The organism is Nonomuraea sp. NPDC049141 (assembly GCF_040648415.1).
In the GTDB taxonomy this organism is placed as follows: Bacteria; Actinomycetota; Actinomycetes; order Streptosporangiales; family Streptosporangiaceae; genus Nonomuraea.
This window is the reverse complement of sequence record NZ_JBEZDR010000020.1, coordinates 57,672-111,544: the sequence shown is the minus strand read 5'-3', so window position 1 is coordinate 111,544 and position 53,873 is coordinate 57,672. Positions and strand designations below refer to the sequence as shown.

The following is a 53,873-nucleotide window of genomic DNA, read 5'->3' as shown; positions in this document are numbered from 1 at the left end:
GCACGGAGCCTGCCCACGCGTGATCTTCCCCGCACAGCGGTTGACAGGTGCGATCCCCAGGGTTCCACTGATGTGACAGGACGGCCCTTGGCGGTCGTGTCGCTGTCATGTCGTGTGGGCTGTTTCGTCGCGGACACCGCCGTCCCGAGGGGGGTGGTGTCGGGGTGGGGATCTTTCGGTCGCTCGTCGAAGAAGGCGCGCGGCCCCGGATTTTCCGGCGTAACGAAAATATTTGCTCTGTATTGCGGCCCGCCAACCGAGTATTTGTCATCGATTACGGCTATGCGCGGGAATATTTGGCGGGCGGCGAGCGCGAAGGCATTCACGATCTGCGCGCCGACGGTGATCTCGTCGGCGAATTGGCGTTCTGGAGCCCGGCCGAGCGGGTGCGGATCGACGCGCTGACCGAGGTTCGGGCGTGGCCGATCGATGTGCGGGCGTTGCGGGAACACGCCGCGGCCAATACGGCTGTGGCCATGGCGTTGGTGCAGGAACTGTTCGCCAGGGACGTCGCCGCCCGCAGGCATGAGGCGCTGGCCCGGGCGCCCGTCGCCGCGCGGCTGGCCGTGTGGCTGCTGCACCTGGACGAGCGTTACGGGCTGGCCGGCGAGTCGGCGCCGCCCCTGTCCATGGAGACGCTGGCCGATCTGGTGGGCAGCGCGCCCGATGTGGTGCAGCGGCAGCTCACTCAGTGGGTTCGGCGGGGCTGGCTGGTCCGGCCCGGGTACCGGCGGCTGCGGATCTCCGACGCGGCGGCGCTGCGCGGCGTCGCCGGGGCCTGGGAGCACTTGTCCGCTCCCTGGGAGGGGCGGGTCACCCCGTTCCTGACCCGGCCGGGCGCGCCGGTCGAGGCGTTGCCCACCGGGGAGGTGCCCCGGCCCGCTCAACTGCCCGCCGACGTGTCCGACTTCACCGGGCGGCAGCAGAGCCTCGACCTGCTCAGCTCATGGCTGGAACGGCCGCGCCGGCCGAACACGATGGTCGTCCAGGGGTTACCTGGCGTGGGGAAGACGGCGCTGGTCACGCGCTGGGCGCACCAGCAGGCGCGGCGGTTCCCCGACGGGCAGATCGTGATCGACCTGCGCGGCCAGTCGCCCAGCCAGCCGCCCATGACCCCGGCCGAGGCGCTCGGGCAGATCCTGCGCTCGCTCGGCGTCGGCGAGCAGATGCCCGCCTCCGACGAGGCCGAGCTGATGCTGCTGTACCGCAGCCGGCTGGCGGGGCGGAAGCTGCTGCTCATCCTGGACAACGCCGCCGACCCGGCGCAGGTGCGGGCGCTGCTGCCGGGCAGCAAGGACTGCGTCGTGCTGGTGACCAGCAGGACCAGGATGGCCCCGCTGCGCGCCACCGGACACGCCGACCTGATGGACCTGTCCGTGCTCGATCCGGGCAACGCCGTCGCGCTGCTGGTCGCGGTCCTCGGCGAGGAGTCGCCGCGGGCCGCCGACCGTGACGCGCTGGCCGAGCTGGCCAGGGTCTGCTCGTACCATCCGTTCGCGCTGCGCATCTCGGCGGCCAAGCTCGCCGAGGACCCCGGGCTCAGCGTGGAGTCGCGGGTACGCGAGCTGCGCGGGCCCGACCGGCGGCAGCCGCTCTCCGGCGACCCGGAGGACGCCTTCCGCTCCGCGCTCGACCTGGCCTACGAGTCGCTCACCCCGCCCCAGCGGCGCGCCTTCCGGCACGTCGGGCTGCTGCCCGGTCAGGACTTCACGCCCGAGGTCCTGGCCGCCGCGCTCGGCACCTCCGTCGGCGAGGCGGTGATCGCGGTCGAGGGCCTGCACCGGGCGTACCTGATCGAGCCGATGGCCGGGCCGCGCTATCGCGTGCACGACCTGGTCAAGCGGCTGGCCAGGGAGCTGGGCAGGCACGCGGAGGCCGGCGTGCGCGAGGCCAGGGTCCGGCTGCTCGACCACTACCTGGGCATGGCGACCGACCCGGCCACGCCGCGCGCGTGGTTCGGGGCCGAGCGCCGCCCGCTGGTCTCCGTCGTACGGCTGGCGGAGGAGACCGGCGCGCACCACGCCGCATGGCGGCTGGCCGAGGCGGTGTTCGAGCCGTTCAGGCGGTTGCGTTACTACCAGAACGACCTGGAGATCCAGCAGATCGGGCTCAACTCGGCGGCGCGGATCGGCGACCGGCGGGCGATCGCGCTGATGCGCAGCCATCTCGGCTCGATACACCGCGACATCGGCCCGTCCACCCAGGCCGCCCGCTACATCGGCGAGGCTCTGTCCGACTTCACCTCGCTCGGCGACCGCGTGGGCCGGGCCCGCGCCCTGAACGACCTGGCCGAGGTACACGGCATCGCCGGCAACAGCGAGGACGCGCTCAAGTGCGCGGGCGAGGCGCTGGAGCTCTATGAGGAGATCGGCGACCTGGCCGGGGTCGCCGACTGCCTGCACTCGCTGTCGCGCCTGCACCTGTCCCAGGAACGGCACGAGCTCGCGCTGCACCACGCCGGGCAGGCGCTGGAGGTACGCGAGCAGCTCGGCGACCTGCACGGCACCGCCCAGAGCCTGATCATCCTGGCCCGGGTCCAGCACCACCTGGGCGAGCTGAACGCGGCCCTGTCGGAGGGTCTGGAGGCCCTGGCGATCTGCCATGACCTGGGCGACGAGCACAGCGAGGCCGAGACGCTGCTCTGCCTGGCCGAGATCTACGACTCGCTCCGGCTGCCGCACGACGCGCAGCGCGACGCCGAGCGGGCCCTGGCCGGGTACACGGCCACCGGCGACCAGCACGGCTGCGGCCGGGCCCTGTGCGCGCTGGGCCGCATCGCGCGCAACGGCTCCCGTTACGACGAAGCCCTCGAACACTACGAGCAGGCGCTGGCCGTACAGCGGGAGCTCCATCACGAGCAGGGACGGGCCGAGACGCTCGGCGACATCGGGCTGGTGCACTGGCGGCTGGCCGACTACCTGCGCGCCGACGACTACCTCAACCAGGCGCTGGCCATCAGCCGGGAGATCCGCGACCTGCCCGTGGAGGCCCGGATGCTCAACCGGCTGGCGCGGGTACGGCGGCGCCAGGGGTTGCCGCAGGTCGCGTTCGTCCACGCGCTGGAGGCGCTGGACCTCGTCCAGGGCATGGGCAACCGCCGGGCCGAGGCGGACGTCCAGGAGACGCTCGCCTACACGTACCTGTCGCTGGACCGGCACAAGGACGCGCTGCGCGCCGCCAAGGCGTCGCTGGAGATCCGGGAGGAGGTACGCGACAACAAGGCCAGCGCGCTGCTGTCGATCGCGCAGGCCCTGCACGTCGCGGGCAAGACGGCCGCCGCGCTCGAGTACGCCAGGGAGACGGTCGAGTTGCAGAACGAGAGCGCCACCAAGGACCGCTGGGCGGCGGCGCTCACCACGCTGGCCATGATCCTGCTCGACCTGGACCGGCCCGATGAGGCGCTGACGTTCGCCTCGCAGGCCAGGGACGTGCATCTCGTCTGTGGCACCCGGCGCGACCTGGGCTGCGCGTTGCGGGCCATCGGCCTGATCGCCCACCGGGCCGGCGACCGGGCCGAGGCCGTGGCCAACCTGAGGGAGGCGGTACGCATCCTGGAAGAGGTGGGCGATGTCTTCGAACTCAAGAAAGCCTCCGCCGAACTCCGCCAAATGTCGTAAATTTTGCGACCTGAGGTCGCAGATCTTGACCGGGCTCCTGCCGTTAGCTGGTACCACCAGCTACTCCAACGGAGGTGAACCGGATGCTCAGAAACCAGCCGCGTCGAGACCTGCGCTGGCTCAGTCGGGACCTGCACTGGCTCAAGCGACAGGCGCGCAAGGACCGGCGGATCACCGTCTCCGTGCTGACCGGAGTGCTCGCCTTCTGGTACCGGCAGCTCTCCCCGGCTGACCCGATGCCCGCATCAGGACCGCTGCTGGCCCTCTCACTCGGCCTGGTGACCGCGTCGGGGGCGGCCTGGCTGGTGTCGGCGTACTTCCTGGCCATCACGGCTCGGCCGCAGCGGGAGCCGGTCGAGGTGTTGCGGCGGGTGTCGCGGATCTCGCGGGCCAAGGAGTGGGCGTTCTGCTCGCTCAGCGCTTATGTGGCCTGGCATCTGCTGCAGTTCGTCACCGCGCTGCTGGTGCGGTAGGCGCTGTCCGTGGGGCCGCGCGGTGGCCTTGGGCCGCGCGTGCGGGCCGGTGGGCGTCAGCGCGGCTCGGGGGCGCGCGCCGGCGCCCACCTCAGCGGGACCCGCTCCAGTGTGTCCAGCCGCACGCCGGTCCCGGTGTGGACGGCTTGGACGATCTCGGCCGCGCCGAGCTCCGCGACGCCGATTGGCAGGTCGGCCCGCTCATCGCACCAACCGACGATCGCCTCGGCCGTGGCGACGGGCACGGGCTCGGCGAAGTGGACGAGGCTGACGTACCAGCGATCACGCACACGGGCGTGTTCGAGGTCGCGCACCCCGCGAGCGGCCAGCCCGTGCGCGAACCGCTTCTGGAGGGTGACCAGCGTGTCGTCGGCCGGATGTCCGCAGGCGAGCACCCCACCCGCATGGGGACTCACCCCCCGCAGCTCCACCCGGACCGGCGGCAACCCCGCGGCCGCCTCCTGCAGAGCGTCCACGTAAGCCCGCCGGAGCGGATCGTCCGCGGGGATGACGGACCGGTAGGGCTCCAGGGAACGCAGTGTGACGTGCAGGCAGTCCGCGCCGTGCGCCCAGTGCCCTGGGCCGGCTACCGTGCCCGCCTGCTGGGCCAGCTCCACCAGCCGGTCGAGCACCGTACCGACGGGCCGCAGGATCGTGGTGGCTCCCCAGCGAGCCGCTCCCTCCACCATCGGCCGGTCGTAGGTGGCGCGGCCCGACAGGAGGGCGGCGCGTCCGGCGGCGAAAAAGGCGGTGAAGTCGGACATCCGGGCAGTATGCCAGGACCCAGGCCTATTTCCGCGAGGAAGGGCCCTGAGACAGCAGGTGCGGGGCATCCGTCCTGATCGCCGCAAACAGCCGGCGCTTCGACGGGTTCACCATCGCCTTTCCGGCCACCGTCACGGTCGGCACGGTCTCGTTCCCGTCCGCGACCGAGCGGACGAACGCCGCCGCATCGGGGTCTCGCCAGATGTTCACCTCGGCGTGCCGCCACCGCGTGAAGCGCAGCCGCATGCGCAGCCTCATGCAGTACTTGCAGCCGGGCCGCCAATAGACGACCACACCCGTGCGATCGGCCAGCCCGTGCGACGTCGCCCGATCCCGGCGGGGCAGGTTCGCGATGATCATCCACGCCAGGTAGAGGGCGAGAACGGAGATCCCGGCCACGGAGAGCACGCTGGAGATCACGGAGGACATACGAGAAGTATCATTCAGCGGGGAGCTGGTCTGTCCACTCGGCGTCGATCGTCACCCCGCCGTCCTGGCTGGAAGCGATTCCTCCGGTGAGGAGAGCCCAGACAGGTGTGTTGCGGACCCTCGCGGTGTTCGGGTCCACGACCACGGTTTCCAGACCGTGAGCCATCGGAATCTGCAGGCGTCGCCCGCCGTCGGCCTCACCGAGGTCCACGACCCCCGGCCGCGCGGCGAGCGCTCGGTAGGCGGCCGCGCGGACTTGGGGCGAGACCGGCGCCTCGCTGATCAGCGAGAGCAACGTCTCTACGGCGAAGCCGTCCTGCTCGGCGGCGCTCGGCACGCCCGCGCTGGTGCGGACGTCGGCTTCGGCGACAGCCGACCGTAGCCGGGTGTACAGGGCGTTCTCGTCGTCAGGCAGCCGCCGCAGCTCATCGAAGCGCATGCGCAGCGGCCCTACCGCGAACGGCATAGGCTCTCCGGGGAACTTCAAGAGCCTGCCATCGCCTTTCAGCCCCTTGCCTTTGAGCCAGAACTGACCGTCTCGCCGGTACCAGTACTGCTCCAGCGGATGCCCCTCGTGGGTGATGGTGATGTGCCAGTACGTCCCGGAGCCCTCGGGAGTGCGCTCCGCGGTGGCGGCGGCGACGAGCAGAACGTCCCGCCCACTCTCGATCGATGGCGGAGAGTCGCCGAAACGGCTGGACGCGATCACGAGCGCGGCGGCAGTGGCCGCGGCGGCCAGGGGGATCAGGAACCACCGTGCCCGTCGCTTGGGAGCGTGGCGGCCCATGTCGGCCCGCAACTGCCGGCGCCGCCGGGCGACCGTCTCGGGGGATGGGTCGGGCTTGGCGAGCAGGGTGCCGATCTCGCGTAGGTCATCCATTGTTGTCCTCCTTGGCCATCTCACGGTGGATCTTGTTCCGAGCACGGTTGAGCCGGGAGCCGACGGTTCCGTAGGAGACGCCGAGGGCATCGGCCACCTCCTGGTGTGTGAGCTCCGCCAGGTAGATCAGCGTCAACACGTCGCGCTCGCCCCGATTGAGCGCGGCCAGGCCCCCGGCCAGGCTGGATCTCATGTGTTGTGCCATGACCGAGTCGATCACGCGCTCCTCGTGGCTGTCGGCGGGAGGTTCGGCGCTCGTACGAGCCAGTGCCCGGTAGTGGCGGGCTTCCTTGCGCCGGTGGCGGGCGATCAGGTTCGTGGCGATGCCGAACAGCCAGGGCCGGATCCCTCCACGGGCGGGATCGAAGCGCTCCCGGTCGCGGAAGGCCAGGCAGAACGTCTCCGCCGCGATGTCCTCCCCGACCTGGACGTCCAGGCGGCCGGCCGCGTACAGGTACACCTCGCGGAAGTAACGGTCGTAGACGGCCGTGAACTCCTCCGCGTCCAGCCGGAAGCGGGCGACGAGTTCGTCGTCGTCCTCTTGCTCGCGCGTCTCCGTCGTCACATCTTCACCCTCCTGCGAACGGTTGTCCCCCTCCCTTCGCCGCACCCCGCTAAGGCTTTCCCGCGGTCCTGTCCGACATAAGAGGACACGGACGATGACAGCGGCGAGCCCGGTGATGACAGAGATCTGGCAGTACGGGCCGGCACTGTCGCGCCATGACCGAGAAGACGGACGTTCTCATCGTCGGCGGCGGACCCACCGGGCTCACTCTCGCCGTGGATCTGGCCAGGCGCGGCGTCGACTGCCGCATCGTGGAGCAGGCGTCGGAGCCCACCGGTGGCTCCAAGGGCAAGGGGCTGCAGCCCCGTACGCAGGAGGTTTTGGATGATCTAGGGGTGATCGACCGGGTTCACGCGGCCACGACGCTCTATCCGCCGCTGCGGGTGAGAATCGGCAGGGTGCCGGTGTACCAGGGCCGGATGCACAAGCTCACCGCCCCCACGGACGCGGTGCCGTACCCGATGGTGATGATGCATCCGCAGTGGCGCACCGAGGCCGTGCTGCGTGAGCGGCTGGCCGAGCTGGGCGGGAAGGTGGAGCAGGGCGTCGAGCTGACCGGGTTCGAGCAGGACGCGGGCGGGGTGACGGCCCGGCTGGGCACCGGGGAGACTCTGCGGGCGGACTACCTGGTGGCGGCCGACGGCGGCAAGAGCCGCGTCCGCAAGGCGCTCGGCATCGGTTTCACCGGGCAGACCCGCGACGAGGAGCGAATGGTCCTTGGCGACGTGCGGATCGAGGGGCTCGGCCGGGACCACATCCATGTCTGGGTCCGGCCTGACAAGGGAATGGTGGCGCTCTATCCGATGGCCGGCACCGACACCTTCCAGATGCTCGCCCCGCTGAAGCCGGGCGTTGCGCCGGACCTGACGCTGTCCGGTTACCAGCAGATCTTCGCCGAACGGTCGATGCTGCGCGGGGTTCGGATCACCGAGCTGCTGTGGTCGTCCCTGTACCGGGTGAACATCCGCCTGGCCGACAGCTACCGGTCCGGCCGGGTCTTTCTCGCCGGGGACGCCGTCCACGTGCACTCGCCCGCGGGTGGGCAAGGCCTCAACACCGGCGTGCAGGACGCCTACAACCTGGGCTGGAAGCTCGCCCGGGTGCTCGCCGGCGCACCGGAGGCGCTGCTCGACACGTACGAGGAGGAGCGCCGGCCGGTTGCCGCCCGCGTGCTCGGCCTCAGCACCGACCTGCACGACAAGAAGTCCTACAAACGCGACGAGGAGACCCATCAGCTGCTGGTGAGCTATCGGGGCGGCTCGCTGGCCCGGCGCGGCGGGGACCGGGTGCCGGACGGCCGGGTGCGGCTGGCCGACGGGAGCGAGGCGCGGATGTTCGACCTGTTGCGGGGGACGCATTTCACGCTGCTGTCGCCTGATCCCGCACCTCTTGTGGTGAACGGGCCAGAGGTGCGGGCGTACGAGCTGGCCGAGCCGTACGGTGACGAGCGGCATACGCTGGTCAGGCCGGATGGCTATGTGGGGATCTCGACCTCGTCGGCGGAAGAGCTCGCTGATTATTTGGCGATGGTGTAGGCGTTCCGCGAGCGGCCCACGCCTGCTCGAAGAAGTGAGGAGACACATGGCAGACCAGACCGCGGCTCAACGGGTCATCGTCCTCGGAGGCGGCATCCTCGGCATGTCCACCGCCGTGCACCTCGTACGCGGGGGCGCCGAGGTCGTCCTGGTCACCGAGGCGGAACTGGCCAGCGGGGCGTCGGGACGTTCGCTGTCCTGGCTCAACTCGGCGGGGACGCGGTCCCCTTCGTACCATCTCCTGCGCCTGCTCGGCATCGACCGCTATCGCACCCTGTTCGCCGCCGACCCGGCCCGGGAGTGGTTGCGCTTCGACGGCGGCCTGTGGTGGCCGACCCCTCACAGAACCGAGGCGGTCCGCGCACAGCACGCGCACGAAGTCGCGAACGGCTATGAGTCACACCTCGTCGACCGCGCGGACGTCGGCCGCCGGGTCGCCGGCGTCCAGGCGGGGCCGAGCGGGCAACTCGCGATCCACAATCCGGGCGAGGGCTGGGTGTCCCTCCCCCACCTGATCCAGGAGCTGGCGGACGAACTGGTCCGCCTCGGGGGGCAGATCGTCACCGGCGCCGGGCATTGCTCGGTGACGGTGCGGGACGGCCGCGCGCGAGGAGTGACCGGCGCCGACGGCACGTCATGGCGCGGTGACGCCGTCGTGGTCGCCTGCGGCGCGCAGACGCCGGCCGTGCTCGCGGACCTCGGCGTGGAGCTCCCCGACGGGTCCCCGCTGTCCATGCTCGTCATCACCGAGCCGGTCAGCACCGAGGTCACGACGGTGCTGAACACTCCGCGCGCGGCGATGCGGCCCAATCCCGGGTCGACGTTCGCGATCGACCACAGCTGGTACGAAGATCACATCGTCGAGCACGAGGACGGCACCTGCTCGATCGACGAGATCTACGTCAAGGAGCTCGTCGCCGAAGCGTCCGCCCTGTTCGACGGGGACATCTCGCTTGAGGCGGCCTCGTGGAAGCTCGGGCGCAAACCCGTGCCGGGCGACGGCCAGCCGGTGTTCGGCGAACTCCAGGCGGTGCCCGGCTGCCATGTGGCGTTCACGCACTCCGGGGCGACGCTGGGACTCATCGCCGGCGAGCTCACCGCGTACGAAGTGCTCACCGGCGCCAGGCACCCGGTCCTGAAGGACTTCCGCCCCGAACGCTTCACCGGAGCCCGGAAGGGCTACCGCGTTCGTTGACAAGGTGTATGCCGTTGGGTGTAGGGGGTTTTCCACCCTGTGGCTGACGCCCTGACCTCCTCGTCCTGGATATCTTCGCCGGGGTTCAGTCCCTGTCTAGGCGGAGGTCGGATCAATGGCCCGTTATCGTCCGCTCGTCTGGTTATGCGTCCTCGCGACGATCGCGTCCGAGACCGTGACGGGCCTGGCGCCCGCCGCCGCGCACGCCGCGACGCCCTGTACAGCCGCCGACCTGTACACCCGCCGGGTGGCGGCCCCTGCCACCGCCACGACCGGGGCCAGGTTCGGCGCGACGGCGGTGAGCGGTGACTTCAACAAGGACGGCTACGCCGACGTGGCCGTGGGCGCGCCCCAGGACACCGTGGGAGGTGTGGCGGGCGGGAGCGTCACGGTGTTCAAGGGGTCGGCGAACGGCCTGGTCACGCCGGGCACCCGGATCACGCAGGCCAATGGGGTCGGCGGCATTGAGGCGGGTGACCGGTTCGGGGCCGCGCTGGCGGCGGGCGACTTCAACAAGGACGGGTACGCCGATCTCGCCGTGAGCTCGCCGGGCGAGGCGGTCGGCTCGGCGGCGAACGCGGGCTCGATCGCCGTCTTCCCCGGCGGCTCGGGCGGGCTGTCGAACGGCAACTGGTACGACCAGACGACCGGCGGCGGCGGCAACGAGGCCGGTGACAACTTCGGCGCCGCGCTGGCGGCGGGCGACTTGAACGGCGACGGCTACGCCGACCTGGCCATCGGGGTGCCGGGTGAGGTCCCCTACCAGGAGACCGCCAAGGGCGGGGCCGTCTTCGTGTACAAGGGCTCCTCCAGCGGGATCGTCGGGGGATGGACGGCCAAGCAGGAGGACGCCGGCGGCAGTACCGAGGCCGGTGACCGGTTCGGCGCCGCGCTCGCGACCGGCAACGTGACCGGCAGCTCGCACGCCGACCTCGTGGTGGGCGCGCCGGCGGAGGCACCGGGGTCCGACCCGGCAGGCAGTGGCGCCATCTACGTCATCCCGGGGGCCGCGTCCGGCAAGGCGGCAGGCTTCGGCCTGACGCAGGAGGGCAACGGGGGCGGCAACGAGGCCGGCGACAACTTCGGCACCGCGCTCGCCGTCGGCAACTTCGACAAGGACGGCTACGCCGACCTCGCCGTCGGCGTTCCTGGCGAGGTGCTGGGCGCCGACCTGAAGAGCGGCTCTGTCGTGATCTTCCCTGGCGCCGCGAGCAAGCTGGGCACGGCCTTCTGGCTGCAGGAGGCCGGGGCGGCCGAACAGGCGACGTCGGGCGACAGGTTCGGGGCCGCGCTGACGACCGGCGACGCCCGACCGGCTGGCCACGCGTGACGGCGCGCGCCTGTCGTACTCGGGGACCGGCGACGAGCCGACGAGCGACGGGACGTTCCGCTACGCCCGGGGTCCCGCGGAGGAACTGCTCGCCTACGGCCAGGGGTCCGGCGGGCAGGTCGCGCTCGCCGACAAGCACGGCGACCAGGTCGGCGGCTTCGTCCCCGGCGCCGCCCTGTCCGGCCTGGACGACTCGGCCGCCTATGATCCCTTCGGCAGGGTCACCGCGAGCCGGGGCGGTGTCCCACCCGTCGGCTTCCAGGGGGACTGGACCGACCCCGGCACCGGGCACGTCGACATGGGCGCCCGCTGGTACGACCCGCAGACCGGGACGTTCGACAGCCGCGACGACCTCACGCTCGACCCGCTGCCCGACTCCGTCGCCGGCAACCGCTACACCTACGCCGACGCCGGGCCACTCGACGCCGCCGATCCCTCGGGGCACTGCAGCACCCGGACCGGGTGGACCTCCGACTGCTGGTCGGCGTTCCTGGAGATGCTGCGTACCTGCCAGAACCTCACGCCGCTCGGCCAGCTCTACAAGATCTACTACCTGATGGGCGGATCCGCGTACTTCTGGATGCCCCCGCCGTGGGTCTGGTTCGGCGGCGGCTCCGGAGGTTCCGGCGGCTCGGGCGGTGGGAGTGGCGGGAGCGGCGGGAGCGGCTACAACGGCCCGACTCCCGCTCAACAGGCGGCGGCCGCACGGGCCCGCGCCATCGCCGCTGCCCGCGCCAGGACGGCGGCGGCCAAGCACAGGGCCGAGCAGGACGCGAAGAAGAACGCCCGCAAGATCAAAGAGGGGCTGCGCCGTCCCCGATACGCCGACCCCAAACAGCGCATATCCGACGGCATCCGCCGCCCGGCCACCGTCACCGACGGCACCAACGACGTCGTGGGCGACACCACCCGGTCGCTGTGGCGGATGCACGACCGGGCCGTGCGCGACGCCGGACCGGTGATCCACCCGACCACCCCGGCGGCCCTCGCGCCGCCCGAGGCGCTGCCGGTGAACGTGCCGGACGCCGCCGGTGCACCGGCCACCGAACCGGTCAAGGTGGTGAAGGCGCCCACGCCCGAGCCCGCCACCGACGCGCTGGGCGGTGGCGCCCAGCCTCCTGGTTCGCTGCGCGTGGCCGGCGACATGTGCGACGAGGACGAGATCCTCACCTCGGTCGGCTGCGAGAGCCCGCTCGACACGCTCAAGCGCGTGGTGAACAACCTGCGCGACCACTTCACCAAGAACCCGGACGACATGCGCCGGTACCTGAGCCAGCCGGAGATGGACGCCGCGCTCAACCCGAAGGGCGGATTCCTCGGGCGGATCAACGTCGGCAAGGCCGTGGAGCGGGCCGCCGCCAACCACCCCGACATCAACCAGCACTTCTTCACGGTCACCGGCAAGGACATGCCGGACTTCGTGGCCATCAGGACGCTGCGCATGTACGAGGTGACCACCAACACGCCGAGCGCCTTCTTCAGCCACGTGAACCGCGGCTACGTCGACCCCACCCAGTACGTGCCCTACGGTCAGGTGCCCTTCGGAACCGGGCTGTTGCCGCGATTGCCGCAGCCCGGCATGGTGGAACCGAAGTTTCCCTTCCCGAAGGCAGGACCATGACCGTCACCCGGCCGGGGTGAGCGTTGCCCATCAATCCCACCTCGCTCGCCCGTCGGGCGGCCGCGCTAGAAGCGCCGCCGCCCGACGGTGCCCTGGCGGCGGCGATGGCTGTGGGGACGTGGCCGTGGGGACGTGGCCGTGGGAGGCGTCCGAGCTGGGCAAGGGCCGCCCGCCCGACGCTCTCTCAATGACACGGGCCGCGCTGGTGAACGGGCCACTGATGATGCGCAGGCGAGCGCCGTTCACCGTCATGGCCGTCTCGGCGGGGCGGCGCTGAACGAAATGTTGATCATCCGCCTTGACTGATTCAGCGGCGGAAGGCGCCGCCTTGGATGAGGATGAGCAGGCCGAGCGCGATCAGGACGATGGGCAGGAGGAGGTGGCCCCATCGGCTGAGGGCCTTGGCGATGACGGGCCGGGTGGCGAAGAACCTGCCCGCCAGGCACCACACGGCCACCAGAACAAGGAAGACGACCGCGTAGACGCTCATCCCGCCGAGACCGGCGGTGGCGAGGACGGGGACGTAGACACCGATGTTGTCGCCGCCGTTGGCGAAGGTGACCGCGGCGACCTCCAGTGCCCTGGGGCCGCCTGTCTTGGTCTGCTCGTCGTCGGCGTGCTCGCCGTTGACGTGGTCGCGCCATGCCTGCCAGGCGGCCTTGAGGCCCAGGGCCAGGGGTAGCAGGCCGAGGTAGGGGATGACGCGCTCGGGCAGGAAGGTGGCGCCGAAGGCGGCTGCGGTGGCGACGGCGAGGATGGCGGTGAACCCGAGGTACTGGCCCAGGATGATCCGCGAGGTGGCGCCGCGGTGCCCGGCCCCTTGGGCGAAGAACAGGGCGAGGATCACGATGTCGTCGATGTTGGTGACGGCGAACAGGCCGGCGGCCTGCCCGATGATGCCCACGTTCACGAGGCGAGGCGGGCGGCGATGCCGTCGAGGACGTGTTCGAGCCCGGTCTCGAACTGCCATTGCAGGTCATCCTTGCGAGCGCCTTCACGGACGTAGCGTTGGAACGCCGGATAGCGGCCTGTGTTCAACAGCCAGGTCATCTGTGCGGAAAGCCCCGCCCGGGTCTCGTCGCCGCTGGTCCAGCCTCGATCGTCCATCAGTTGCCGTAGACCGATCTCGGCGCCGGTGGCACCGTGCACGTAGGCGGCGACAGTGCGGAAAACGGTCATTGCCGTGTCAACGTCGAGGTTCAGGCTGTGCAGCGCGCCGAGCGCTCGCTCCGTGAGGGCCATCCGGTTGGGCGTCAGCTCGTACACCATCTGCGAAGCGGAGAGCCGGGTGAGCCAAGGGTGCTTCAGCACCAGGGCGCGAACGCCCATGGCCAGTGCGCGCAGGGTCTCCCGCCAACCGGCACCGTCCGGGAGATTCACCTCGCCGTAGACGAGGTCGACCATCAGCTCCAGGACATCGTCCTTGCCCGCCACGTGACGGTAGGCGGACATCGGAGCGACGCCCAACTCGGTGGCGAGGCGTCGCATCGTGATGGCGTCGAGCCCCTCGGCGTCGGCGATGGCCACCGCTGCCACGGCGATCCGCTGGGCGGACAGGGCCTGCCGTGCCGCGGTAGCGGTCTCTTCGAGCCGCTCCCAAAGGGATGTCATGCCGCTTCCTCTCTGATGAGTACAACGTATTTTAGTCTGTGTACGATGTACGCATGAGCATACCTCGTACACAGATTCCGCTGGTCCTGGGTGCGGCCGGTCCGGTCATCTTCATCACGGCGTACCTCGTCAACGGGGCGGCACAGCCCGGCTACAGCTCCTGGCACGACACCATCAGCGCGCTCAGCCTGGCCCCCCACGGCTGGCTCCAGATCGCCAACTTCGTGCTCTACGGAGTGCTCACGCTGTGCTTCGCCGAAGGACTCAGACGTTCGGGTGCCGTCAACACGCGGGGATATGCGCTCCTCGTCGCCGCCGGGGTGGGCCTCATCCTCATCGGCCCGTTCCGAACGGATCCGATCCTCGGCTTCCCGGCCGGTGAGCCTGCCGTTGTCACCCTGGGCGGCACCGTGCACAATCTCGGCGCCCTGGTGGTGTTCGTGGCGTTTTCGGCCGCCGCTTTCGTCGCCGCGCGCCGCCCGCTTCGCGGTTGGTCCGTCTTCTCGATCGCCAGCGGCGCCGTTTCCCTCGTTGCGGTCGCAGCGTTCTTCGCGACTGTCGCGGCGGCTCAAGGCCACGATGGCGGAGACTCTCCGGCCGGCTTCTTCGAGCGGTTGCCGACGCTCTTCATCGGGCTCTGGCAGGTCGCGTTCGCGGTCCGGGTTCTGACCGGGCGAGCGATTCACCGCGCACAGCGAACGGGCGCGCCTGAAGGTGCGCCGCAGGTGGCGTGAGGTGGCGAGCAACCTTGGTCGCAGGAGGCCCAGTCCTCATCGGTGCGCTGACCGCTGCCGTCGGCGCGACCATAGCCGCCAACCTCGACCCGCCATGCTCTCCCCTTGGTCATGCTTGCCGGCGATCGCGCAGCCAGACCAGGTGTGCGAGGCCCGGGGTGCTGTTACTACTCACCCGCGAAATCAGTGATGCGTTCCTGATCGGCGGGTGGGTGCGAGGGATAGGACTTGGTGCCGGTTTCGAGTCCATCTTGTCCCGCTCCGTCCAGCCAGTCCGGCGAAGCGTGCTTGGCAGGCGGTCCGAGCGGAGCGAGGTCTTTCAGGGGGCGGGCGTCAGCCCGCCTGGGAGAGCGTCCGGAGCGTAGCGGAGGACCTTTTGGGAGCGTGGGCATCAAACGGCCAACCACCGAATCGGGTGACGGGTGGGGGGAAGAACGTCCGGAGCGAAGCGGAGGGCCTTTTTGGGCGGGTGAAGGTGTCGTGGATGCCATGGCAAAACTAGTGATCGTGCCGCGCTTGCGGCGAACTACCGGTCTTCAGCCTGGAATGTGCGAAGGGTATGGTGATTGCTTGTGACGACGTTCCGGATCAGCGAGGCCGCCGCGTTGCTCGGGGTCAGCTCCGACACCGTGCGCCGGTGGGTGGACGCGGGGCGGCTGGCGGCCGGGCGGGACGAGCACGGCCATCGGCGTCTGGACGGTGCGGATCTGGCTGCCTTCGCTCGTGCGCAGATCGAGTCGGCCGGCGATGGTGGCCGGTCCTCGGCGCGTAATCGCTTTCGCGGGATCGTGACCGAGGTGATCAGGGACGCGGTGATGGCGCAGGTGGAGATCGCGGCGGGACCGTACCGGGTGGTGTCGCTGATGAGCCGTCAGGCCGCTGATGAGCTGGGTCTGGAGCCGGGGGTGGTGGCGGTCGCCGTGATCAAGTCCACCAACGTCGTCGTCGAGATTCCCGGCCACGAACGCGTGGCCGGCAGCCAGTAAGGAGCCACATTGGTGTTCAGGCGTCTTTCCCGGTGGGCGATCGCCGTGCCCGTCGCGCTCACGCTGGCGGGCCTGGCCGGTTGCGGCTCCGGCGAACCGGCCACGTCCGGCACCTCCGCCTCGGCTTCGGCGTCTGCCGGTGGCGGGGCCAAGGAGGTGACGGTGTTCGCCGCCGCGTCCCTGACCGGTACGTTCACCGAGCTCGGCAAGACCTTCGAGGCCGCCCACCCGGGCACCACGGTGAAGTTCAACTTCGGCTCCAGCGCGACGCTGGCCCAGCAGATCACCCAGGGGGCTCCGGCCGACGTGTTCGCCGCGGCCAGTCCGGCCACCATGAAGACGGTGACCGACGCCTCCTTGGCGAGCGCGCCGACCACGTTCGTCCGCAACAAGCTGCAGATCGCCGTACCCGCCGACAATCCGGCCAAGGTGGACGATCTGAAAGACCTGACCGACCCCAAGGTGAAGGTCGCCCTGTGCGCCGAGCAGGTGCCGTGCGGTGCGGCGGCGATCAAGGCGCTGGACGCGGCCGGGTTGAAGGTCAAGCCGGTCACCCTGGAGCAGGACGTCAAGGCCACCCTGACCAAGGTCGAACTCGGGGAGGTGGACGCCGCGCTGGTCTACACGACCGACGTGATCGCCTCGGCGGGCAAGGTGAAGGGCATCACCTTCCCCGAGGCGGACAAGGCGATCAACGACTACCCGATCGTCACCCTGACCAAGGCGCCCGCGGGTGACCTGGCCAAGCAGTTCGTCGACCTGGTGCTGTCGCCACAGGGCAAGGACGTGCTGACCAAGGCCGGGTTCGAGGCTCCCTGACGGAGATGACCCATTCAGCGCCGCACCGCCCCCGCCGCGAACAGCTGCGCGGCGGGGCAGCCGGCATTTCCGGGCGTCTGCCCTGGGTGCTGGTGGTGCCGGCCGTACTCGGGCTGGCCTTCCTGGTGTTGCCGCTGGCCGGGTTGCTGGTACGGGCGCCCTGGCCGACCCTGCTGGAACGGCTGGCCGAGCCGCAGGTGCTGCAGGCGCTGCGGCTGTCGCTGGTGACCGCCACCATCGCGACGGTCGTGTGCCTGCTGCTCGGGGTGCCGCTGGCCTGGCTGCTGGCCCGGGTGTCGTTCCCCGGCCGGCGGCTGGTGCGGGCCCTGGTCACCGTGCCGCTGGTGCTGCCGCCGGTGGTCGGCGGGGTGGCGCTGCTGCTCGTACTGGGGCGACGGGGGCTGATCGGGCAATGGCTGGAGGCGACGTTCGGCATCACGCTGCCTTTCACCACCGCCGGGGTCGTCGTCGCCGAGGCGTTCGTGGCGATGCCGTTCCTGGTGATCAGTGTCGAAGGCGCGCTACGCGCCGCTGACCAGCGCTTCGAGGAGGCGGCCGCCACGCTCGGGGCCTCGCGCTGGATCGTGTTCCGGCGCGTCACGCTGCCGCTCATCGCCCCGGGCGTCGTAGCCGGGGCGGTGCTGTGCTGGGCGCGGGCGCTGGGTGAGTTCGGGGCCACCATCACCTTCGCCGGCAACTTCCCCGGCACCACCCAGACCATGCCGCTGGCCGTCTACCTGGCGCTGGAGACCGAGCCGGAGGCCGCGATCGTGCTCAGTCTCGTCCTGCTCGCCGTCTCGGTGATCATCCTGTCGAGCCTGCGCGATCGGTGGGTGAACTCCCCATGACCGACGGTCTGCGGGCCCGGCTGGTCGTCACCCGGCCCGCGTTCGCCCTGGACATCGCCCTGGAGGCCGCCCCCGGCGAAGTGGTCGCGCTGCTCGGCCCCAACGGCGCGGGCAAGACCACCGCCCTGCGCGCCCTGGCCGGGCTCACCCCCCTGTCCGATGGGCAGATCACCCTCGACGGCCTCCCCCTGCACACCCAGGCCGCCGAAGAACGGCCCATCGGCATGGTCTTCCAGGACTACCTGCTCTTCCCTCACCTGACGGCGCTGGACAACGTCGCCTTCGGGCCGCGCTGCCACGGCGCCTCCAAGGCCGAGGCCCGCCGTACCGCCGCCGCCCTGCTGGACCGCGTCGGCCTGGCCGACCGCGCCGCCGCCAAGCCCCGGCACCTGTCCGGCGGCCAGGCGCAGCGGGTCGCCCTGGCCCGGGCGCTGGCCGTACACCCGCGCCTGCTGCTGCTCGACGAGCCGCTCGCGGCGCTCGACGCGCACACCCGGCTGGAGATCCGTTCGCAGTTGCGCCGGCACCTGGCCGACTTCGACGGCGCCACCGTTCTGGTCACCCATGATCCGCTCGACGCCATGGTGCTCGCCGACCGGCTCATCGTGATCGAGAACGGCGCCATCGTCCAGCAGGGCGGCCCCGCCGAAGTGGCCCGTCAGCCGCGTACCGACTACGTGGCCCGGCTGGTCGGGCTCAACCTCTACCAGGGCCTGTCCGACGGCCATCGGGTCAAGGTAGGCGACCTACTGCTCAGCACCACCGAGCACCTCCAAGGCCCGGTGTTCGTGGCCTTCCCGCCCGCCGCCGTGGCCCTCTACCGCACCCGCCCCGACGGCAGCCCGCGCAACCTGTGGCAGGCCACGATCGACGGCATCGAACGGCACGGCGACAACGTACGCGTCCACCTCAGCGGCCCCGTCACCGCCTTCGCCGACATCACCCCGGCCGCCCTCGCCGACCTCGACCTCACCCCCGGCCAGCGGATCTGGGCGTCGGTGAAGGCCACCGAGACGCACGCCTACCCGGCATGAACGCGCACCCGCCGGACGGCTGCCACGACGGCAACGCCATCTGCCTCGGCGGCCCGTGCCACGGTCTGCTCACCCACATCGACCAGGACATCGGTCACTTGACGGTCCCCGTCCCGCGGCGTTCACCCGACGAGCCCGAGACCGGCGCCCGTTACCGCGTCACCCGCGAGCGGGTGCGCTACTGCGGCCAGGCGGAGGCCTACATCGCCCTGCATTGGGTTGGTGCGCCCTATTCTTGCGGGCAGTCATCCCCATAGCCGGTCGTCGGCGGACAATCTGATCTCCGCGATCTGGCTGATGTGCCTGGCCCCGCAGCGATCTCCCGGCACCACCAGGTGCGGGCCCTGATCGTCACCACCGTCATGGTCAGCACGGAGGCCGCGAACAGCGCCACCGCTCCGGCCACCAGCGGGTTGACGAAGCCGGGCACCAGGTCAGGGCCGCATGTGGTGTCGTGGAGCGGCCACATGTCCTGCGATCCGTTCGCCGGACCGCGGTAGCCGTAGCTGTACAAGTCCGGCCGGACCAGCCCGCACCGGTCGTCCGGGTCGGTCAATGCCCCGAAGGTCGTCGACTTCAGCCCGTACCCGTAGGTGGCGATCGCCGCACACAGCGCCGCTGCGGGCAGCCACCAACCCGTCCACCGCCGGCCTCGGGCTCGGGCTCGCAGCGCGAGAGCCGGGAGCACGAGAGCGGCCAGCGCCGGGACCGGCCAGACCAGCATCAGCAGGAGCAGCGCGATGAAGACGATTTCCATCAGAGTGTGACTCTACGGCAGTCGGCGTATCAGGTGATCATGGCCTCTGGCAGGACAACCCGCTGGTTGGGCGGGTTGGCCTGCCAGACAGCGGCGTCTGGCGCTTCTACCAGTCGCCTCCTCCGTCTTCCTCGTCGCTTTCGAAGATCTCTTCGGCGACCTCGGCCGCGACGAACCCGCCGACCAAGCCCGCGGCTCCGGCCGCCGCAACCGTTCCCCAACCGGGGCCACCGTGGTCGTCGTGGTCGTAGTGCCCGTGTTGGGAGCCATGGCCGCCGAGCAACCCGGCGTGGCCGTATTGGGTCAGCCCGGCCAGCCAGCGGTCGAGCTCGCCGGGCCAGTCAGTACGCAGCGCGTCGTCGTGGCTGACGTGGAAGCGGCCGATGGCGTCACCGGAGTAACGGCCGGCCCGCTTGTCGGCCTCCAGGATGACGTCCAGACCCGCCGGCCCGGCCACGAAGGTGACCTCGACCTCGCCCACGACTCCGGCGTGCTGGGGCGGCGGGTAGAACTCGATCTCCTGGTAGAACGGCAGGTCCTGGTGCACGCCGTACAGCCGGCCGGCCTCCAGATCGGCGGCCTTGAACTGGAAACCGAGCTGTAGGAACGCCTGCAGGATGCGGAGCTGGGAGGGCAGGGGTTCGACCGCGATCAGGTCCAGGTCGCCTTTGTCGACGGCCTTGGCGATGGCCAGTTCGGTGCGTACGCCCAGCGCCATGCCGGTCAGCGGCCGGCCGTCGATCTCGCTGATCGGCGTCTCCCACGGCACCGGGATCTGGAAGTCGAGGCTGCGGTTCTCGCCTTGACGCAGCGTGAACGGGCCCGAGACCTGGGCGCGGGAGAACTCACCCAGCCCTGCGTGCTCACCCTCGCCGTGCTCGATCTCCACCCGGGCCACCAGGCCGAGGGTGATGTGCTCGATCTCGGCGTCGAAGTCGCCGCCCTTGAGACGTACCTCGCCGGCCAGCATGCCGCCCGGCTGGATCCGCGGGGTGGAAAGGACGGTGTCCACCGAGGGCGCGCCCACGCCGAAGGCACCCAGCATCCGCTTGAAGACCACGCTGTCGTCTCCCTGTTGTCGAGATTGGTTGTGTCAGCCGCCCGCCTTAACGATCAGCGCGAGGGCCGGGTTCCAGGGCGAGTAAAGCGGGTCTTCCGACGGCGACGCAGGGGATCGGCGCATGGTGGTGTAATGCGGCGCTTTCTCTGGCTACTTAGCCGCCGAGGGTGCGCCGCTCGATGCGGACTCGGCTCCGGCGGGTCGGTCGTAGACCCCTACGGCCCAGTTGCCGGGACGTTCACCGACTTCGGCCGACAGTCGTTCGAGCACTTCGGGGCGCCGCAGTGCCCAGGAAGCAGTGCTCTCGTCGTCGTCACACTCCGTCGACTTCGACTTCGGGGTCGGCTTGCAATCCGTGACGGCTTTCGCCACCTCCCGGATGGGGGCGTCCGCCGGAAAGACCCAGATTTGCAGGGACTGCGGCTTCTTCAGCCAGTCGGTGGGTGCTGAAAGCTCGTCGTGATGGCTGCCCAGTGCATTCTTGCACCGTCCGGTCATACCCCCCAGTTCGCCGCCCTTGAGCTTTTGCACTGTGACCACCCACGCCTGCGGATCGTCGCAGACCACCTTGTACCCGGTGGAGAGACTGGTCGGAGTGAAGGTCACCGTCCGGCCGACGCCCGTCGTCTCGAACCGCTGGGAGTGCATGAGGGGGAGATCGAATTTCTCCGCCCCGAGCACCACGGAATAGCTCGCGGGCAGCTTCGGCCCGGAATCGACCTGAGCCGAGCTCGCTGGGCGGCTCGCGACCGACGTCCTGTCCGCCTGGGGTCCGGCCAGCAGGCCGTTCACCAGTCCGGCGGCCGTTACGGCGACGGCCATGGTCGCCCCGGCCGTCAGCGCTCGCCGAGTACGGCGCATGCGGCGGCCGCGCCGTACGATCGCGTCGAGATGAGCAGGCGGTTCGCCGCCCGCGGGGTCCTGGCCGAACTCCGTCAGGAACTGCCGCAGGTCGCTCTCGGTGTGCCTCATCGCTGGACCCTCTCCAAGTTCATGGTCTGAATATCCGGATCCACCCGAAGACGGGTGAGGGCTCGGCTGAGCTGGCTCTTCACCGCTCCCAGTGAGCACCCGACGATGTCGGCGACCTGGGTGAGTGTCCGTCCCTCGAAGTAGTGCAGAACGACCACGGCGCGCTGGCGCGAAGAGAGTGTGCCGATGGCGCTCCACATCGCGGCATGGTCGGCCACCTCGGCGGCCGGGTCGCGTGGATCGGCCGTCTCAGGGATGCTCTCGGCCGGCACTTCTCCGCGCCACCGCCTGCGCCACCACGACGCGTGGGTGTTCACGATGATCCGATAGACGTAGGGGTCGGGGTTACCCTCGATCCGCCGCCAGGCGATCCATGCCTTCGCCAGCGCGGTCTGCACCAGATCCTCGGCCGTGCCCCAGTCCCGGGCGAGGAGATAGGCCATCCGGCACAGCCGTAAGTGCCGCTGTGCCACATATTCGGCGAACCCGTCGTCCATCGATCATCTCCGTCTCGTTGTCTCCGGCGATGACTACCGCTTGGGAGACGCATACGGATGACGGACGTCCCGTACCAAATTTCAGCTGGGAGAGGTGAGGCCCAGGGACCGGACCAGTTCGGTGATCTCGGCGCGGTAGACCTTGGCCGGGTTGCGGGTCTGGCCGCTCAGATGACCGTAAATCTCCAGGGACAGCAGGCCGTGCAGGCGGCCCCACATGCGCAGCGCCTCGGCGATCGCGGCGGGCGGCAGGCCGGGGAACTCCGCGCGGACCTTCGTGACCAGGGCTTCGTCGAAGTCGGCCCAGTCGTAGGCGTCCGCGGGACGGATCCGTTCGGTCTGCGGCCAGGCGCCGGCGACGAGGCCCGTCAGTCCCATGCAGGTGCGGTGTTCGGCCTCGGGCGCGGCACCGCCCTCGGGGACCTGGTAGCCGGGCACCGGGTCGCCGTAGATCAGCCGGAAGCCCTGCGGGTTGGCCAGCGCCCACTCGCGGAAGGCCAGCGCCCACGCCAGGATCCGCCCGGAGGGATCATCCCGGGGTACGGTGTCGCGCGCCGCCTCCAGCGCGTCGACCAGCGAGGTGTGCACGTCCCGGATCAGCGTGGTGATCAGGTCATCGCGGGTCGGGAAATAGCCGTAGATGGCGCCTGCGGTCATGCCCATCTCGCGCGCGATGGCGCGCAGCGAGATCGCGTCGGGGCCACCCTCGGCCATGAGCTTCAACGCGATCGCGCGGATCTCGGCAATGGTCTCGGCCCGCAGGCGGGCGCGCCGGTTCAGCATCTGATCGCCCTCTGGTTAACCACGCTTGACAGCCTACAGCGTTCAGTGGCTAATCTTCGTGCAGCAACTACACGCCGTTCAGTTTCTCGACGGCGTGCTGCCGAATGAAGGGATCGAACATGAATCTGGGTCTGTCCGGAAGCACCGCCGTGGTCACCGGAGCCGGCCGCGGCATCGGGCTGGCGATCGTGCGCGCGCTCACCGCCGAAGGCGTCCAGGTCGCCGCGGCGGCCCGCACCGTCACTCCGGAGCTCAAGGAGACCGGCGCTGTGGCCGTCGAGGCCGACCTGACCACCGCCGAGGGCGCCGCGCTGCTCGTCGACCGGGCGGTCGCCGAGCTCGGCGGTGTCGATGTGCTGGTCAACAATGTCGGCGGCGGTGAGGACTTCGCCGTCGGCGGTTTCCTGAGCGCGGACGACGACCTGTGGCGTCGTGCGTTCGACCGCAACTTCTTCAGCGCGGTCCGGGTCACCCGTGCCGCGCTGCCGAGCCTGCTGCGGCGGCGCGGCACGATCGTCAACATCTCCTCCGTGGTGGCCCGCGTGCCCGGCGCCGGAACGGTCGACTACAGCGTGCCCAAGGCTGCGCTGACCGCTTTGGGCAAGGCGTTGGACGAGGAGTTCGGGCCCCAGGGCGTGCGGGTGACCACCGTGTCGCCGGGGCCGGTGCGCACCGCGTTCTGGGACACCGTCGCCACCGCCTATGGCACCGACTCCGCCGGCCTGCTCGCCGGTCTTCCTGCCTCGGCCGGGATGACGACCGGACGGGTCATCGAGCCGGACGAGGTCGCCGACCTGGTCGTGTTCCTGGCCTCCGGCCGCGCCCGCAGCATCGCCGGCAGCGACCACCTGCTGGACGGCGGCGCCGTGAAGGCCGCCTCGTGATCCGGCCCGGCCGGATGCTGGCGCTCTTGGCGTTCGCCCAGTTCACCGTCGCGGTCGACTACAACATCGTCTACGTCGCGCTTCCCGACATCGGGCGGGCCATCGGCTTCTCCGCCCAGTCGCTGCAGTGGGTCGTCAGCGCGTACGCGGTCGCGTTCGGCGGGTTCCTGCTGTTCGGCGGGCGGCTCGTCGACCGGTTAGGCGGACGGCGGGTGTTCATTCTCGGCTCGGTGATCTTCGGGTTGGCGTGCCTGGCCGGTGGGTTCGCCACCGAGCCGGGCGTACTCGTCGCCGCGCGGGCGGCGCAAGGGTTCGGCGGTGCGCTGCTGTCCCCCGCCACCCTGATGCTGATCAACACGCGGTTCGAGGAGGGCCCGGCGCGGACCCGCGCTCTGGCCGTCTGGGGCGCGGCAGGCAGCGGCGGGCTGGCCGCCGGCGCACTGTCAGGCGGCGTGCTCACCCAGGCATGGGGCTGGGAGTGGGTGCTGTTCGTCCTGGTGCCGCCGGCGTTGGCCGCCGCCGCGCTCGCCCCGGCCGTACTTCCGCCGGACGAACGGCACGCGGTGACGCGCGGCGGGTTCGACGTGCCCGGCGCCGTCCTGGCCACGCTCGGATCGGCGCTGCTGGTGCTCGGGCTGGTCGGCGGCCCGGAAGCGGGGTGGGTCTCGGTGCGCGGTCTGGGTTTCCTGGCGGCCGGTCTGCTGCTGTTGGGGGCATTTGCCCTGGTCGAGGGGAGAACGAAGGACGCGCTGGTGCCGCTGCGACTGTTCGCCGATCGCGGGCTGGTGACGGCGATCGGCGTGATCCTGGTCTTCCAGAGTGCCTTGGGTGGCGCGTATTACCTGTTCACCACCTACCTGCAGGGGGTGCTCGGGTACGAGGCGCTGGAGGCCGGGCTCGCCTTCGTTCCGCTGACGGTCATCTCCATGGGCGCGTCGCTGCGACTGGCCGGAGCGCTGCTCGTCCGCTGGGGGCCCCGCGCGACGCTGTTCGCCGGGATGGCCGTGAACGGCACGGGCATGGTCCTGCTGGCGGTGGCCATGTCGACGGGAGCCTCCTACTGGATGCTGCTGCCGGGCGTGGCGGTCTGGGGCATCGGCGGAGGCGTGACCTTTCCGGCGATGTTCGTGTGCGCCGCCTCGGGCGTGCGCCCCAGCGAGGCGGGCATCGCGTCCGCCGTGGCCACCACCGCCCAGCAGGTCGGCGGCGCGGCGGGCCTGGCCGTCCTGGTGGCCATCGCCACGGCGGGCCTTGGCGATCCACCCGCGGCGCAGGCGGTGCTGGACGGCCTGCGCACGGCGATGTGGATCGGCGGCACCGCCTCCGTTCTGGGCGGCCTGCTGGCTTTTGTTCTTCCCCGCCCGAAGGCGGCTGTCACTCCCGTCAGCGGCTGAGGACAGCTGGTCGCCGCCAGGTTCGCTCGCCGAGCAGGGCCATCGCGGCCGGCAGCAGTACGCCGCGGACCACGGTCGCGTCGATGAGGATGGCGACCGCCATACCGAGTCCCAGCATCTTGTACTCGGTGGGCGGCTGCCCGATGTTCAACGACGACTCCGACTGGGCCCGTAACACCGTCATTCCCGCCATCTCCCGACATGCTCCGGGAGGTCGCCCGCGCCCATGACGTGGAATTCCTCGACCTGCGCAACCTGTTCGACGGCCACGAGGCCTGCGCCAACCGGGCGCGGCAAGCCACCGCCGCCAACTCTCTTCAGAACCCGCTACCCGGCGACATCAGTGAATGGACCCGCTTCCTTGTCGTCCTGGAATCCCAGGGCCAGGCGCAGGAATCCGTTCACCCCAACTACTACGGCCAGCAGGCCATCGGCACCTGCCTGACCCAACTGTGGGACCACAAGGGAACCGAGAAGAACCACAGCTGCACCGGCACCCCCGGCCGCGGCCCGGCGGAGGTGACCCTCACCAGCAGCGAGTGAGCCCGGCGGGACTGGCATGCGCCATGATGACCGCATGAACGAAGTCCTCAGGTATGCGGCTTTCACGACCACTCCCGCTGGCGGCAACCCCGCCGGAGTGGTCTTGGATGCCCGGAACCTGTCAGACGCGGAGATGCTCGCCATCGCCGCCGAACTCGGCTACTCCGAGACCGCCTTCCTGCACCCGACGGACGAGCGCCAGTACCGGATCCAGTACTTCAGCCCCCTGGCCGAGGTCGCCTTCTGCGGCCACGCGACGATCGCGGCCTCGGTCGCGCTCGGCGAACGGATCGGCCCCGGAACCGTGAACCTCGCCACCCAGGCGGGACCGGTCCCGGTGGAGATCGCCGCGGATCCGGCCGGCGGGATCACCGCCACCCTGACCAGTCCGCCGACCTCCACCCGCCCGGCCTCCGAAGAGGAGGTACGGCCCGTGCTCGCCGCACTGGGCTTGTCGGCCGACGACCTGGACCCCGCCTACCCGGCGCACGTCGCCAACGCCGGCAACGACCACCTCGTCCTGGCCGCGGCCGGCCGGGGTCGCCTGGCCGATCTCGACTACGACTTCGAGGCCCTGGGCAAGATCATGGCTGACCTGGGATGGACCACCGTCCACCTGTTCTGGCCGGAATCCCCCACCGTCTTCCACGCCCGGGACCCGTTCCCGCCTGGCGGCGTCGTCGAGGACCCGGCGACCGGCGCCGCGGCCGCCGCCTTCACCGGCTACCTGCGTGCGCTGGGACGCCTGGAAGATGGCGCGGTTCTCACCATTCACCAGGGCGTCGACATGGGGCGGCCCAGCCTCCTGACCTGTAACGCCATTGCCGGCGACTCTCGCGTCAAGGTCTCCGGCACCGCGGTGCCCATCCAGTAGCCACCGCGGCGCTCAGCCTCGCTGGCCGGGACGGTCGACGATCACCGACGACAGCAGGGCCGTGCTCCAGACCGCCCCCTTGCGGGTGACGGGCCCGCTCATGCCGGGCGGCGATTCATCACGCAGCCAGACCATCCGGCTACCCAGGTAGCGGTAGGTAGCCGGATCCAGGATCTCGTATTTGCGGACGGCCCACGCATCACCGGCTAGCTCCAGCCAGACGCCCAGCCCACTGCGGCCGGCGGCGTCGCTCACGCCCTGCTCGATCCGGACTCCGGGAATGAGCGCCAGAGCGCGATACATGGCCGCCTCCAGCTTCGGTGGCATCGTGCCGTACCTGCTCAGGTAGAGCATGATCACGTTATAGGCGCGAACGTTGGCGGGTACGACGCTCTTGGGAACACCCTCCTCGCGTGCCCCCTCGATCCAGTGGCGATCGCCGGTGACCTTGGCCAGCAGCTTCCTTGGGTCGGTCGGCAGGTCGCGAAGCTTGGCGTCGTACTCCTGCGGCGTCAGGTCGTCATCGCCTGGATCCCGAGGATCGCCCTCGGGGCCGACGTGCAGCTCGCCGTCCTCGCCGAAGTTGGCGGCCTGCATGCCGTCGTAGCGCATCCATTGTTCGCTGGTCCTGATCGTGTCTGAATTCGGCTGTTTGTCCAGGGTCTTGGTGTACTGCCACTGTGTCGGCAGGGGCACCTGGGCGCTCCCGCGCCTGCCGACCACCTCGGCGGCGCGGGCAAGTACCACGCTGGAGTCGAGCCGGACGACCGACGGCGTGCTGGTTGGGCCCGGGGTGAGCGGTTCGGGCCGCAGGGTGACCACGGCGAGCGCGGCGGCGGCCCCCAGCGCCCCGATCACGAGCAGGCGGCGCCCCAGTCCCCGTCCCCGCCCCCGGATCCGTGTCAGCAGCCGCCGGCGCTCCGGGATGATCCACTCCTGGCCCGGCTCGGGGACCTCGGCGCGCCAGGCGCGCAGCGATCGCAGGTCATCCATCGAAAGACTCCTCTCGGGTCGCCAAAGGGTTGGATCCGCCCAGCGCCTGGCGCGTCTTGACCCTGGCCCGGTGCAGGCGGGATCTGACGGTGCCGACCGGGATGCCCAGTGCACGTGCTACGTCCTCATACGACATGTCGGCCCAGGCGACGAGTAACAGCACCTCCCGGTCTCCGGGTGACAGCTGCGCCAGAGCCGCCGCCAGCCCGGTCTGCTGCGCGGCGACCCGATCGTCGACGCGCTCGGCATACGGCTCGGCGATCTCGTCGACGCCGCTGCGGACCAGCGCCCGGTAGAACCGGATCTCCACCCGCCGATGCCGGCTGATGAGCCGGGCGGCGATGCCGTACAGCCAGGGCCGGGCGTCGGGATGGCTCAGGTCGTAGCGGTGGCGGCGCCGGAAAGCGGCCAGGAAGGTGTCGGAGACGATGTCGTCGGCCAGGGAGGGGCCCAGCCGCCTGGCGACATACCGCCGCATGGCGGGCGCGTGCCGGTCGAAGAGGTCGGCGAAGTCCTCCGGAACGCGCTCCGAGCGCCGTATCAGCTCGGCGTCGTCGGTTCTGCCGAATTCTTCGGCGATCACATGGTGCTCCTGTCCGTACGCACGGGTTCGTCAGCTTTCGCCCGTACGGCTGGCGCGAGTTCACGTTCTGGAAAGTGATCCGCATCACAGGAGGCCGCTTGCTGCCAGGTGGCGTGCCGAGTTCCGTCGCGATCGCGATCCACGGATCACGTGACCAGGCCGCGTAGCCAGATGGTGCCCTGGTAGATGAGTTCTCTCTTGTCATAGCGCGGTGCTGACGGAGCTTGTTGACGCAGCGTGCGACAGTGTTGCGCCCCTTGTAAGCCTCTTGGTCGAAGCCGGGGGCGGTTCGCCCTTGGAGCCCAGCTTCTGCCGGTCTGGATCGGGCCGATCTCCGCAGTCTCATCTATCGAAAGCCTGTGGCGGTCAGGCATGTCCACGCGGCAGCATCGTCCACAATGCAGGAATCGCGTATCACCATACGAGATGGATGGTAGCTGCCATGGATCAGCTGAACGCGCCGGATGCCGATGCGGTCGTGATCGGCGGCAGCTTCGCAGGGCTTCAAGCCGCACTCACGCTAGGCCGGGCATGCCGCCGAGTGGTCGTGATTGATGACGGTCGCCCCCGGAACGCTCCCGCCGCGCACGTGCACAACTTCCTCGGACAGCACGGCTCCACCCCGGCCACCCTGCTGGAGGCCGGCCGAGCGGCCCTCGGCGACTACGACGTTGCGCTGGAACGTGATCGTGTGGTCCGGATCGAGCACGCACCAGTGGGTGGCCGTCTCTACGTGACCAGCCGGGATGGGCGGGTCTGGCAGACCCGCGCGGTCGTTCTCGCCACCGGGCTCGTCGATGAACTCCCGGACGTGCCAGGTGTTCCCGAGCTGTGGGGGCGGGATGTTGTCGCCTGCCCACATTGCCATGGTTGGGAAGTCCGCGGAGAGCCCCTCGCGCAACTGAGCCTTCGCGGCATGCCTCAGCGCGGAGTCGATCGGGCACTGCTGCTCAGCCGGTGGAGCAGCGAGGTCGTACTGCTGACAGACGGCGACGAGCTCGATGCCGCCCAGCGTGAGCGGCTCCATGCCGCCGGGGTCGCGGTCCAGACACAGCGTGTCCGCCGCCTCGTGTCCCATGACGGGCGCCTGCACAGCATTGAGTTCGCCGATGGCACCCCTCTCCCCGTACGCGCTGTCTTCGTCGTCACACGCCAACGCCAGCAAACAGACCTCGCGCAGCAGCTCGGCTGCCGCCACACAGAAGCGGGAACAGCAGCCGGGACCGTCGAGACGGACTCGGCAGGCCGCACCAGCGTCCCTGGCGTTTGGGCTACCGGCACCACGACCGTCCCCGCCCTGCTGGCAATCGGCGCGGCCGGCCATGCCAGCACCGTCGCGGTCGCGATCCACAACGACCTACTGGAACAGGACATCGCAACAGCCACCGCCGAGTCCCGCTCGGCGTGACCGCCACACTCGGTAATGATCCCTTCGGCGGCTGACGAGCTCCTAAGGACCTCACGCGGCCGGGTTACCGGCCTGCTTGATCATTGAGATCACGACCAGGACGGTGAACATGCCGAACCTCGGCTCTGAGTCCATGCCGTCCGGTGCGGTTGTCAGTCATTCGGTCGCTCCCACGAGCAGGCACTGCACCTACCGGAACCGCACGATGACCGATTGCAAGCCATCGCCCAGAAGCTGTACGAGCAGCCCGGAGACAACACCTCATCGGGACTGTCGTGAGCCCCTACTGTCCCGCGATTGCGGAGCGCGCGGCACGCATGACTGCCACCACGTCGACAATCTGGTACGGGGGCGGCTCGTAACCCGTCAGACGCTTGACGTCTGCGATGATCTGCTTCTTGTCCCGGGCGGACGAACCCTCCTCCGGAATCTCCCTTTTCGACGGGGCGACAAGTGCGACAAAACTGTTGACGATTCCGGGGTTTTCCTTGTTTATCTGCATGAATTTCTGGCAGAAGTTCGAGAACCACATTCGCGCATACTCGGCGACGTGCCCTCCGTAAAGATTCGTCGTCCATCTGTGCTTCTGGGCGTAGAAGGGATTGTCCATCATGACGTCCCACTTGACGAAGCGCAGGCCCGGGACGTCGCTCTTGATGATTTCGCCGCCCTTGTTGACTTCGTGGGGACCGGCGGCCATTATCTTGCTCCAGAGCCAGTCGAACGCGACACCGGAGCGGTCCTCGTTGAGTTCTGCCGACAGCACGAACGAGGCACAGCCCAGCGTACCCTCGCCCGCCTCCCGAATGATGCTGCGAGAGACATTGGCGCGCGCCGCGTTGCAGAGCTCGAACAGCATCGCTTCAAGGCAGGGCCAATAGTCTCCGGTGTACTTGTCCCAGCCTTTGAGAGGGTCCTGAATATCGCCGACCAGGATCATGTTCTCGTCCGGTCGGTGGCTTGCCCAAGAGCCGTGGTAGCCGGTGGCGTCCGTCACCACGATCTTTGCTCCGGTTTTCAGGCCCTGCGCGATCGCTGTGAGCTCGTTGCGCCGTTCGTTCGAGGGATTGCCCCGCATCTCCGCGTCAAAGATCGCCTGGACGTCCTGCGCTTTGGCGGCGTTGGCGTCGACCGCGTCGAGCAGGTCGAGCAGGTCGAGCAGGTCGGAGAATATCGGGTTCGTCAGGATGTACCGGAGCGCCTGTACGAACGAGTCTTCGGTGTCCGCCTGGTCGAGTGCGACGAAGGCGCCGTTCCGGCACAGAATGGCGGTGTTGCGCTGGAGATGCGATGGAGCGCGTGCGAGTGCCTGGACCGTTGGGTCGCCGATGTCCGTCGGGGGCCCGATTGACGTGCTGATGGTCTTCGAACGCTTTGAGGAGTCTTGCGACTCTGGAGCGCTTCCGCCAGAGTCGCTTTCCTTGGGAGGGACGGCACTCGTTTCGTCCACCCCGTCCGTGCGTTTACGTTTCGTCTTGGTCATCGACTGGCTCGTGTCGCCGCCCGTTTTACTATCGGGTAATTTCTTCCCCTGACCGCCCGTGTGCATTGGATCATCGACCGTCCTCTCTTGGTCGCCCGGACCCTACGTCTGCACCAGAAAGCCGTCAATCGGCAATTGGGCGCCGATCAATGGTGTTGGTCATCAATTCATTTGCCGGGCGTTTGTGGCGCGCCCGGCCGCGGCTACGACCCTCGCGCCGTCAGGTTCCTCCCCTCCTTACCTACAGCGTTCGATCTTGTAAGGCCCGCCCCGGTGCGGCGCTCATGGGCTTCCATGAGCGCCGTACGAAGGTCGGAGATGAACTCTGGAGGCTGCGGGTCACAGGCTGCGGGCGGTGATGTCGCCGTTGGAGGTGGTGGCGTGGATGTCGAGTTCGGTGGTGCCGTCGTTCTTGAGGGCGTTGGTGATGCGGCCGTGGCTGGTGCCGGCGTCCAGGGCGGCCGAGACACCGGCGGCGGCGGCGATCGAGATGTTGCCGGACTGGGTGCGCAGCACGACCGTGCCGCCTGCGGCCTCGGCGATCCGGATGTCGCCCCGTGCGGTGCTGATCTCCGCGGGGCCGCCCAGCCGGCCGACCTCGACGTCACCGTCGACCGCGGTGAGGCGGACACTCGCCGCCTCGTCGATCTTGATCTGGCTGTACGCGCCGTCGAAGACGACGTCACCGAGGCGGCCGACGGCCCGCAGCTCGGTGCTGGCCGCCTTGGCCTCGACCCGGGAACCGGCGGGCAACTGGATCGTCACCTCAATGGATCCGGACGGGCCGAAGTACTGGTTCTTCGCCTCGGCGCTCACGATCCGCAGGACGCCATCGGCGTAGGCGACCGTGGTCTGCTCCGCCGCCTGCACATCCCGGCTCTTCGCCGCGTTCACCGGCACGACCTCGACCGTGGTGTCGACCCGGTCGGCGGCGATGAACCGGACGCGCCCCGCAGGGATGTCCAGGACGGCGGCGATCGGGGCGGGGGTGTCGAACGTCTGCATCATGCTCTCCTTGTGCTGCATTGTTTCGATCCTGCGAGCTCGGCCCAGTTCGCAGCCCCAAGGCCGCGATCGCTGAACCGTTCATGGCTCAACCATGGCCAACCGCTCTGATACCGGGCAGTCGCCGCCCTGACGCCGCCGCTGACACGACACCGCATGGTTGACGGCGTCCCGTGAACTCGTTTCCTGACTCGGGTGAAAGACGGGCGACACTACTTCCTTGGGAAGGCCCAACCACATGCCGCTCGGTACGACCCTGTCTGACGCCGCCCTGATCGAACGGTCGTGGCGAGATCCCGAGGATTTCGCCTTGCTGTTCGACAGGCACGCGGGACACATCCACCGTTATGTGGCCCGCCGGCTCGGCGACGACACGGCCGACGACGTCGTCTCCGAGACGTTCCTCGCCGCGTTCAGGCAGCGCCGCGACTACGACACCGCCCGTCCCGAGGCCCTCCCCTGGTTGTACGGCATCGCGACCAACTTCATCCGGCGGCATCAGCGCGCGGAGACACACCGCTATAAGGCGTACTCGAAAATGGGCGTGCTTTTCGACGCCGACGACGCCGCCGAACAAGCCCTTGAGCGGGCGAGCGCGCATGCCGTACGGCGCCCTCTCACCCAGGCGCTCGCCTCGCTGAAGGCCCGTGACCGCGACGTCCTCTTACTCGTGGCCTGGGCCGACCTCACCTACGAGGAGGTCGCCAACGCCCTGTCCATCCCGGTCGGAACAGTCCGTTCCCGCCTCAACCGCGCGCGGGCCATCGTCCGCAACGTCCTCGGCAGCACCGACCCCACGACGGAGCAGACCTCATGAACGAACTGAGCGACCTGACCGAACTCCGCGACCTGTTCGCCGATACGCCGCACCCCACGGCGGACCGCCTCGCCCCCGCCCGTACCGCCCTCCTGGCCGAGGCCCACACGAAGCGGCGGCCCCGGGCGGTCGGCCTGCGGCGTCTGATGCTGGCAGGCGGCTTGGTCGCGGCGATGACGGCAGGAGTGATCGCCGTCCAGACGTTCAACACCTCCGCGCCCGCGAGCGCCGCCGAGGTCCTGAGGCTGGCGGCCGAGGCCGCGACCGCCACTCCGTGGCCGGAACCCCGCGACGACCAGTACCTCCACTACGAGCGGATCGCGGAGACGCGCAGCGAGAACGGGGTTCCCAACGTCGGTCCGCGCCACATAACGGGCGAGGTCTGGGAGTCCGTCGACGGCTCCCGCCCAGAACTGTGGTGGCACAAGCTGTCGAAAACCAACCCCCGGGGCCGCGAGTACAAGGAACTCCTGACCCGGTGCTCCAGCAGACCTGGCGCGGGGCGCCCCACCTACGCCGACCTCCGTGGGTGGCCGACCGACCAGGAGCAGCTCCGGCACAAACTTGCCGAACACGGTAAGAAGATGGTCCTCAAAAAGGACGCAACGACCCAGATCTGGCGCGCCGTCGTCAACATCCTCGGCAGCCCGATCCCGCCCAAGCAGCAGGCAGCCATCTTCAAGATCGCCGCGACCTTGCCGGGCCTCGAGACGGAAGAGCTCAAGGACGCCACCGGCAAATCAGGCATCGCCGTGACCCGGGTGGACAACCTAGGCCCCGGGGGCGCCATCTCCCGCGAATCCTTCATCTTCGACAAGACCTCCTACGTCCTCCTGGGCGGCCAGGAACTCGTGCCGGGGCAAGGGCGTGAACTCTGGTCCATAACCCGTCCGCAGATCACCGACGTACTCCCGGCCTGGTCCAAGTCATTGAAGCCGGGCAGTTGCGTCTGAGCCTGCGCTCATCAGACGACACGCGGGCCGCGCCGGCCACGCCTGTTGCCGCGAGCGGGATGGAGCGGCTTGGCCTACGTTCGCATTCAGTCGCCCAGGTCCGGACACGCGCGGTCGGCTGTGTCAGCGACTCCACTCCTGGTCCTGCCAGGCCGGGTCGAGCGGGGTGTGGGCAATGTGGTTGGTGTAGTTCGACAGCGTCTTCATCCCCACCCCCAGGATGACGTCGAGCACCTGGCGGCGGGTGTAACCGGCCGCCAGGAACGCCTCGATCTCGGCGTCGTCCACCCAACCCCGCTGGGCGACCATGAGCTGGGTCAACCTGCGCACCGCCTCCAGCCCGGCCTCCTGCAGCGACTTGCCCGTGCGCAGGCTTTCCACCACCTCAGCGGGCACCCGCGCCTTGAGCGCAAGCGTGGAGTGCGCGGCCACGCAGTACTCGCACCCGTTCTCCACGCTCGCGGTGATCAACACGACCTGCTTGGCCTGCGACGGCAGGGACGACTTTCCGAACTGCTCGGCGAGGGCGTTGTAACCGGCCAGCAGTTCGGGCGATTCGGCCATCACCCCGTTCAGCGTGGTGACGAACCCCATACGCTTCTTGGCCGCTTCCAGCATCGGGCGGGCCGCCTCGGGGGCGTCGCTCTCGTCGTACACACGGAAATCGATCATCATCTCTCCTCAACGTGGGTGAAACCATCCAGTACGGCGTGCACGCCCGCCAGCAGGTCGTCCGCCTCGGCTCCGGCCCGCGAGCGCAGGTTGACCCCGTAGGCCAGCAGCGCCAGCGCCTCCGCGCCCGACTCCACATCCAGGCCGGGACGCACCTGGCCGTGCTCGCGTGCCGTCTGCAGCGCGGCACGCATCGCGTCCCGCAGAGCGGCGTGATGGGCGTCCAGAACGTCGCGGACCTCGGCTACCTCGCCGGTGGCTCCGGCGTGCGTGTTGGTGACCAGGCACCCCCAGCGGGCATGCTCACCGGTGCAGCGCGCAGCCACCAGCTGTTCGAAGAAGCCGGCGATGGCGGGCAGGCCGCGGCCGTCCGCGGCCAGGGCGTCGAACACCGGCCGTGAGCGCCGCTCCAGGTAACGGCGCAGAGCGGCCACCTGCAACCGTTCCTTGCCGCCGAATGTCGCATACAGGCTGGAGCGGCTCAGCCCGGTCGCCTGCACCACTTCGGCGATGCCGGCGGTATCCGCGCCGCGCTGCCAAAACAGGCGCACCACTTCCTCCAGCGCCATCTCCGGGTCGAAGTGCTTGATGTCAGGCATACGCCACTTCCTATCTTGGATCGCTCGTTCCAAGATAATGGGGTTAACGACTGGAGGGCAAGGCGTGCGCCGAAGCCGACATGGCCGGTATGGCTGGTCGGTGGCACGGCGAACGGGCTACGGAGGGCTGATGACCGCCACGGCTGGTCACGGCCCCACCGCTGAGCAGCGGAAAAGGAGGCAGACCGCCAAGTTGTCTCTTGAAGTGGGCTTTGGGGGCGGCCGTCGTCGTCGAATCCGGCAACGACGACGGCCGCAACAAGATCTCAACCTCGTCTTGGCCGGTTGGATGCACTTTCCAACCGGGCCCTTCACTTTCACAGGCCAGAGATGAAGCCGTTACTGGTGGGGTCATCCAGTGCGCGTGATGGCGGTTTGACAGCGACGAGCGAGACGACACCCGACTGCGTCGGCAGATCCCCAGATTCGCCGAACCCAACCTTCACGCGCTCGGGGTCCGCGCGGATTCCCGGTGAAGTCCAACCACGACGGCTGCCACCCGATGTGGTTCGTGCGTGGACCGCTGATCCAGCTACTGGAGATACAGCACGATCAGAGGCGCCCCTGGTGGCACACGGTGTGTCATCTGCCGACCGAGGTCGACGAAGTGAAACTGAGCGAGATTACAGAAGTGTTGCGCGTAAACGCGTGGCGGTGATCGTGTGGCCAAGGGGCGTTGACATGGTCCTCGCCGGGGGTTGGATCGAGGGTGTCATCACGTCCGTGTCGCCCGGCGAGGTCGTGGTCGGTGTGCGCCCGCCTCGGGTGCCACCGATGACTTCTTGCGGGCTACCCGGTCAGTACAGGCATGACCACTGTGAACACACCGCCGGTCGTCTCCCGCACGGAGTGGCTGGCCGCAATCGACACCCTGCGCGCCCGGGAGAAGGCGCACACCCGCGAGGGCGACGCGATCGCCGCCGCCCGGCGACGGCTGCCCATGACCGAAGCGGACCCGTCGATTCCGATCATCGGAGGCAACGGAGCCGTCCCCCTGATCGACGTCTTCGAGGGCCGCACCCAGCTGTTCGTGTCGTATCACATGTGGCACGACGGCCGCCCCGCCGCCGATCAGTGTGAGGGCTGCACCTTCTTCACCGGCCAGGTCCGCGAACTGTCTTATCTGCACCAGCGTGACGTCACCTTCGCCGTCTTCTGCCAGGGCCCCTACGAGGAGTCCGACCGCTACCGCCGATTCATGGGCTGGGACATGCCCTGGTACTCCGTGCCCGCCGAGTCGCACGAACGGCTCCTCGCCGGTCGCCATTTCGGGATGAAGGCGAGCTACCTCCGCGCTGGGGACCGCGTCTACGAAACGTACTGGACCACCGGCCGCGGCGTCGAACCCATGGCGCCGTCCTACGGCATCCTCGACATGACCGTACATGGGCGGCAGGAGACCTGGGAGGACTCCCCGTCGGGCTGGCCGCAGCCGTACGAGACCCTCGGCCAGCAGTTCCGCAAGGACGGACGACCGACCGCGCAATGGGCACGGATCACCGCCGGCCACGACGACGACCTCCACAGCGGACGGCCCAGCACGGGGAGCTCGGGCTGCTGCTCCTGAACCCGACCCGACGGCCGTCGCGGAGGCGCGGTCGAGGCTATGCGTGTCCTGTGGACCGCCCCACGCCCATTACGCGCAGAACTTTCTGGAATAGCGCCATCAGCGCCACATATCCGCTTGGTCCCGCTCCGGTCCGAGCGCAGCGAGGTCCTTCAGGGGGCGGGCGTCAAACGGCCAACCACCGAATCGAGTACCGGGCGGACCAGGGCCCATGTTGGCCGTTGTTACGATCCTTCGCATGCACAGAGCAGACAGCGCCATAGACGGAGAGGACGTACGTCAGGTCGTCGCTCTGGCCATCGACACACTAAGAGGTGCAGATCCCCACACGTGGGAGGCCAAAGCGGGAACGCTCGAGTGGACGTGCTGGGAGACGCTCGAGCATCTGGCTGACGACCTGTTCACTTACGCCGCGAGGTTCGGGCTCGAGAAGCCGCCGATGTCCGCGCTCTTGCCGTTCCGGACGAGCAGCGACCGAAGCGGCGGGCCGGAAAACGTCATCTTCGTTGAGCGGAACTCGGGCCCCGAGGGCCTGCTGACCATCTTGGAGGCATGTGGCGGCCTGCTCGCGTCCGTCCTGCGCACGGCCCCCTCGACCACCGTCGCCTACCACGTCTTCGGGCCCTCGGATCCAGACGGCTTCGCCGCGATGGCCGTCGTTGAGACCCTCGTGCACCTCCATGACATCACTCAGGGGCTGAATCTGGAGTGGTCGCCGCCACGGGAGCTGTGCGGACGAGTTCTGAAGAGGCTCTTTCCCCATGTCGCCATCGATGTTGACGCCTGGGAGACCCTGCTGTGGGCGACCGGACGCACCGCTCTCCCTGATCGTCCACGACTCACCGAGTGGCGCTGGTACGGCACGCAGGACGTGTGAACAGCTCGACGAGCGCAGCTGGAACCCTGCTGTCCGGTGACTGATCGCAATTGTTGACGTCAGCCATGCCGAACGCCTTACGTGGACCCTTCGCCGAGCGGCCGACGCGTGACCGGGATGGCGGCCTTCGACGTCGAGGCCCACGCGTGATCACACGCCGGTCCTGCGCGAACGCGGCGCTCGCCGCCCACCGCGTGATGCCGGAGTCAGGGGGCTCGGTGCGCCTGCTGCGTGTGGTGGTCCAGTAGGCGGGTGAGCAGTTGCTCGAACTGGTCGCGCTCAGCGGGGAGCAGCGGGGCGAGCAGTTCTTCATGGAGGTCGTCCAGGACCTTGTCCAGGCGGCGCAGGTGCCGGCGGCCCTGGGCGGTGATCGTGATGACGTTGCGGCGGCGGTCGCCAGGATCCGGTGCCCGCTCGACGAGGCCGCGCTCGGCCAGTTCGTTGAGGACGCCGACCATGTCACTGCGGTAGATGCCGGTGCGTCGGCTCAGCGTCGCCTGGCTGCCCGGGCCGTATTCCTGCAACGAGGCGAGCACGGCGTAGTGCCACTTGCGGGCGTCGGCCTGGGCCAGCCCCTCATTGATCAGCCGGTCCGACTGCGCGGTCATCTGTGACAGCAGGCGACTGGCCCGTCGGCGCAGTCTTTCGGGCGTCTTGATCTCACCGTCGTCGGGCATGTCCGCGGCTTCGACTCTGCTGGCCATGACGCTGATCCTACCCGGTTGCGTTAGTCGGACTAACGATGTAGGTTCGTTCATGGCAGAAACGTTAGGCAAATAAACGTTAGCCTTAGAAACGGATTTGGAGATCATCGTGACGACCACAGCCCAGGCCTTCGGTACCGCGCTCATCGGCCAGACCGAGAAGGCGCTCAACGCGATCCTGGACCGGCAACTCGCCGGGACCGGCATCACCGAGCCCCAGTGGGTGACCCTCACGCTGACCGTGGTCAGTGGCGGGGCCATCGACCGGGCCGAGCTCATCCGCCGGGTCAGCGGTGCCACACAGTTCAGCCAGGCGTCGGTGGCCGAACGCATCACCGAGCTGACCACCGCAGGGTTCCTGCGCGACGGCGGCGACGGCCGCGTCCAGGTCACCGACGAAGGACAGGCGCGTTGGACGCAGGTCCGCACCGCGATCGGCCCGATCACCCAGGGACTGTGGGGCGACCTGCCGGCCGGGGACCTGGCCACCGCGGGCCGCGTCCTGGGCATCGTCCTGGACAGGGCCAACGCGGTACTGGTCGGCCCCTGAACCCTTCTCCCTCGAAACTCGCCATCTGGCACAGAGACAACATCGCCGCCCTCCAGCATGAAAGAGGATTCCATGTCCACAGATACGCTGATCGCCCACCGCATCGAGATCGCCGACCTGTTCACCCGCTTCGCGCGCCTACTCGACGAGAAGCGGTGGGAGAACGCCGACACCGTCTTCACCGACGATGTGACGGTGCACTCGCCGCGCGGAGGCGAACTCCGCGGCATCGACAAGGTCGTCGGCTTCATGCGACAGAGCGAGGTCGAGGGGCAGCACGCCCTGCACACCACCACCGACCTGCTGGTGGACATCGACGGCGACCAGGCGGCCGCCTCGGCCTACTCGCTGGTGTACTACTACCGCGACGGCCAAGCGCCCCACTTCACAGGCGGCCTGCGACTGGCCGGCACCGTGGTCCGGACGCCGGCGGGCTGGCGATTCCGCGAACAGCGGATCACGCCGGCCTGGACCCGCGAGAACTGATCCGTCGAAGGTCAAGGTCCACCACTCTTCGGGGCTCATCTCGGAGCGATGCGTCGGAACCCAAGCCCAAAAGTAACGGTGGCGGGTTCGCAGCCGGGCGAAACTGTTCGCCCGGGGAGCTGGTCACGGCCTACCATGCGGACGCGTGAGCAGAAGACTGCGTGGGATCGCGGCCGTCAACGCCCAGATCATCACCGATGGCGAGTACACGACCGATGACGGCACCATCGTCGTCGTGGGCCCGGCACTGGAGGCAGCGGTTTCCGGGACTGTGAGCCATCCACCGGACGGGCTCGTCGATGTGCCCCCCACAGCGATCGGTCACCGGACGTCTTTCGAGGTGACGGCTGAGGACAGCCTTCAGGCCGCGCGACGGCTGCACCTTGCCGGGGCCGAACGAATCGCCGTTCTGAACTTCGCCTCGGCCCGTATCCCCGGAGGCGGCTACCTCGGCGGCGCCAAAGCACAGGAAGAGGATCTCTGTCGCAACGCGCTGTTGTATCCCTGTCTCCTTCAGGCTCCCGACTACTACGCCGCCCACCGCGACTCCCCTGACCTGCTCTACAGCCACCGCGTCATCTGGTCCCCCGACGTTCCCGTGCACCGCGATGATGACGGTCAATTGCTGGCGGAGCCGTATCCGGTCTCGTTCCTGACCTGCCCCGCTCCCAACGCCGGACAAGTGCTGCGCCGTGAGCCGAGCGCGCGGAACCGAATCCAGCGGGTGCTCTACCAGCGTGCGGAACGAGTACTGGCCGTGGCCGCCCACCACGGCGCGCGTCAACTGGTTCTCGGCGCCTGGGGATGCGGGGTGTTCCGCAACGACCCGCACCAGGTCGCCGATGCATTTCACCACCACCTCACCGCAGGCGCCGCATTCTCGACTGTGTTCGAACGGGTTGTCTTCGCGGTCTGGGACCGCTCGCCAGACTCCGCCAACAGAGCTGCGTTCGCCGACCGTTTCACCACCGTGGAGGAACCGCCCTCCGAAGGGCTGTGAGGGCTGCCAGGCCCCTTCTGTTGATCGCAGGATCTACGCCGGCAGACTCCAGTTCGGCCCCGCAGGGTTGCCGAGCCACACCCGCTGGCGCTCACCGGTGACCGTGAGCCCGAAGCCAGACTTATGCGGGCTGCCTGCTTCCTGCCACGTTTCGATGGCCTTCTCGACCGCGTCCCACAGTTTGAGCGGTCCGTGCTGGCGCACAGTCCATCCGCGTGCGGGATCCGGTTGAGCTTCGGCCCGCGAACCGGTGCCGGCGTCGACGAGGAACGTGGCGTCATCGCCCCATGCAATTTGGGCCTGCGGAATGGCGAGCTGGGCGACCCATAGAGCTGTTCTGTCCTGGAGGACCGACGGATCGACTCTGGACTCGCGGGCGATCCCCAAACCCCTCACCAATGGCGGACGCGGCGGGGGCAGGTGTGATCGGGCGGTCATGAAGGAGAGGTCATCTTCGAGGAAACGGCCGCTCGCGGTGCCGTCGTCGGCCACGGTGAGATGCGCGAACGCGGTTTCACCCATCCATCCTGACAACGGAGCGGTGATGGTCCCGCCGACACGGATCTGTTGCGACCACTCCCGGGGGGCCGTGCGGACAGAGCAGGTCGCGATGAGCCGATCGTATTTGGCGTTCTCCGCATATCCGCGCAGCCCGTCGCCCTCCACCAGCGTGGGAGCGTAGCCCGCACCCATGATCGCGTCACGGGCTCGGGCGGCGACCAGCGGGTCGTACTCGATCGAAAAGACGGCGTCGCTTCCAAGTCGCTGACACATCAGCGCGGTTGAGTAGCCCGTGCCTGTTCCGATCTCCAGGACCTTGTCGCCCTCCTCGATCTCGACGGCCTCAAGCATCCGTACGACCAGGCTGGGAAGCGTGGATGATGACGACGGGTATCCAGATACGGGCCGTGTCGAGTCTTCAGCCAAGAGCCCCTCAACCTGAGTCGGCCAGGTCTCGTTGGCGTATGCCAGGGCGAGCCATGCGCCTTCGGGTGTGTCGGCGCGGCGGACGGGTGTCCACCAGCCGAATCGGTTCTTGTCGGGGCGATAAACAGCTTCTCCCAAGAACCGTTCGCGGGGCACCGTTTCCAGTGCTTTTCGCCAACTGGCAGACCCTATTTTGTCCGCCAGTTCGCGGCGGAGCGTCGCGGCCGTGTCGCTCATGGCCACCATCCTTCAAGTAGTGCGTCGGCGAAGGCTTGCGCTATCGCGCCAAATGCCATAGCAAAGCCCCCGGATGTAACTTTGAGGGCTTTGCGCGCCATTAGAAGTCGAATTCGCCCTTTCGGACGCCGTCTTTGAAAGCTTCCCACACGGAGGCGGTGACGACGTACGGGGCCTGCTCGGGAGCCTCAGTGTCGCGAATACCGACACACCCGCCGGACAGCGGGGCAACCTCCAGACAGTTGCCGTTGTTCGCGCCCGATGCCTTGGCCTTACGCCATGCGGCGGTGGCCAGCTCTTCGGACAGCTCCTCACTCATTGCTCATACCTCGCCGTCATTTCGCGAATCATGTCCTTTGAGGCATGCAGGGGATGCGCCCATGCACGGATCATGTCGTATCTCAGGCTAATATCCTGCACCTGCTGATCACCTGGAATCGAAGGCGTGACATGACGTACTGGATGACATTCTGGAAGCTGATCAACGTGGGCCTGGGCGATCCTGATGAACTCGCCCAGTGGGTCGTCGCTCAGAGGCTGGACTACTACGAAGACATCATGATGCAGCCGACCAAGATGCCTCCTGAGCTTCCCTCCTGCGCCACCGTTCCACCGTGGACCGGCCTCGTGAGCCGCGTCTACCGTCAGCGCTATAACGCACCCGTCCGTTTCCGGGACGACCCTCCACCCGGACAGCCCTTCGCCGATCATCCATCCTTCCGCTAGGTGCGGCTTGAAGGACCTCCACGACGTGAGTCGGCGAGAACACGGGGACGTCCCAGGCTTCGGTTCGCATGAGCCGCACAGCCGTCGCCCGTTGTGTGGGGATGCAAGGAGCCCCCACAGAAGATGCCGTAGGACCATCCACCGCTCAAGAGCGCTCACGGAAGGCATTTTCAGGCTCCGCTCGCCGAGCGCAGCAGGCGCCCGGCGAAGCGTGCTCTATAGCGGAGGTCTGAAGCGCATCGAGAGCTTGAAATGTCACCGGTTGAGGTACTCGATCAAGACTTTGGCCATACCCTCCGGGTCGTCGGTAGGATGCCGCCTCTCGGCGTTCTGCCAGGAGTAGTGCATGCCGCCGTACCCGACGAACACCCAAACCGGCAGGCCCGGCTCAGGCCGATGCACCATCAGAGCAGTGTTGTTGTCCCGCAACTCGGCGTTCACACCGAGCTCCACGAGCCGAACCGAAAGGCGTATGAGCTTGGCCGCCTCGTCACGGTGAGTGATGTCGGCCGCTACAGCAGCCATGATCGGATTCATTTTCGCTCCTTTCGCCCCGACCGCTTCCGTAGCAGTCGAGAAACTTCCGTTCCCAACCCATTAGGCGATCTTCGGCGCCGACTTCCGGATGAGGAGCGCGCCGCGAATCGCATAGCTTCGTCCCACCTCCACAGCACACGGGGGATCATCTGGTCTGGTTGTTCTCGTGTGGCCGGGTAACCGTCACCGTCTCCTCGTTCATCCGGCATTCCCTGTGGTGGGAGGCCGTTTGACGTACCGTGGTCGCTTGACGGCAAGTCCACCGGCAATGTGGAAAGACGAGACCCGCTAAGAGACCCCCCTCTTAACCCCTTTTGGCTTCTGCGGCGGAAGGAAGGCAAAGAATGGCCAATGCCGTCCCCAATGTCCAGCTCCGGGCATGGCGTCAGAACGCCGGATTATCACGTGGCGAAATGGCCAAAATGCTCAACCTCACCGCCAGCGGCATCAAGCACCGCCTGTCCTGCGACGAGGAGCGGGTTCGCCGTTGGGAGGTCGGAGAAGTCTCGTGGCCGCGTGAGCCCTACCGCCTGGCCCTGAGAGAACTTACTCACGAAGACCCTGAGAACCTGGGCTTCGTTCCCACCAAGCGCGCTCGTGTCACTGCTGAGCCGACTCGGGACAGCACCCAGCTCATGCAGTCGGATCCTCGCTCGCTCGAGAGGAGACTGCGGCGCCGTGAGTTCGTCGAGTTGAGCGGAGCGGCCTTGTTCGGTGCGGTACTCAATCAACCCGAGCAACCCCGCGACAGCGTTCAGGGCATCGACAACCTCGCAACCGTGTTGGTCGACTACGTCACTCCCAGCGACGGCCTCATCGGCTTGACCCCACTCGCCGCCATGATTGCCCAAGCCAAGCGGAACTACCAAGCCAGCCGGTACTCGCGAGTAATTGCCGAACTGCCGGACCTGCTCCGCCGGCTCCGAGCCGCCTGCTCCATTTTGGATAGTGACGCCAAGCTGGAGGCGCACGCGCTGTCCTCCGAGGCGTACCACATCGCCGCCTCCATCCTGCTCAAACAGGAGAGCAAGGGCCTTGCCTGGCTCGCGGCAGGCCGAAGCGTCCAGGCCGCGCACGCCAGCGAGAGCTCCCTCGCGATCGGGTCAAGCTCTCGGGTCATCACCCGCGCCCTCATGGACGGGGCGCACCATCAGGTCGCGATCAGCACGGCCCGCACCGCAGCGGCGCGTATGAGCTCCGGCCTCAAGCAGCCTTCCGGCGATGAGTTGTCCATCTACGGGTCGTTGTTGCTGAGCGGAGCCGTGGCCGCGGCACACGCCAGAGACCGGCACACCAGCGCCGAACTCCTCGACGAGGCCGCCCAGGCCGCTCAACGACTCGGATACGACGGCAACCATCTGTGGACCGCGTTCGGCCCGGCCAACGTTCTCTGCCACCGGGTGAACATCGCCCTGAGGCTCGGTGACGCGGGAACCGCGATCGACCACGCGCGCCGAATCGATCTCAACAAGCTACCGACCAGCGAGCGCAAGGGCACCCTGCTGCTCGACGCCGCGCAGGCTTTCCTTATGTGCGGCCGGCACGACAAGGCTCTGTACGTCCTGCGGTCGGCCGCAGACATCGCCTTCGAAGAGGTCGGCGGCCGACCCGCTGCGCTTCGCCTGGCCCACGACATCGCCACCACCGCTCCGCTCAGCATCTACCGCGAAGCCCGCGAGTATGCCGCCTCACTGGGAGTCCTCGCGTGACCCGATCCGGCAAGGTCCTCTACATCATCGTGTGTGCCGCAGGAGCCGCCGTCGACGTCGGCCGACTGGTCGCCTACGCCCAAGGCGAAGGGTGGATCGTCCAGATCATCGCCACCCCGTCCGCTCTGGACTTCATCGACGTCCCCGAACTGGAGCAGCAGACCGGACGCCCCGTTCGCAGCCAGTACCGCAAGCCGCACGAGCCCCGGCCCCCCAGAGCCGATGCGATCATCGTTGCTCCCGCGACCTACAACACCATCAACAAGTTCGCTCAGGGCATCGCCGACACCTACGCTCTCGGTCTGCTGGCTGAGGCACCCGGCCTGGGTATTCCCGTAGTCGTCCTGCCCTTCGTCAACAGCGCTTTCGCCTCCCGTGCCCCCTTCCGTCAAAGCGTCGCGAGCCTGCGCGCCGAAGGCATTCCTGTCCTTCTCGGCCCTGGCCAATTCGAGCCCCATCCCTCTGGAGCCGGAGGAGACAAGCTGGACACCTACCCCTGGGCCCTGGCCCTCAAGGAGATCGGGCAGCACCGTCTCCGCTAGAGAGTCCCGGGTATGACGGTCCATCTTGTCCCGCTCCGGCCAACTGACCCGGCGAAGCGTGCTTGGGAAGGCGTCCGAGCGTAGCGAGGTCCTTCAGGGGGCGGGCGTCAGCCCGCCTGGGAGAGCGTCCGGAGCGAAGCGGAGGCCCTTTGTGGGCGGGTGGGCATCAGACGGCCAACCACCGAATCGGGTGACGGGTGGGGGGAAGAACGTCCGGAGCGAAGCGAAGGCCCTTTTTAGGCGGGGGGAAGAAAGCGAAGCGAAGGCCCTTTTGAGCCTAGGCCGAGTCGCGGACGATCAGGCTGGTGGGTAGGGCGATCGAGTCGACTCGCTCCGCGCCGTCAATGAGTGCCAGCAGCAGTCGTACCGTCTCCCGAGCCACATCCCCCAGCGGCTGCCGCACCGTAGTCAGCGGCGGGTGTGTGGAGATCGCCACCGACGAGTCGTCGAAGCCGCCCACCGCCACGTCCTCAGGCACCCGCCGCCCCGCCGCCCGCAGCGTGTGCAGGGCACCCGAAGCCATCACGTCCGAGGCCGCGAAGACCGCGTCCAGGTCTGGTACGCGTTCCAGCAGCCGGGTCATGGCCGCCTCGCCGCTGGCGTGGGTCCAGTCGCCGTGTTCGATCAGTTTCTTGGACGCCTTCCGGCCGAGGACGTCGGCGAAGCCTTCGAGGCGCTGGATGCCGCCCGGTGTGTCCATCGGGCCGGTGATCATGGCGATCTTCTTGCGGCCACGCGAGACCAGGTATTCGGCCATCTGGCGGGCGCCGCCCCGTTCGTCGCAGGCCGCGTACGGGATCACCGTCTCCCTGCCGATGACGGCGCCGCAGGAGACCACCGGGATGCCGGCGCCGTGGAGGGTGTCGACCAGGGGGTCGCCGGCGTGGGTGGACAGGAGCAGGACGCCGTCGGCGTGGCCGCCGCGTACGTAGCGGAGCACCTGTTCGCGCTCCCTGTCGTCGCCGGCGATCATCATGACCAGCGAGAGGTCGCGTTCGCCGAGGAGGCGGATCGCGGTGCGGATCGTGGTGCTGTAGTTGGGGTCCTCGAAGTGGGCTTCGGAGCGGACCATGACGACCGATCCGGCGCGCTGTCTGACCAGGTTGCGGGCATTGCGGTTGACGACGTAGCCGGTTTCGGCGATGGCGCGTTCGATGGCGATCCGGGCCGCGGGGCTCACATAACGGTCGCCGTTCAGGACCCGCGAGACGGTGCCGCGCGAGATCCCGGCCACCGCGGCCACGTCATGGATGGTCGGCCTTTTCACGGGTTCAGCATCTCATGCCCCGCAGCCCAAACACTGTGAACGTGCACACACCTTTTAGCCCGTTTAACGACCCCGTAACGAAGGGTTGACAGCGCAGAGTGCCCAGACACACGCTGTGAACGTTCACAGACTCCCCCCAAGTCGAGGTACCCATGCAGATGAACAGGCTTGCCGCTGTAGCCGCAGCCGTCACCCTCGTGGCCGGTTGTTCCAGTGGTGGCGCGCAGCAGAGCGCCGCCCCGTCGAGCCCCGCCGCGCAGAAGGTCACCCTGACCTACTGGAACTGGGTGCCCGGCATGGACAAGATCGTCGCGGTCTGGAACAAGGCGCATCCCGACATCCAGGTCACCTCCAGCACCCAGGCGGGCGGGGACGACTCGGCCACCAAGTTCCTCACCGCCGCCAAGGGCGGGAACCCGCCGGACCTCGTCCAGGCGGAGTATCAGGCCCTGCCGTCGTTCGTGGCCGCCGAGGCGGTGGCGGACATCAAGCCGGCGGCGGATCCGGTCAAAGCGCAGTTCGGCGAGGGTATCTGGGGGCTGGTCACGCTCGGCACCGACGCGGTCTACGGCATCCCGCAGGACAGCGGCCCGATGCTGCTCTACTACCGGGCCGACCTGTTCAAGAAGTACGGCATAGCCGTACCGAAGACCTGGCAGGAGTACGCCGACGCGGCCAGGACCGTGCACGCGAAGGACGCCAAGGTGTATCTCGGCACGTTCTCCAGCAAGGACCCGGGCTCCTTCGCGGGCCTCGCCCAGCAGGCGGGCGGGCAGTGGTGGTCGATCAGCGGCGAAGCGTGGAAGGTCGCGATCAACGACGAGCCCACCAAGAAGCTCGCCGACTACTGGGGCGGCCTGGTCAAGGAGGGCGTCATCGACAACATGCCCTACTTCACCCCCGAGTGGAACAAGGCCCTGAACGACGGCAGGCTGCTGACCTGGCCGTCGGCCATCTGGGCGCCCGGCCCGCTGTCGACCAACGCGCCCAAGGCCAAGGGCAAGTGGGGGATCGCGCAGTTGCCGCAGTGGAACGCCGGCGAGAACTTCAGCGGCTTCTGGGGCGGCTCGGCCGTCTCCGTGTCGGCGGGCTCCAAGAACAAGGAGGCCGCGGCCAAGTTCGCCACCTGGCTCAACAGCGATCCTGAAGCGCTCGCCCTGCTGGTGAAGGAGGGCTCCGTCTACCCCGCCGCGACCAAGGGCGCCGACCTGCTCTCCGAGCCGCCCGCGTACTTCTCGAACGTGCCCGACTTCTGGAAGCAGGCGGCCGGGTTCGGCGCGGGAGCGCGCGGCTTCACCTTCGGCCCGAACGTCAACGTGACCTACAACGCCTTCAAGGACGCCTTCGACAAGGCCGCGCTGAACAAGACCTCCTTCAGCGGCGCCCTCCAGAGCGTCCAGGACGCCACGGTCGCGGACATGACGAAGTCCGGCTTCAAGCTCGCCCAATTACAGGCACGACAAGGAAGAGCTGGGCACCGTACCTGTTCCTGACCCCGGCTGTGACACTGTTCGCCCTGTTCCTGGCCCTGCCGATCGGCTACACCGTCTATCTCAGCCTGCGCCGGACCAAGGTGTCGGGGCTCGGGCTCGGCAAGGGGTCGAAGCGGGAGATCTTCGTGGGGCTCGACAACTACGTCGCCGCCATCGGCGACGGCGAGTTGTGGGCCGGCTGGCTGCGGGTGGTCGGCTACGCCGCGCTGGTCCTGGCCGTGATGCTGGGGCTCGCGCTGGTGTTCGCGCTGATGCTGGACGCCGCGAAGGTACGGCTGGCCCGCTTCTCCCGGATCGCGATCTTCATGCCGTACGCGGTGCCGGGCGTGGCCGCCAGCCTGATGTGGGGTTTCCTCTACCTGCCGAGCGTGAGCCCGATCAGTGAGCTGTTCGGGGTGGCGCCGCTGAGCCAGAGCGCGGTGGTGTACTCGATGGCCAACGTGGCGGTGTGGGGCGGCACGGGCTTCAACATGCTGGTGCTCTACACGAACCTGCGGGCCATACCCCAGGACCTGTATCAGGCGGCCAGGATCGACGGCGCGTCGGAGCTGCAGATCGCGTTGCGGATCAAGATCCCGATCCTGGCCCCGGCGATCATCCTGGTCACCGTCTTCTCGATCATCGCCACGATCCAGGTGTTCACCGAGCCGACCACGCTCCGGCCGTTCACGAACACCATCAGCTCGACCTGGAGTCCCTTGATGAAGATCTACCGGGACGCCTTCGTGACCGGTGACCTGTACTCGGCGGCGGCGACGGCCGTGGTGATCGCCGGGATCTCGCTGGTGCTGTCGTTCGGGTTCCTGCGCGTGGTGAAGAACCGCGCGTTCGGGGAGGCGTGATGGCCCGCGCCCGCGCCGCGTACGCGCCGCTCGGCCTGGCCCCGACCGGGATCCTGCTGATCGGCTCGGTGTACTGCCTGTTCCCGGTGAGCTGGGTGGTGATCGCCGCCACCAAGACGTCCGGCGAGCTGTTCTCGACCTCGACCTTCTCGCCCGGCACCGGGTTCTTCCAGAACCTCGCCGATCTCGCCGCCTATCGCGACGGGGTGTTCTGGCTGTGGATGCTCAACACGCTCCTGTACGCCGGTGGCGGGGCGCTGCTGTCGACCGCCGTGTCCGCGGTGTCGGGCTACACGCTGGCCAAGTACCGCTTCGCCGGCCGGAACCTGATCTTCAACATCCTGATCGGCGGCATCCTGGTGCCCGCGGTGGTGCTGGCGATCCCGCAGTATCTGCTGTTCGCGAAGGTCGGGCTGGCGGACACGTACTGGTCGGTCCTGCTGCCGCAGATCCTGCATCCGTACAGCATCTACCTCGCCCGCGTGTACGCCGGCGCGGCCATCCCCGACTCGCTGCTCGAAGCCGGGCGCATCGACGGGGCCTCGCACTGGACGCTGCTGACCCGGGTGGCGTTGCCGCTGATGGGGCCGGGGATGGTGACCATCTTCCTGTTCCAGTTCGTGGCCATCTGGAACAACTTCCTGCTGCCGTTCATCATGCTCGGCGACGACGGCAAGTTCCCGCTGACGGTCGGGCTCTACACGATGCTGGCCGCGGGGGCGAACCACCCGAGCCTTTACAACCTCATCCTCATCGGTACGTTCCTGGCGTTGATTCCGCTGATCGCGCTCTTTCTCACGATGCAGCGGTTCTGGCGCACCGACCTCAGCAGCGGCGCCGTCAAAGCCTGACAAATTATCAAAAAAGGGGGACTTATATGCCTGAGGGCATCGCGTTCGGCGGGGACTACAACCCCGAGCAGTGGCCGCTGGAGGTGCAGGAAGAGGACGTGCGGCTGATGCGGCAGGCCGGGGTGAACCTGGTCAGCCTGGGCATCTTCGCGTGGGTGCTGATGGAGCCCGCCGAAGGGGTGTACGAGTTCGGCTGGCTCGACACCATCATCGACCGCCTGCACAGCGCGGACATCTCGGTGAACCTGGGCACCCCGACCACGGTGCCGCCCGCCTGGTTCGCCAGAAAGTATCCCGACGCCTCCCCCGTGACCCGCGAGGGCCTGCGCGTCGGCGCGGGCGCGCGCGAGACCGCCTGCTCCAGCCACCCGGCCTTCCGCGCGGCCAGCGCGCGGCTGACCGAGCGGCTGGTGGCCCGCTACGGCGAGCATCCCGCCGTGGTGATGTGGCATGTGCACAACGAGTACGGGGCGCCGCTCGGCGAGTGCTACTGCGAGTCGAGCGTGGCCGCCTGGCGCGACTGGCTCCGGCAGCGGTACGAGAGCCTCGACGCGCTCAACACCTCCTGGGGCACCGCCTTCTGGGGCCAGCACTACGGCGAATGGGACGAGATCGACGCGCCCCGGTGGAGTCATACCGTGGTCAACCCGGCGCAGCGCCTCGACTACGCCCGTTTCGCCAACGAGGAGCACCTGTCGCACTACCGGTTGCAGCGCGACATCCTGCGCCGGAGCGGCAAACCGGTCACCACCAACTTCGCGGGCACGGTCAACTGCAAGTCGATGGACCTGTGGCGATGGGCCCCCGAGCTGGACGTGATCGCCAACGACCACTACCTGAACGGCGAACAGCCCGACAACCACATCCAGCTCGCCATGTCGGCCGACCTGAGCCGCTCCCTGGCCGGCGGCGGGCCGTGGCTGCTCATGGAGCACTCGACGAGCGCGATCAGCTGGCAGCCGCGCGGCATCGCCAAGCGTCCCGGTGAGATGCGCCGCAACAGCCTCGCCCACGTCGCCAGGGGCTCGGACTCGGTGCTGTTCTTCCAGTGGCGGGCCTCGCGGTACGGCGCCGAGAAGTGGCACTCGGCGATGATCCCGCACGCGGGGACCGACTCGCAGATCTGGCGCGACGTCGTCTCGCTCGGCGCCGACGTGCGCCGGCTGGCCCCGGTCAAGGACGGGCGCGTCACCAGCGAGGTGGCGATGGTCTGGGACTGGGAGTCGTACTGGGCGCTGGAGCTGGAGTGGCGGCCCTCGGGCGATCTGCGCTTCCGCGAGCGGGTGGACGCCTTCTACGAGGCCCTCTGGCGGGAGCACGTCACGGTGGACTTCGTCCACCCTTCCGCCGATATTTCGGGATACAGGCTGGTTGTCGTGCCGAGCTCGTACCTGCTCGCCGAAAGCTCGGCCAAGAACCTGCAGCGCTACGTCGAGTCGGGCGGTCACCTGCTCGTGTCGTATTTTTCCGGCATCGTCGATGAGAACGACACCGTCCACGCGGGCGCCTACCCCGGCGCGCTGCGCGAGGTGCTCGGGCTGTCCGTCGAGGAGTTCCACCCGCTGCGCGAGCTGGAGACCGTGACGCTCACCGGCGGGGCCACCGGCCGGATCTGGTCCGAGCGGGTCCGCCTCGAACGGGCGGTGGCCATGCGGCACTTCACCGACGGCCCCGACGCCGGCCATCCCGCCGTAACCGCCAACGCGTTCGGCGGCGGCACCGCGAGCTACCTGGCCGCCGCGCTCGGCGGCGACGACCTGCGCGCCCTGCTCGGCGAGGTACTCGACCGCGCGGGCGTCTCCCGGCCGCGTGACCTTCCCGACACCCTGGAGCTCGTACGACGGGGCGCCTTCGCCTTCCTCATCAACCACGGCGACGCGCCCGTCACGGTGACCGGCATGACGGGCACGGACCTGCTCACCGGCGCCCCCTTCACGGGCGAGGTCCCCGCGGGCGGGGTGGCCGTCGTGAAGCACTGAAGACGACTCAGGTTGATCAAAGCCGGCCCCGCCGGCGTTGATCACCATTAGAGTCCTGCCGTGATCGCCCCCTCTCCCGCTGCCGACCGGACGACCTCGCCGAGCGGCACATCCGTCGCGTTGACCTCCGTCCTCGCCGTCGTCATCTGGCTGGCGGGCTTCATCGCCTGGCTGGCCGTGTCGATCCTCGGTGAGAAGGCGTGCGCGCTGACCTCGTACCAGATCGAGGACTGCGACACGGTCAGCACGTGGGGCACGGTCACCCTGTCGACCTGGCTGCTCGCGCCGATCGGCTGCGCGGTGCTGCTGGCCCTGCTCTCGGCCGTCCCGGAGCGGCACGCGGGGGCTCGTAGGGCGGCCCTGTACGCCGTGCCGCTCGTGCCGCTGCTGGTCATCGTGGAAGCGGCGCTCGCCTACGCTCTGTGATGAATTGACCTTCACGTAAGGTCAACGTGTGTAATGAGCACATGCGAATCGGCGAGCTCGCCGCGCTGGTCGGGGTGTCCACCCGGACCGTGCGCCACTACCATCACCTGGGCCTGATGCCCGAGCCGGCGCGGCTGGCCAACGGCTACCGTGAGTATCGGCTGCGCGATGCGGTGGCCCTCGCCCGCATCCGGCAGCTGGCCGAGCTGGGCCTGTCCCTCGACGAGCTCCGCGACGTCCTGGCCGACGACGAGGGGCGCGAGCTGCGTGAGGTGCTCCAGGAGCTCGACGCCGACCTGGCCAGGCAGCAGGCGGCCATCGACGCCAAGCGGGACCGGCTGGCCGCGCTCCTGGAGGCGGCCGACCTCCATTCCGGCTCGCTGATGTCACCCGAGCTGGCGGAGGTGCTGCGCGAGCTGCCCGCGGCGGGTTCGAGGTTCGCCGAGCTCGATCGCGAGCTGCTGACCGTGGTGAACACGGTGGCCGACCCGGCTGCCCAGACGCGGATGCTCGACCTGATGCGCCCGCTCACCGAGCCCGGCGCGCTCGCGCGGGGTCACGCCCTCTACCGGCGGCTCGACGAGCTCGCCCAGGCGGATCCCGGCGACCCCCGCCTCGCCGCGCTCGCCACCGACCTCGCCGCGCACCTGCCGGACGAGATGGCGAGGCAGATGATCGCGCACCTGCCGGACGGCTCCGCCGGGGACGGCGGGTGGCTGGATGCGATGTTCTCGGAGTTCACCCCCGCGCAGTCCGAGGTGTTCCGGCTGCTCCTGATCGCGCTCAAGGAGAGGTTCTGATGGCACGCAAGGTGCTTCGGTTAGTCCAGATCGAGCTGCTGAGCCTGGTGAGTCTCGTCCTGTGGATCGCGCGGCGACGCCACGGCGTGCCGGCCGGCGCCACCGCCGTGCCGTACGCGAGAGAGCAGGCGCCGATCCTGCTCGTCTTCCTGTTCGTGATGATTGTGGAGACAGTGGGGATAGACCTGCTCCTACGGGCGATCGACGTGCCGGACTGGCTGCGCGTGGTGGTGCTGATCGGCGACGTCTACGGCATCCTCTACTGCCTGGCGCTCGGCGCGGCCTGCGTCACCCGGCCGCACGTCGTGACGCCCGGCGAGCTGCGTGTCCGGTTCGGGGTGTACTTCGACCTGCGCGTTCCCCGCGAGCTGATCTCTTCGGTACGGCTGTCGCGCAGCTACAACGAGAGCAGGATGGTCTCCGTGGCGGACGGGCGGCTCGGTGTGGCGGTCTCCTCCCAGACCAACGTGCTCGTCCAACTGGCCGAGCCGATCACCGTGATCCGCCCGCTCGGTGGCCGGGCCGAGGCCACCACGATCCGCTTCTTCGCCGACGACCCGGACTCCGTCCTGCGCTCACTCAAGCAGGCCACGCCGGCCCGCTGATCACTCGCCTCTCCTGGCCTTCGCTCGCCGCTTGCCCTCGTGCATCGCCTGGACGCGGGCGATCGGGATCGTGTGCCCCTCCTCGACCAGGTCGGCGGGCAGCGGCTGCGGCTCGGGCATGAGCTCCGCCCAGGGGTCGGCGTCGGCGAGCAGCCGCGCCGCGGTGTGGATGGTGAAGTCGGACGGCGTGACCCGGTCGAGGTCCTCCCAGGCCAAGGGGAACGAGACCGGCGCGCCCGGCCGGATGCGCGGGCTGTAGGCGGCCACCACCGTCGCGCCGCCCGCGCGGGTGGAGTCGAGGAACACCTTGCCCTCGCGGTCCTCCCGGATGAACGCCGTGGTGGCGAGCGCCGGGTCGACGCGTTCGGCGCGGGCTGCCAGGGCGCGGGTGGCCGCGGCCAGGTCGTCCATCGCGGTCCCCGCCACCACGGGCACGAACACGTGCAGCCCCTTCGCCCCGCTGGTCTTCACCGCCCCGGCCAGCCCCGCGTCGTCGAGGGCCTGGCGCACCAGCCGGGCCGCCCCCACGGCCAGCGGGAACGCGTCCTCGACGGGCGGATCGAGGTCGAGCACAAGATGGGTGGGATGCTCGCCGCGGAACAGCGCCGGGTGGTATTCGACCGCCCTCTGGTTGGCGAACCACAGCAGGGTCCTGCGGTCGTCGCACAGCGCGTAGGACACCTGCCGGTGCGACGCCTCGGCCCAGACGGAGATCGTACGGATCCAGTCGGGGGCGTACTTGGGCACGTTCTTCTGCATGAACGGCGCCTGGCCGGGCCGTACGCGGATCACCGACAGCGCGCGGTCCCGCAGGACGGGGATGATGCGGTCGCGGACGGCGTCCAGGTAGTCGACCAGATCCCGTTTCGTCGCGTTCGATCCGTCGAACAGCGGCTGGTCGAGATTGGTGAGCGACACTCCGTCCCGCGTTTCATCGCTGGTCACCCGGTTCACGATGCCCACGTACGGGCGTGGGGTCAACTTTGGTCGGTCTAGCGGCGTTCGTCTGCCTGGGTCTACCCCACGATG

Annotated in this window: 61 protein-coding genes (2 of these 61 cut by a window edge); 36 read left to right on the top strand and 25 right to left on the bottom strand. The window is 68.9% G+C overall.

Annotated features, from left to right (window positions below; all coding sequences use genetic code 11):
* The 3 genes from AB0B91_RS45470 to AB0B91_RS45460 all read left to right on the top strand — a co-directional run.
* Positions 1-23 carry the final stretch of a response regulator transcription factor gene (locus tag AB0B91_RS45470; RefSeq protein WP_358334575.1) on the top strand. It extends 664 nt beyond the left edge of the window, so the window shows 23 of its 687 coding nt (coding positions 665-687); its start codon lies off the left edge, out of view; the stop codon is at positions 21-23.
* A gap of 273 nt (positions 24-296) precedes the next feature.
* On the top strand, positions 297-3,617 hold the full coding sequence (locus tag AB0B91_RS45465; protein WP_358334573.1) for a tetratricopeptide repeat protein: 3,321 nt from the start codon (positions 297-299) through the stop codon (positions 3,615-3,617).
* An 83-nt stretch (positions 3,618-3,700) separates the two neighbouring features.
* Positions 3,701-4,090, top strand: coding sequence for a hypothetical protein (locus AB0B91_RS45460; RefSeq protein WP_358334570.1), 390 nt, complete (start codon positions 3,701-3,703; stop codon positions 4,088-4,090).
* Positions 4,091-4,146: 56 nt separating this feature from the next.
* Here the strand turns inward: AB0B91_RS45460 and AB0B91_RS45455 are convergent, their stop codons facing one another.
* Genes AB0B91_RS45455 through AB0B91_RS45440 form a run of 4 tightly spaced genes read right to left on the bottom strand, consistent with a single transcriptional unit; the run spans position 4,147 to position 6,729 of the window.
* On the bottom strand, positions 4,147-4,854 hold the full coding sequence (locus tag AB0B91_RS45455) for a hypothetical protein (protein ID WP_358334567.1): 708 nt from the start codon (positions 4,852-4,854) through the stop codon (positions 4,147-4,149).
* Positions 4,855-4,879: 25 nt separating this feature from the next.
* Positions 4,880-5,284, bottom strand: coding sequence for a glutaredoxin domain-containing protein (locus tag AB0B91_RS45450; protein ID WP_358334564.1), 405 nt, complete (start codon positions 5,282-5,284; stop codon positions 4,880-4,882).
* Positions 5,285-5,294: 10 nt separating this feature from the next.
* Complete coding sequence (locus tag AB0B91_RS45445; protein WP_358334562.1) at positions 5,295-6,164, bottom strand: hypothetical protein; 870 nt, start codon at positions 6,162-6,164, stop codon at positions 5,295-5,297.
* Positions 6,157-6,729, bottom strand: coding sequence for an RNA polymerase sigma factor (locus tag AB0B91_RS45440; RefSeq protein WP_358334559.1), 573 nt, complete (start codon positions 6,727-6,729; stop codon positions 6,157-6,159). Before AB0B91_RS45440 ends, AB0B91_RS45445 begins: the two co-directional genes overlap by 8 nt.
* A 155-nt stretch (positions 6,730-6,884) precedes the next feature.
* Between AB0B91_RS45440 and AB0B91_RS45435 the strand changes: the two genes are divergently transcribed.
* From AB0B91_RS45435 to AB0B91_RS45415, 5 genes are all read left to right on the top strand, one after another.
* Positions 6,885-8,264, top strand: a complete 1,380-nt coding sequence (locus AB0B91_RS45435; RefSeq protein WP_358334556.1) for an FAD-dependent oxidoreductase — start codon at positions 6,885-6,887, stop codon at positions 8,262-8,264.
* A 46-nt stretch (positions 8,265-8,310) separates the two neighbouring features.
* Entirely contained in the window at positions 8,311-9,459 is a 1,149-nt protein-coding gene (locus AB0B91_RS45430; protein WP_358334553.1) for an FAD-binding oxidoreductase, read from the top strand.
* Positions 9,460-9,574: 115 nt separating this feature from the next.
* On the top strand, positions 9,575-10,789 hold the full coding sequence (locus tag AB0B91_RS45425) for an FG-GAP-like repeat-containing protein (RefSeq protein ID WP_358334550.1): 1,215 nt from the start codon (positions 9,575-9,577) through the stop codon (positions 10,787-10,789).
* On the top strand, positions 10,776-12,410 hold the full coding sequence (locus AB0B91_RS45420; RefSeq protein WP_358334995.1) for an RHS repeat-associated core domain-containing protein: 1,635 nt from the start codon (positions 10,776-10,778) through the stop codon (positions 12,408-12,410). Before AB0B91_RS45425 ends, AB0B91_RS45420 begins: the two co-directional genes overlap by 14 nt.
* A gap of 124 nt (positions 12,411-12,534) precedes the next feature.
* A complete protein-coding gene (locus AB0B91_RS45415; RefSeq protein ID WP_358334547.1) occupies positions 12,535-12,687 on the top strand; it encodes a hypothetical protein in 153 nt (50 codons plus the stop codon).
* A gap of 30 nt (positions 12,688-12,717) precedes the next feature.
* On the opposite strand, the gene AB0B91_RS45410 is transcribed toward AB0B91_RS45415, so the two are convergent.
* Together AB0B91_RS45410 and AB0B91_RS45405 are read right to left on the bottom strand one after the other, a co-directional pair.
* Positions 12,718-13,380: a cadmium resistance transporter gene (locus AB0B91_RS45410; protein ID WP_358334544.1), complete on the bottom strand. Its 663-nt coding sequence runs from the start codon at positions 13,378-13,380 to the stop codon at positions 12,718-12,720.
* Entirely contained in the window at positions 13,317-14,021 is a 705-nt protein-coding gene (locus AB0B91_RS45405) for a TetR/AcrR family transcriptional regulator C-terminal domain-containing protein (RefSeq protein WP_358334542.1), read from the bottom strand. The genes AB0B91_RS45410 and AB0B91_RS45405 overlap by 64 nt, the downstream gene beginning before the upstream one ends.
* A 53-nt stretch (positions 14,022-14,074) precedes the next feature.
* On the opposite strand from AB0B91_RS45405, the gene AB0B91_RS45400 reads away from it, so the two are divergent.
* From AB0B91_RS45400 to AB0B91_RS45375, 6 genes are all read left to right on the top strand, one after another.
* Positions 14,075-14,755, top strand: a complete 681-nt coding sequence (locus AB0B91_RS45400) for a DUF998 domain-containing protein (RefSeq protein WP_358334539.1) — start codon at positions 14,075-14,077, stop codon at positions 14,753-14,755.
* A 572-nt stretch (positions 14,756-15,327) separates the two neighbouring features.
* On the top strand, positions 15,328-15,741 hold the full coding sequence (locus AB0B91_RS45395) for a helix-turn-helix transcriptional regulator (RefSeq protein ID WP_358334536.1): 414 nt from the start codon (positions 15,328-15,330) through the stop codon (positions 15,739-15,741).
* Positions 15,742-15,750: 9 nt separating this feature from the next.
* On the top strand, positions 15,751-16,560 hold the full coding sequence (gene modA, locus AB0B91_RS45390) for a molybdate ABC transporter substrate-binding protein (protein ID WP_358334532.1): 810 nt from the start codon (positions 15,751-15,753) through the stop codon (positions 16,558-16,560).
* Positions 16,561-16,565: 5 nt separating this feature from the next.
* A complete protein-coding gene (locus AB0B91_RS45385) occupies positions 16,566-17,408 on the top strand; it encodes an ABC transporter permease (RefSeq protein ID WP_358334529.1) in 843 nt (280 codons plus the stop codon).
* The gene (locus tag AB0B91_RS45380) at positions 17,405-18,442 is read left to right on the top strand and encodes an ABC transporter ATP-binding protein (RefSeq protein WP_358334527.1); all 1,038 of its coding nucleotides are present in this window, start codon (positions 17,405-17,407) and stop codon (positions 18,440-18,442) included. The genes AB0B91_RS45385 and AB0B91_RS45380 overlap by 4 nt, the downstream gene beginning before the upstream one ends.
* A complete protein-coding gene (locus tag AB0B91_RS45375; protein WP_358334524.1) occupies positions 18,439-18,699 on the top strand; it encodes a hypothetical protein in 261 nt (86 codons plus the stop codon). The genes AB0B91_RS45380 and AB0B91_RS45375 overlap by 4 nt, the downstream gene beginning before the upstream one ends.
* Here the strand turns inward: AB0B91_RS45375 and AB0B91_RS45370 are convergent.
* From AB0B91_RS45370 to AB0B91_RS45350, 5 genes are all read right to left on the bottom strand, one after another.
* A complete protein-coding gene (locus AB0B91_RS45370; protein WP_358334521.1) occupies positions 18,672-19,199 on the bottom strand; it encodes a hypothetical protein in 528 nt (175 codons plus the stop codon). The genes AB0B91_RS45375 and AB0B91_RS45370 overlap by 28 nt on opposite strands.
* Positions 19,200-19,305: 106 nt before the next feature.
* Positions 19,306-20,259, bottom strand: a complete 954-nt coding sequence (locus tag AB0B91_RS45365) for a sporulation protein (protein ID WP_358334518.1) — start codon at positions 20,257-20,259, stop codon at positions 19,306-19,308.
* Positions 20,260-20,409: 150 nt separating this feature from the next.
* Entirely contained in the window at positions 20,410-21,231 is an 822-nt protein-coding gene (locus AB0B91_RS45360) for a hypothetical protein (RefSeq protein WP_358334515.1), read from the bottom strand.
* Positions 21,228-21,728 (bottom strand): SigE family RNA polymerase sigma factor, encoded by a 501-nt coding sequence (locus tag AB0B91_RS45355; RefSeq protein ID WP_358334512.1) that lies wholly within the window; start codon positions 21,726-21,728, stop codon positions 21,228-21,230. Before AB0B91_RS45355 ends, AB0B91_RS45360 begins: the two co-directional genes overlap by 4 nt.
* A gap of 81 nt (positions 21,729-21,809) precedes the next feature.
* The gene (locus tag AB0B91_RS45350; RefSeq protein ID WP_358334509.1) at positions 21,810-22,511 is read right to left on the bottom strand and encodes a TetR/AcrR family transcriptional regulator; all 702 of its coding nucleotides are present in this window, start codon (positions 22,509-22,511) and stop codon (positions 21,810-21,812) included.
* A 119-nt stretch (positions 22,512-22,630) separates the two neighbouring features.
* Here AB0B91_RS45350 and AB0B91_RS45345 point away from each other — a divergent pair, with 119 nt between their 5' ends.
* Together AB0B91_RS45345 and AB0B91_RS45340 are read left to right on the top strand one after the other, a co-directional pair.
* A complete protein-coding gene (locus tag AB0B91_RS45345; RefSeq protein ID WP_358334507.1) occupies positions 22,631-23,395 on the top strand; it encodes an SDR family oxidoreductase in 765 nt (254 codons plus the stop codon).
* Positions 23,392-24,789, top strand: coding sequence for an MFS transporter (locus tag AB0B91_RS45340; protein ID WP_358334504.1), 1,398 nt, complete (start codon positions 23,392-23,394; stop codon positions 24,787-24,789). The genes AB0B91_RS45345 and AB0B91_RS45340 overlap by 4 nt, the downstream gene beginning before the upstream one ends.
* On the opposite strand, the gene AB0B91_RS45335 is transcribed toward AB0B91_RS45340, so the two are convergent.
* Positions 24,779-24,973 carry a hypothetical protein gene (locus AB0B91_RS45335; protein WP_358334501.1) on the bottom strand — a complete coding sequence of 65 codons (195 nt, stop codon included), beginning with the start codon at positions 24,971-24,973 and terminating at the stop codon, positions 24,779-24,781. The two genes, AB0B91_RS45340 and AB0B91_RS45335, sit on opposite strands and share 11 nt — an antisense overlap.
* Before the next feature lie 17 nt (positions 24,974-24,990).
* Between AB0B91_RS45335 and AB0B91_RS45330 the strand changes: the two genes are divergently transcribed.
* Together AB0B91_RS45330 and AB0B91_RS45325 are read left to right on the top strand one after the other, a co-directional pair.
* Positions 24,991-25,332 carry a hypothetical protein gene (locus AB0B91_RS45330; protein ID WP_358334498.1) on the top strand — a complete coding sequence of 114 codons (342 nt, stop codon included), beginning with the start codon at positions 24,991-24,993 and terminating at the stop codon, positions 25,330-25,332.
* Positions 25,333-25,366: 34 nt separating this feature from the next.
* Positions 25,367-26,206, top strand: coding sequence for a PhzF family phenazine biosynthesis isomerase (locus tag AB0B91_RS45325; protein WP_358334495.1), 840 nt, complete (start codon positions 25,367-25,369; stop codon positions 26,204-26,206).
* Between the two features lie 12 nt (positions 26,207-26,218).
* Here AB0B91_RS45325 and AB0B91_RS45320 read toward each other — a convergent pair whose 3' ends face one another.
* Positions 26,219-27,199: a CU044_5270 family protein gene (locus tag AB0B91_RS45320; RefSeq protein WP_358334493.1), complete on the bottom strand. Its 981-nt coding sequence runs from the start codon at positions 27,197-27,199 to the stop codon at positions 26,219-26,221.
* The gene (locus tag AB0B91_RS45315) at positions 27,192-27,782 is read right to left on the bottom strand and encodes an RNA polymerase sigma factor (protein WP_358334490.1); all 591 of its coding nucleotides are present in this window, start codon (positions 27,780-27,782) and stop codon (positions 27,192-27,194) included. The genes AB0B91_RS45320 and AB0B91_RS45315 overlap by 8 nt, the downstream gene beginning before the upstream one ends.
* A gap of 442 nt (positions 27,783-28,224) precedes the next feature.
* On the opposite strand from AB0B91_RS45315, the gene AB0B91_RS45310 reads away from it, so the two are divergent.
* Positions 28,225-29,190 (top strand): NAD(P)/FAD-dependent oxidoreductase, encoded by a 966-nt coding sequence (locus AB0B91_RS45310; RefSeq protein ID WP_358334487.1) that lies wholly within the window; start codon positions 28,225-28,227, stop codon positions 29,188-29,190.
* Between the two features lie 283 nt (positions 29,191-29,473).
* Here the strand turns inward: AB0B91_RS45310 and AB0B91_RS45305 are convergent, their stop codons facing one another.
* Together AB0B91_RS45305 and AB0B91_RS45300 are read right to left on the bottom strand one after the other, a co-directional pair.
* Complete coding sequence (locus tag AB0B91_RS45305; RefSeq protein ID WP_358334484.1) at positions 29,474-30,673, bottom strand: hypothetical protein; 1,200 nt, start codon at positions 30,671-30,673, stop codon at positions 29,474-29,476.
* Between the two features lie 339 nt (positions 30,674-31,012).
* Entirely contained in the window at positions 31,013-31,678 is a 666-nt protein-coding gene (locus AB0B91_RS45300) for a DUF4097 family beta strand repeat-containing protein (RefSeq protein WP_358334992.1), read from the bottom strand.
* A gap of 220 nt (positions 31,679-31,898) precedes the next feature.
* On the opposite strand from AB0B91_RS45300, the gene AB0B91_RS45295 reads away from it, so the two are divergent.
* A complete protein-coding gene (locus tag AB0B91_RS45295; RefSeq protein ID WP_358334481.1) occupies positions 31,899-32,495 on the top strand; it encodes an RNA polymerase sigma factor in 597 nt (198 codons plus the stop codon).
* Positions 32,492-33,448, top strand: coding sequence for a CU044_5270 family protein (locus tag AB0B91_RS45290; protein WP_358334478.1), 957 nt, complete (start codon positions 32,492-32,494; stop codon positions 33,446-33,448). Before AB0B91_RS45295 ends, AB0B91_RS45290 begins: the two co-directional genes overlap by 4 nt.
* Before the next feature lie 123 nt (positions 33,449-33,571).
* On the opposite strand, the gene AB0B91_RS45285 is transcribed toward AB0B91_RS45290, so the two are convergent.
* Both AB0B91_RS45285 and AB0B91_RS45280 read right to left on the bottom strand, forming a co-directional pair.
* A complete protein-coding gene (locus AB0B91_RS45285; protein WP_358334475.1) occupies positions 33,572-34,120 on the bottom strand; it encodes a carboxymuconolactone decarboxylase family protein in 549 nt (182 codons plus the stop codon).
* Positions 34,120-34,719, bottom strand: a complete 600-nt coding sequence (locus tag AB0B91_RS45280) for a TetR/AcrR family transcriptional regulator (protein ID WP_358334472.1) — start codon at positions 34,717-34,719, stop codon at positions 34,120-34,122. The genes AB0B91_RS45285 and AB0B91_RS45280 overlap by 1 nt, the downstream gene beginning before the upstream one ends.
* A gap of 808 nt (positions 34,720-35,527) precedes the next feature.
* On the opposite strand from AB0B91_RS45280, the gene AB0B91_RS45275 reads away from it, so the two are divergent.
* A complete protein-coding gene (locus tag AB0B91_RS45275) occupies positions 35,528-36,286 on the top strand; it encodes a DUF899 family protein (protein ID WP_358334469.1) in 759 nt (252 codons plus the stop codon).
* Positions 36,287-36,524: 238 nt separating this feature from the next.
* On the top strand, positions 36,525-37,163 hold the full coding sequence (locus AB0B91_RS45270) for a maleylpyruvate isomerase N-terminal domain-containing protein (protein ID WP_358334466.1): 639 nt from the start codon (positions 36,525-36,527) through the stop codon (positions 37,161-37,163).
* Positions 37,164-37,369: 206 nt separating this feature from the next.
* On the opposite strand, the gene AB0B91_RS45265 is transcribed toward AB0B91_RS45270, so the two are convergent.
* The gene (locus AB0B91_RS45265) at positions 37,370-37,867 is read right to left on the bottom strand and encodes a MarR family transcriptional regulator (RefSeq protein WP_358334463.1); all 498 of its coding nucleotides are present in this window, start codon (positions 37,865-37,867) and stop codon (positions 37,370-37,372) included.
* A 109-nt stretch (positions 37,868-37,976) separates the two neighbouring features.
* On the opposite strand from AB0B91_RS45265, the gene AB0B91_RS45260 reads away from it, so the two are divergent.
* From AB0B91_RS45260 to AB0B91_RS45250, 3 genes are all read left to right on the top strand, one after another.
* Positions 37,977-38,417: a hypothetical protein gene (locus AB0B91_RS45260; RefSeq protein WP_358334460.1), complete on the top strand. Its 441-nt coding sequence runs from the start codon at positions 37,977-37,979 to the stop codon at positions 38,415-38,417.
* Positions 38,418-38,489: 72 nt separating this feature from the next.
* A complete protein-coding gene (locus AB0B91_RS45255) occupies positions 38,490-38,903 on the top strand; it encodes a nuclear transport factor 2 family protein (protein ID WP_358334457.1) in 414 nt (137 codons plus the stop codon).
* 145 nt (positions 38,904-39,048) lie between these two features.
* Positions 39,049-39,903, top strand: a complete 855-nt coding sequence (locus AB0B91_RS45250) for a TIGR02452 family protein (RefSeq protein WP_358334454.1) — start codon at positions 39,049-39,051, stop codon at positions 39,901-39,903.
* A 33-nt stretch (positions 39,904-39,936) separates the two neighbouring features.
* Here AB0B91_RS45250 and tgmC read toward each other — a convergent pair whose 3' ends face one another.
* On the bottom strand, positions 39,937-41,067 hold the full coding sequence (gene tgmC, locus AB0B91_RS45245; RefSeq protein ID WP_358334451.1) for an ATP-grasp peptide maturase system methyltransferase: 1,131 nt from the start codon (positions 41,065-41,067) through the stop codon (positions 39,937-39,939).
* A 100-nt stretch (positions 41,068-41,167) separates the two neighbouring features.
* On the bottom strand, positions 41,168-41,386 hold the full coding sequence (locus AB0B91_RS45240; RefSeq protein ID WP_358334447.1) for a DUF397 domain-containing protein: 219 nt from the start codon (positions 41,384-41,386) through the stop codon (positions 41,168-41,170).
* A 44-nt stretch (positions 41,387-41,430) separates the two neighbouring features.
* Between AB0B91_RS45240 and AB0B91_RS45235 the strand changes: the two genes are divergently transcribed.
* Positions 41,431-41,793 (top strand): hypothetical protein, encoded by a 363-nt coding sequence (locus AB0B91_RS45235; RefSeq protein WP_358334444.1) that lies wholly within the window; start codon positions 41,431-41,433, stop codon positions 41,791-41,793.
* Between the two features lie 255 nt (positions 41,794-42,048).
* Here the strand turns inward: AB0B91_RS45235 and AB0B91_RS45230 are convergent, their stop codons facing one another.
* Entirely contained in the window at positions 42,049-42,330 is a 282-nt protein-coding gene (locus AB0B91_RS45230; RefSeq protein WP_358334442.1) for a hypothetical protein, read from the bottom strand.
* A gap of 344 nt (positions 42,331-42,674) precedes the next feature.
* Here AB0B91_RS45230 and AB0B91_RS45225 point away from each other — a divergent pair, with 344 nt between their 5' ends.
* Together AB0B91_RS45225 and AB0B91_RS45220 are read left to right on the top strand one after the other, a co-directional pair.
* Positions 42,675-44,039 (top strand): XRE family transcriptional regulator, encoded by a 1,365-nt coding sequence (locus tag AB0B91_RS45225; RefSeq protein ID WP_358334439.1) that lies wholly within the window; start codon positions 42,675-42,677, stop codon positions 44,037-44,039.
* Complete coding sequence (locus AB0B91_RS45220; RefSeq protein ID WP_358334436.1) at positions 44,036-44,581, top strand: flavoprotein; 546 nt, start codon at positions 44,036-44,038, stop codon at positions 44,579-44,581. Before AB0B91_RS45225 ends, AB0B91_RS45220 begins: the two co-directional genes overlap by 4 nt.
* 277 nt (positions 44,582-44,858) lie before the next feature.
* On the opposite strand, the gene AB0B91_RS45215 is transcribed toward AB0B91_RS45220, so the two are convergent.
* Positions 44,859-45,848 (bottom strand): LacI family DNA-binding transcriptional regulator, encoded by a 990-nt coding sequence (locus AB0B91_RS45215; RefSeq protein WP_358334433.1) that lies wholly within the window; start codon positions 45,846-45,848, stop codon positions 44,859-44,861.
* Between the two features lie 158 nt (positions 45,849-46,006).
* Between AB0B91_RS45215 and AB0B91_RS45210 the strand changes: the two genes are divergently transcribed.
* Genes AB0B91_RS45210 through AB0B91_RS45180 form a run of 7 tightly spaced genes read left to right on the top strand, consistent with a single transcriptional unit; the run spans position 46,007 to position 52,844 of the window.
* Complete coding sequence (locus AB0B91_RS45210) at positions 46,007-47,341, top strand: sugar ABC transporter substrate-binding protein (protein ID WP_358334429.1); 1,335 nt, start codon at positions 46,007-46,009, stop codon at positions 47,339-47,341.
* Between the two features lie 8 nt (positions 47,342-47,349).
* Complete coding sequence (locus tag AB0B91_RS45205; RefSeq protein WP_358334426.1) at positions 47,350-48,183, top strand: sugar ABC transporter permease; 834 nt, start codon at positions 47,350-47,352, stop codon at positions 48,181-48,183.
* Complete coding sequence (locus AB0B91_RS45200; protein WP_358334423.1) at positions 48,183-49,034, top strand: carbohydrate ABC transporter permease; 852 nt, start codon at positions 48,183-48,185, stop codon at positions 49,032-49,034. Before AB0B91_RS45205 ends, AB0B91_RS45200 begins: the two co-directional genes overlap by 1 nt.
* 26 nt (positions 49,035-49,060) lie before the next feature.
* Positions 49,061-51,013: a beta-galactosidase gene (locus AB0B91_RS45195; protein ID WP_358334420.1), complete on the top strand. Its 1,953-nt coding sequence runs from the start codon at positions 49,061-49,063 to the stop codon at positions 51,011-51,013.
* Positions 51,014-51,073: 60 nt separating this feature from the next.
* Positions 51,074-51,439 carry a hypothetical protein gene (locus AB0B91_RS45190; RefSeq protein ID WP_358334418.1) on the top strand — a complete coding sequence of 122 codons (366 nt, stop codon included), beginning with the start codon at positions 51,074-51,076 and terminating at the stop codon, positions 51,437-51,439.
* 41 nt (positions 51,440-51,480) lie between these two features.
* Positions 51,481-52,239 (top strand): MerR family transcriptional regulator, encoded by a 759-nt coding sequence (locus AB0B91_RS45185; RefSeq protein WP_358334416.1) that lies wholly within the window; start codon positions 51,481-51,483, stop codon positions 52,237-52,239.
* Positions 52,239-52,844, top strand: a complete 606-nt coding sequence (locus AB0B91_RS45180; RefSeq protein ID WP_358334413.1) for a hypothetical protein — start codon at positions 52,239-52,241, stop codon at positions 52,842-52,844. Before AB0B91_RS45185 ends, AB0B91_RS45180 begins: the two co-directional genes overlap by 1 nt.
* Here AB0B91_RS45180 and AB0B91_RS45175 read toward each other — a convergent pair whose 3' ends face one another.
* A complete protein-coding gene (locus AB0B91_RS45175; protein WP_358334410.1) occupies positions 52,845-53,789 on the bottom strand; it encodes an ATP-dependent DNA ligase in 945 nt (314 codons plus the stop codon). It abuts the gene before it with no gap.
* A 71-nt stretch (positions 53,790-53,860) separates the two neighbouring features.
* On the bottom strand, positions 53,861-53,873 hold the end of the coding sequence (locus AB0B91_RS45170; protein ID WP_358334407.1) for a response regulator transcription factor. 638 nt of this gene lie beyond the right edge of the window; only the last 13 of its 651 coding nucleotides appear in the window; its start codon lies beyond the right edge, outside the window — the gene reads right to left on this strand; its stop codon occupies positions 53,861-53,863.

Coding starts and splice junctions, on each gene's coding strand:
- AB0B91_RS45460 (WP_358334570.1), top strand. CDS start 3,701: ATGCTCAGAAACCAGCCGCGTCGAGACCTGCGCTGGCTCAGTCGGGAC.
- AB0B91_RS45455 (WP_358334567.1), bottom strand. CDS start 4,854: ATGTCCGACTTCACCGCCTTTTTCGCCGCCGGACGCGCCGCCCTCCTG.
- AB0B91_RS45450 (WP_358334564.1), bottom strand. CDS start 5,284: ATGTCCTCCGTGATCTCCAGCGTGCTCTCCGTGGCCGGGATCTCCGTT.
- AB0B91_RS45445 (WP_358334562.1), bottom strand. CDS start 6,164: ATGGATGACCTACGCGAGATCGGCACCCTGCTCGCCAAGCCCGACCCA.
- AB0B91_RS45435 (WP_358334556.1), top strand. CDS start 6,885: ATGACCGAGAAGACGGACGTTCTCATCGTCGGCGGCGGACCCACCGGG.
- AB0B91_RS45430 (WP_358334553.1), top strand. CDS start 8,311: ATGGCAGACCAGACCGCGGCTCAACGGGTCATCGTCCTCGGAGGCGGC.
- AB0B91_RS45425 (WP_358334550.1), top strand. CDS start 9,575: ATGGCCCGTTATCGTCCGCTCGTCTGGTTATGCGTCCTCGCGACGATC.
- AB0B91_RS45410 (WP_358334544.1), bottom strand. CDS start 13,380: ATGGCAGTTCGAGACCGGGCTCGAACACGTCCTCGACGGCATCGCCGC.
- AB0B91_RS45405 (WP_358334542.1), bottom strand. CDS start 14,021: ATGACATCCCTTTGGGAGCGGCTCGAAGAGACCGCTACCGCGGCACGG.
- AB0B91_RS45400 (WP_358334539.1), top strand. CDS start 14,075: ATGAGCATACCTCGTACACAGATTCCGCTGGTCCTGGGTGCGGCCGGT.
- AB0B91_RS45385 (WP_358334529.1), top strand. CDS start 16,566: ATGACCCATTCAGCGCCGCACCGCCCCCGCCGCGAACAGCTGCGCGGC.
- AB0B91_RS45380 (WP_358334527.1), top strand. CDS start 17,405: ATGACCGACGGTCTGCGGGCCCGGCTGGTCGTCACCCGGCCCGCGTTC.
- AB0B91_RS45375 (WP_358334524.1), top strand. CDS start 18,439: ATGAACGCGCACCCGCCGGACGGCTGCCACGACGGCAACGCCATCTGC.
- AB0B91_RS45370 (WP_358334521.1), bottom strand. CDS start 19,199: ATGGAAATCGTCTTCATCGCGCTGCTCCTGCTGATGCTGGTCTGGCCG.
- AB0B91_RS45360 (WP_358334515.1), bottom strand. CDS start 21,231: ATGAGGCACACCGAGAGCGACCTGCGGCAGTTCCTGACGGAGTTCGGC.
- AB0B91_RS45355 (WP_358334512.1), bottom strand. CDS start 21,728: ATGGACGACGGGTTCGCCGAATATGTGGCACAGCGGCACTTACGGCTG.
- AB0B91_RS45350 (WP_358334509.1), bottom strand. CDS start 22,511: ATGCTGAACCGGCGCGCCCGCCTGCGGGCCGAGACCATTGCCGAGATC.
- AB0B91_RS45345 (WP_358334507.1), top strand. CDS start 22,631: ATGAATCTGGGTCTGTCCGGAAGCACCGCCGTGGTCACCGGAGCCGGC.
- AB0B91_RS45335 (WP_358334501.1), bottom strand. CDS start 24,973: ATGACGGTGTTACGGGCCCAGTCGGAGTCGTCGTTGAACATCGGGCAG.
- AB0B91_RS45330 (WP_358334498.1), top strand. CDS start 24,991: ATGCTCCGGGAGGTCGCCCGCGCCCATGACGTGGAATTCCTCGACCTG.
- AB0B91_RS45325 (WP_358334495.1), top strand. CDS start 25,367: ATGAACGAAGTCCTCAGGTATGCGGCTTTCACGACCACTCCCGCTGGC.
- AB0B91_RS45320 (WP_358334493.1), bottom strand. CDS start 27,199: ATGGATGACCTGCGATCGCTGCGCGCCTGGCGCGCCGAGGTCCCCGAG.
- AB0B91_RS45310 (WP_358334487.1), top strand. CDS start 28,225: ATGGATCAGCTGAACGCGCCGGATGCCGATGCGGTCGTGATCGGCGGC.
- AB0B91_RS45305 (WP_358334484.1), bottom strand. CDS start 30,673: ATGACCAAGACGAAACGTAAACGCACGGACGGGGTGGACGAAACGAGT.
- AB0B91_RS45300 (WP_358334992.1), bottom strand. CDS start 31,678: ATGCAGACGTTCGACACCCCCGCCCCGATCGCCGCCGTCCTGGACATC.
- AB0B91_RS45290 (WP_358334478.1), top strand. CDS start 32,492: ATGAACGAACTGAGCGACCTGACCGAACTCCGCGACCTGTTCGCCGAT.
- AB0B91_RS45285 (WP_358334475.1), bottom strand. CDS start 34,120: ATGATCGATTTCCGTGTGTACGACGAGAGCGACGCCCCCGAGGCGGCC.
- AB0B91_RS45280 (WP_358334472.1), bottom strand. CDS start 34,719: ATGCCTGACATCAAGCACTTCGACCCGGAGATGGCGCTGGAGGAAGTG.
- AB0B91_RS45275 (WP_358334469.1), top strand. CDS start 35,528: ATGACCACTGTGAACACACCGCCGGTCGTCTCCCGCACGGAGTGGCTG.
- AB0B91_RS45270 (WP_358334466.1), top strand. CDS start 36,525: ATGCACAGAGCAGACAGCGCCATAGACGGAGAGGACGTACGTCAGGTC.
- AB0B91_RS45265 (WP_358334463.1), bottom strand. CDS start 37,867: ATGGCCAGCAGAGTCGAAGCCGCGGACATGCCCGACGACGGTGAGATC.
- AB0B91_RS45255 (WP_358334457.1), top strand. CDS start 38,490: ATGTCCACAGATACGCTGATCGCCCACCGCATCGAGATCGCCGACCTG.
- tgmC (WP_358334451.1), bottom strand. CDS start 41,067: ATGAGCGACACGGCCGCGACGCTCCGCCGCGAACTGGCGGACAAAATA.
- AB0B91_RS45240 (WP_358334447.1), bottom strand. CDS start 41,386: ATGAGTGAGGAGCTGTCCGAAGAGCTGGCCACCGCCGCATGGCGTAAG.
- AB0B91_RS45235 (WP_358334444.1), top strand. CDS start 41,431: ATGCAGGGGATGCGCCCATGCACGGATCATGTCGTATCTCAGGCTAAT.
- AB0B91_RS45230 (WP_358334442.1), bottom strand. CDS start 42,330: ATGAATCCGATCATGGCTGCTGTAGCGGCCGACATCACTCACCGTGAC.
- AB0B91_RS45225 (WP_358334439.1), top strand. CDS start 42,675: ATGGCCAATGCCGTCCCCAATGTCCAGCTCCGGGCATGGCGTCAGAAC.
- AB0B91_RS45210 (WP_358334429.1), top strand. CDS start 46,007: ATGAACAGGCTTGCCGCTGTAGCCGCAGCCGTCACCCTCGTGGCCGGT.
- AB0B91_RS45200 (WP_358334423.1), top strand. CDS start 48,183: ATGGCCCGCGCCCGCGCCGCGTACGCGCCGCTCGGCCTGGCCCCGACC.
- AB0B91_RS45195 (WP_358334420.1), top strand. CDS start 49,061: ATGCCTGAGGGCATCGCGTTCGGCGGGGACTACAACCCCGAGCAGTGG.
- AB0B91_RS45185 (WP_358334416.1), top strand. CDS start 51,481: ATGCGAATCGGCGAGCTCGCCGCGCTGGTCGGGGTGTCCACCCGGACC.
- AB0B91_RS45180 (WP_358334413.1), top strand. CDS start 52,239: ATGGCACGCAAGGTGCTTCGGTTAGTCCAGATCGAGCTGCTGAGCCTG.